At 70.9% G+C, this 57,671-nt stretch carries 46 protein-coding genes (1 of these 46 running past the window's edge); 28 read left to right on the forward strand and 18 right to left on the reverse strand.

Features of this window, described 5'->3' with window-relative positions; all coding sequences use genetic code 11:
- Positions 1–27: 27 nt before the first annotated feature.
- From ACIPJY_RS00005 to ACIPJY_RS00015, 3 genes are read left to right on the forward strand one after another with little or no spacing between them, the layout of a single operon-like run.
- A complete protein-coding gene (locus ACIPJY_RS00005; protein WP_400468115.1) occupies positions 28–1,158 on the forward strand; it encodes an ROK family protein in 1,131 nt (376 codons plus the stop codon).
- Positions 1,159–1,211: 53 nt separating this feature from the next.
- The gene (locus ACIPJY_RS00010) at positions 1,212–3,230 is read left to right on the forward strand and encodes a beta-galactosidase (protein ID WP_400460845.1); all 2,019 of its coding nucleotides are present in this window, start codon (positions 1,212–1,214) and stop codon (positions 3,228–3,230) included.
- Positions 3,227–5,398 (forward strand): alpha-galactosidase, encoded by a 2,172-nt coding sequence (locus ACIPJY_RS00015; RefSeq protein WP_400460844.1) that lies wholly within the window; start codon positions 3,227–3,229, stop codon positions 5,396–5,398. Before ACIPJY_RS00010 ends, ACIPJY_RS00015 begins: the two co-directional genes overlap by 4 nt.
- Before the next feature lie 198 nt (positions 5,399–5,596).
- Here ACIPJY_RS00015 and ACIPJY_RS00020 read toward each other — a convergent pair whose 3' ends face one another.
- Positions 5,597–8,164, reverse strand: a complete 2,568-nt coding sequence (locus ACIPJY_RS00020; protein ID WP_400460842.1) for a glycosyl hydrolase 2 galactose-binding domain-containing protein — start codon at positions 8,162–8,164, stop codon at positions 5,597–5,599.
- Between the two features lie 117 nt (positions 8,165–8,281).
- Here ACIPJY_RS00020 and ACIPJY_RS00025 point away from each other — a divergent pair, with 117 nt between their 5' ends.
- The 6 genes from ACIPJY_RS00025 to ACIPJY_RS00050 are packed head-to-tail and all read left to right on the forward strand — an operon-like array spanning position 8,282 to position 15,877.
- Positions 8,282–9,967: an ABC transporter substrate-binding protein gene (locus tag ACIPJY_RS00025; RefSeq protein WP_400460840.1), complete on the forward strand. Its 1,686-nt coding sequence runs from the start codon at positions 8,282–8,284 to the stop codon at positions 9,965–9,967.
- Positions 9,968–10,001: 34 nt separating this feature from the next.
- Positions 10,002–10,991, forward strand: a complete 990-nt coding sequence (locus ACIPJY_RS00030) for an ABC transporter permease (protein WP_400460838.1) — start codon at positions 10,002–10,004, stop codon at positions 10,989–10,991.
- 14 nt (positions 10,992–11,005) lie between these two features.
- Positions 11,006–11,998 (forward strand): ABC transporter permease, encoded by a 993-nt coding sequence (locus ACIPJY_RS00035; RefSeq protein ID WP_400460836.1) that lies wholly within the window; start codon positions 11,006–11,008, stop codon positions 11,996–11,998.
- Entirely contained in the window at positions 11,995–12,873 is an 879-nt protein-coding gene (locus tag ACIPJY_RS00040) for an ABC transporter ATP-binding protein (protein WP_132049444.1), read from the forward strand. The genes ACIPJY_RS00035 and ACIPJY_RS00040 overlap by 4 nt, the downstream gene beginning before the upstream one ends.
- On the forward strand, positions 12,870–13,763 hold the full coding sequence (locus ACIPJY_RS00045; RefSeq protein WP_400460834.1) for an ABC transporter ATP-binding protein: 894 nt from the start codon (positions 12,870–12,872) through the stop codon (positions 13,761–13,763). The genes ACIPJY_RS00040 and ACIPJY_RS00045 overlap by 4 nt, the downstream gene beginning before the upstream one ends.
- Complete coding sequence (locus ACIPJY_RS00050; protein ID WP_400460832.1) at positions 13,724–15,877, forward strand: glycoside hydrolase family 36 protein; 2,154 nt, start codon at positions 13,724–13,726, stop codon at positions 15,875–15,877. Before ACIPJY_RS00045 ends, ACIPJY_RS00050 begins: the two co-directional genes overlap by 40 nt.
- Positions 15,878–15,980: 103 nt before the next feature.
- Here the strand turns inward: ACIPJY_RS00050 and ACIPJY_RS00055 are convergent, their stop codons facing one another.
- On the reverse strand, positions 15,981–17,627 hold the full coding sequence (locus ACIPJY_RS00055; protein WP_400460830.1) for a DHA2 family efflux MFS transporter permease subunit: 1,647 nt from the start codon (positions 17,625–17,627) through the stop codon (positions 15,981–15,983).
- Positions 17,628–17,711: 84 nt separating this feature from the next.
- The gene (locus tag ACIPJY_RS00060; RefSeq protein WP_400460828.1) at positions 17,712–20,132 is read right to left on the reverse strand and encodes an ABC transporter; all 2,421 of its coding nucleotides are present in this window, start codon (positions 20,130–20,132) and stop codon (positions 17,712–17,714) included.
- 120 nt (positions 20,133–20,252) lie between these two features.
- Between ACIPJY_RS00060 and ACIPJY_RS00065 the strand changes: the two genes are divergently transcribed.
- The gene (locus ACIPJY_RS00065) at positions 20,253–20,573 is read left to right on the forward strand and encodes a hypothetical protein (RefSeq protein WP_400460826.1); all 321 of its coding nucleotides are present in this window, start codon (positions 20,253–20,255) and stop codon (positions 20,571–20,573) included.
- Positions 20,570–21,883 (forward strand): hypothetical protein, encoded by a 1,314-nt coding sequence (locus tag ACIPJY_RS00070; protein WP_400460824.1) that lies wholly within the window; start codon positions 20,570–20,572, stop codon positions 21,881–21,883. Before ACIPJY_RS00065 ends, ACIPJY_RS00070 begins: the two co-directional genes overlap by 4 nt.
- 101 nt (positions 21,884–21,984) lie before the next feature.
- On the opposite strand, the gene ACIPJY_RS00075 is transcribed toward ACIPJY_RS00070, so the two are convergent.
- Both ACIPJY_RS00075 and ACIPJY_RS00080 read right to left on the reverse strand, forming a co-directional pair.
- Positions 21,985–22,944, reverse strand: coding sequence for a zinc-binding dehydrogenase (locus tag ACIPJY_RS00075; protein WP_400460823.1), 960 nt, complete (start codon positions 22,942–22,944; stop codon positions 21,985–21,987).
- Positions 22,945–23,067: 123 nt separating this feature from the next.
- Positions 23,068–23,736: a LuxR C-terminal-related transcriptional regulator gene (locus tag ACIPJY_RS00080; protein ID WP_400460821.1), complete on the reverse strand. Its 669-nt coding sequence runs from the start codon at positions 23,734–23,736 to the stop codon at positions 23,068–23,070.
- 169 nt (positions 23,737–23,905) lie between these two features.
- On the opposite strand from ACIPJY_RS00080, the gene ACIPJY_RS00085 reads away from it, so the two are divergent.
- Together ACIPJY_RS00085 and ACIPJY_RS00090 are read left to right on the forward strand one after the other, a co-directional pair.
- Entirely contained in the window at positions 23,906–24,310 is a 405-nt protein-coding gene (locus tag ACIPJY_RS00085; protein WP_400460819.1) for a hypothetical protein, read from the forward strand.
- On the forward strand, positions 24,307–24,738 hold the full coding sequence (locus ACIPJY_RS00090; RefSeq protein WP_400460817.1) for a hypothetical protein: 432 nt from the start codon (positions 24,307–24,309) through the stop codon (positions 24,736–24,738). Before ACIPJY_RS00085 ends, ACIPJY_RS00090 begins: the two co-directional genes overlap by 4 nt.
- 39 nt (positions 24,739–24,777) lie before the next feature.
- Here the strand turns inward: ACIPJY_RS00090 and ACIPJY_RS00095 are convergent, their stop codons facing one another.
- The gene (locus tag ACIPJY_RS00095; RefSeq protein ID WP_400460815.1) at positions 24,778–25,545 is read right to left on the reverse strand and encodes an SDR family NAD(P)-dependent oxidoreductase; all 768 of its coding nucleotides are present in this window, start codon (positions 25,543–25,545) and stop codon (positions 24,778–24,780) included.
- A gap of 114 nt (positions 25,546–25,659) precedes the next feature.
- Here ACIPJY_RS00095 and ACIPJY_RS00100 point away from each other — a divergent pair, with 114 nt between their 5' ends.
- Positions 25,660–26,604, forward strand: a complete 945-nt coding sequence (locus tag ACIPJY_RS00100; protein ID WP_400460813.1) for an AraC family transcriptional regulator N-terminal domain-containing protein — start codon at positions 25,660–25,662, stop codon at positions 26,602–26,604.
- A 128-nt stretch (positions 26,605–26,732) separates the two neighbouring features.
- Here ACIPJY_RS00100 and ACIPJY_RS00105 read toward each other — a convergent pair whose 3' ends face one another.
- On the reverse strand, positions 26,733–28,787 hold the full coding sequence (locus ACIPJY_RS00105; RefSeq protein ID WP_400460811.1) for a UvrD-helicase domain-containing protein: 2,055 nt from the start codon (positions 28,785–28,787) through the stop codon (positions 26,733–26,735).
- Positions 28,788–28,955: 168 nt separating this feature from the next.
- Positions 28,956–29,441 carry an excalibur calcium-binding domain-containing protein gene (locus tag ACIPJY_RS00110; RefSeq protein WP_400460809.1) on the reverse strand — a complete coding sequence of 162 codons (486 nt, stop codon included), beginning with the start codon at positions 29,439–29,441 and terminating at the stop codon, positions 28,956–28,958.
- Positions 29,442–29,853: 412 nt separating this feature from the next.
- Here ACIPJY_RS00110 and ACIPJY_RS00115 point away from each other — a divergent pair, with 412 nt between their 5' ends.
- The 3 genes from ACIPJY_RS00115 (at position 29,854) to ACIPJY_RS00125 (ending at position 32,956) form a co-directional block, all read left to right on the forward strand.
- Positions 29,854–30,174: a nucleotide pyrophosphohydrolase gene (locus tag ACIPJY_RS00115; protein ID WP_400460807.1), complete on the forward strand. Its 321-nt coding sequence runs from the start codon at positions 29,854–29,856 to the stop codon at positions 30,172–30,174.
- Entirely contained in the window at positions 30,161–31,873 is a 1,713-nt protein-coding gene (locus ACIPJY_RS00120) for a DNA/RNA helicase domain-containing protein (protein WP_400460805.1), read from the forward strand. Before ACIPJY_RS00115 ends, ACIPJY_RS00120 begins: the two co-directional genes overlap by 14 nt.
- Before the next feature lie 267 nt (positions 31,874–32,140).
- The gene (locus tag ACIPJY_RS00125) at positions 32,141–32,956 is read left to right on the forward strand and encodes a hypothetical protein (RefSeq protein ID WP_400468116.1); all 816 of its coding nucleotides are present in this window, start codon (positions 32,141–32,143) and stop codon (positions 32,954–32,956) included.
- Here the strand turns inward: ACIPJY_RS00125 and ACIPJY_RS00130 are convergent.
- From ACIPJY_RS00130 to ACIPJY_RS00155, 6 genes are all read right to left on the reverse strand, one after another.
- Entirely contained in the window at positions 32,941–33,345 is a 405-nt protein-coding gene (locus tag ACIPJY_RS00130) for a (deoxy)nucleoside triphosphate pyrophosphohydrolase (RefSeq protein WP_400460801.1), read from the reverse strand. The genes ACIPJY_RS00125 and ACIPJY_RS00130 overlap by 16 nt on opposite strands.
- A gap of 9 nt (positions 33,346–33,354) precedes the next feature.
- Positions 33,355–33,792: a very short patch repair endonuclease gene (locus ACIPJY_RS00135; RefSeq protein ID WP_400460799.1), complete on the reverse strand. Its 438-nt coding sequence runs from the start codon at positions 33,790–33,792 to the stop codon at positions 33,355–33,357.
- A gap of 62 nt (positions 33,793–33,854) precedes the next feature.
- The gene (locus ACIPJY_RS00140) at positions 33,855–34,880 is read right to left on the reverse strand and encodes a MupG family TIM beta-alpha barrel fold protein (protein ID WP_400460797.1); all 1,026 of its coding nucleotides are present in this window, start codon (positions 34,878–34,880) and stop codon (positions 33,855–33,857) included.
- The gene (locus ACIPJY_RS00145) at positions 34,877–36,397 is read right to left on the reverse strand and encodes a PTS transporter subunit EIIC (protein ID WP_400460795.1); all 1,521 of its coding nucleotides are present in this window, start codon (positions 36,395–36,397) and stop codon (positions 34,877–34,879) included. The genes ACIPJY_RS00140 and ACIPJY_RS00145 overlap by 4 nt, the downstream gene beginning before the upstream one ends.
- A gap of 31 nt (positions 36,398–36,428) precedes the next feature.
- Positions 36,429–37,331: an N-acetylmuramic acid 6-phosphate etherase gene (gene murQ, locus ACIPJY_RS00150; protein WP_400460794.1), complete on the reverse strand. Its 903-nt coding sequence runs from the start codon at positions 37,329–37,331 to the stop codon at positions 36,429–36,431.
- Positions 37,332–37,344: 13 nt separating this feature from the next.
- A complete protein-coding gene (locus ACIPJY_RS00155) occupies positions 37,345–38,235 on the reverse strand; it encodes a MurR/RpiR family transcriptional regulator (protein WP_400460793.1) in 891 nt (296 codons plus the stop codon).
- A gap of 290 nt (positions 38,236–38,525) precedes the next feature.
- On the opposite strand from ACIPJY_RS00155, the gene ACIPJY_RS00160 reads away from it, so the two are divergent.
- The 8 genes from ACIPJY_RS00160 to ACIPJY_RS00195 all read left to right on the forward strand — a co-directional run bounded on the left by ACIPJY_RS00160 (position 38,526) and on the right by ACIPJY_RS00195 (position 48,450).
- Entirely contained in the window at positions 38,526–38,756 is a 231-nt protein-coding gene (locus ACIPJY_RS00160) for a DUF1653 domain-containing protein (protein ID WP_400460791.1), read from the forward strand.
- An 11-nt stretch (positions 38,757–38,767) separates the two neighbouring features.
- On the forward strand, positions 38,768–39,274 hold the full coding sequence (locus ACIPJY_RS00165) for a GNAT family N-acetyltransferase (RefSeq protein ID WP_400460789.1): 507 nt from the start codon (positions 38,768–38,770) through the stop codon (positions 39,272–39,274).
- A 277-nt stretch (positions 39,275–39,551) separates the two neighbouring features.
- On the forward strand, positions 39,552–40,622 hold the full coding sequence (locus tag ACIPJY_RS00170) for a hypothetical protein (protein ID WP_400460788.1): 1,071 nt from the start codon (positions 39,552–39,554) through the stop codon (positions 40,620–40,622).
- 40 nt (positions 40,623–40,662) lie between these two features.
- A complete protein-coding gene (locus ACIPJY_RS00175; protein ID WP_400460786.1) occupies positions 40,663–44,118 on the forward strand; it encodes a TM0106 family RecB-like putative nuclease in 3,456 nt (1,151 codons plus the stop codon).
- Positions 44,119–44,262: 144 nt separating this feature from the next.
- Positions 44,263–45,612, forward strand: coding sequence for an ABC transporter substrate-binding protein (locus tag ACIPJY_RS00180; RefSeq protein ID WP_400460784.1), 1,350 nt, complete (start codon positions 44,263–44,265; stop codon positions 45,610–45,612).
- Positions 45,609–46,568, forward strand: a complete 960-nt coding sequence (locus tag ACIPJY_RS00185; protein ID WP_400460782.1) for a carbohydrate ABC transporter permease — start codon at positions 45,609–45,611, stop codon at positions 46,566–46,568. The genes ACIPJY_RS00180 and ACIPJY_RS00185 overlap by 4 nt, the downstream gene beginning before the upstream one ends.
- Entirely contained in the window at positions 46,568–47,419 is an 852-nt protein-coding gene (locus tag ACIPJY_RS00190) for a carbohydrate ABC transporter permease (protein ID WP_400460781.1), read from the forward strand. Before ACIPJY_RS00185 ends, ACIPJY_RS00190 begins: the two co-directional genes overlap by 1 nt.
- A 29-nt stretch (positions 47,420–47,448) precedes the next feature.
- A complete protein-coding gene (locus tag ACIPJY_RS00195) occupies positions 47,449–48,450 on the forward strand; it encodes a phosphotransferase family protein (protein ID WP_400460779.1) in 1,002 nt (333 codons plus the stop codon).
- 187 nt (positions 48,451–48,637) lie between these two features.
- Here ACIPJY_RS00195 and ACIPJY_RS00200 read toward each other — a convergent pair whose 3' ends face one another.
- The gene (locus ACIPJY_RS00200) at positions 48,638–49,297 is read right to left on the reverse strand and encodes a GPP34 family phosphoprotein (RefSeq protein WP_400460778.1); all 660 of its coding nucleotides are present in this window, start codon (positions 49,295–49,297) and stop codon (positions 48,638–48,640) included.
- 85 nt (positions 49,298–49,382) lie between these two features.
- Positions 49,383–50,114 (reverse strand): HNH endonuclease family protein, encoded by a 732-nt coding sequence (locus ACIPJY_RS00205; RefSeq protein ID WP_400460776.1) that lies wholly within the window; start codon positions 50,112–50,114, stop codon positions 49,383–49,385.
- An 81-nt stretch (positions 50,115–50,195) separates the two neighbouring features.
- Between ACIPJY_RS00205 and ACIPJY_RS00210 the strand changes: the two genes are divergently transcribed.
- The gene (locus tag ACIPJY_RS00210) at positions 50,196–50,975 is read left to right on the forward strand and encodes an aldo/keto reductase (protein ID WP_400460774.1); all 780 of its coding nucleotides are present in this window, start codon (positions 50,196–50,198) and stop codon (positions 50,973–50,975) included.
- A 34-nt stretch (positions 50,976–51,009) separates the two neighbouring features.
- Positions 51,010–51,558 (forward strand): cysteine hydrolase family protein, encoded by a 549-nt coding sequence (locus tag ACIPJY_RS00215; RefSeq protein ID WP_400460772.1) that lies wholly within the window; start codon positions 51,010–51,012, stop codon positions 51,556–51,558.
- On the opposite strand, the gene ACIPJY_RS00220 is transcribed toward ACIPJY_RS00215, so the two are convergent.
- Positions 51,551–54,889 carry an SNF2-related protein gene (locus ACIPJY_RS00220; RefSeq protein ID WP_400460770.1) on the reverse strand — a complete coding sequence of 1,113 codons (3,339 nt, stop codon included), beginning with the start codon at positions 54,887–54,889 and terminating at the stop codon, positions 51,551–51,553. The genes ACIPJY_RS00215 and ACIPJY_RS00220 overlap by 8 nt on opposite strands.
- A gap of 112 nt (positions 54,890–55,001) precedes the next feature.
- Between ACIPJY_RS00220 and ACIPJY_RS00225 the strand changes: the two genes are divergently transcribed.
- Entirely contained in the window at positions 55,002–55,445 is a 444-nt protein-coding gene (locus tag ACIPJY_RS00225; protein ID WP_400460768.1) for a BLUF domain-containing protein, read from the forward strand.
- A gap of 852 nt (positions 55,446–56,297) precedes the next feature.
- On the opposite strand, the gene ACIPJY_RS00230 is transcribed toward ACIPJY_RS00225, so the two are convergent.
- Positions 56,298–57,671 carry the 3' portion of an amino acid permease gene (locus ACIPJY_RS00230; protein WP_400460766.1) on the reverse strand. The gene runs 72 nt beyond the window's last position, so 1,374 of the gene's 1,446 nt are visible here — the last part of the coding sequence; its start codon lies off the right edge, out of view; its stop codon occupies positions 56,298–56,300.

The following is a 57,671-nucleotide window of genomic DNA, read 5'->3' on the forward strand; positions in this document are numbered from 1 at the left end:
CTAGGATCAGCCGACGACGGAGGAACGATGACCCACACCTGGCCACCGCTGCCGGAAGGTTCTCGCCTGGCGCTGCGCGAGATCCTCATCCACGGGATGCTCTCCCGTGCCGAGATCGCGCGTTCGCTCGGCCTGTCGCGGGCGAGCCTGACGCGGGCCATGCGGGTGCTCGTCGGGCACGGGATGGTCACGGAGATGGGCACCGACGTCCGTGGGGCCACCGGCCGGCCGTCCGAGCTCCTGCAGGCCAGCTCGGGGGCGTGGGAGTTCCTCGGCATCAAGCTGACGAAGGACCGGCTCTACGCTGCCGTGACGGACCTCGGCGGCCGCGTGCTCGCCCTGCACGAGGAGGGGATGCCGTCGACCGTGGCAGAGGGCGTCGCGGACCAGATCGCCGCCGTGCACGAGCGGCTCCGTGCGGTGCACCCGGCGGTGTGCGCGGTCGGGGTGTCGCTGCCCGGTGACGTCCTGTCCCACGGCGGAGAGGCCGTCGTGTCGTCGTCCCCGTTCCTCGGGTGGACCGACGTGCCGTTCGCCCGGATGCTCACCGAGCGCACGGGTCTGGCGGCGTTCACGGCGAACGACGTGCACGCCCTCACGGCGAAGGAGCACTGGTTCGGTGCCGGGGCCGGTCGTCGGTCGATGGTCCTCGTCACGGTGGGCGAGGGTGTCGGCCTCGGGCTGATCGCGAACGGCGAGGTGTCGACGGGGGAGCACGGCCGCCTCGGACGGATCGGGCACGTCCCGGTGCTCGGCGGTGGCCCGGACTGCGGTGTCGGGCACGCCGGCTGCGTCTCGAGCTACCTGCCGAGTCCGGTGATCGTGCGGAACTCCGGGCACGCGGGAGCGACCTACGACGAGGTCGTCGAGCTGGCACGCACCGGCGACACCGCGGCGCTCCGGGCCTTCGAGGACGCCGGGCGCGCGCTCGGGGTCGTGCTCTCCACCGTCGTGCTCGTCGCGGACCCGGCGGCGATCGTCCTGACGGGCGACGGTCTGCCGGTGTACGACATCGCCCGGTCGAGCGTGGACGAGGCGCTCCGCGGTGCGCTCGCCCCCTACACGGACCCGGTCACGATCGAGGTGCAGCCGTTCGAGTTCTCCGAGTGGGCACGAGCCGGCGCGGTGCTCGCGATCCGCCAGCTGCTGGGCGTGTAGGTACTTAGTTTCACCCGTTGACAAACCTCCGGCGAGACGGGAGGCTGGTGCGCGTGAACGCAGCACCGACCGTCCCGTGGCCCACCGACGGCCTGTCGTTCGGCGGCGACTACAGCCCCGAGCAGTGGCCGCGCGAGGTCTGGGACGAGGACGTCCGACTGATGCGCGAGGCCGGGGTGAACCTGGTCACCGTCGGGGTGTTCTCCTGGGGGCTGCTCGAGCGGTCGCCGGGGGAGTACACGTGGCAGTGGCTCGACGACGTCCTCGACCTGCTGCACGCCAACGGCATCGCGGTCGACCTCGCCACGCCGACCGCGGCCCCGCCGAGCTGGCTCCTCGCCGCGCACCCGGAGGTCCTGCCGGTCGACCGGGACGGCACACGCCAGCACCCGGGCGGTCGCCTGGGCTGGTGCCCGGACTCGCCGGTGTTCCGCGAGCACGCACGACGCATCGTCAGCGCGGTCGCCGAGCGGTACGGCCGGCACCCCGCCGTCCGGCTCTGGCACGTCAGCAACGAGCTCGGCGGCGGGAACGCCCGATGTGCGTGCGACGCATCGGTCGCGGCGTTCCGGGTCTGGCTCCGGCAGCGGTACGGCACGATCGACGCGGTCAACGCCGCGTGGGGAACGGCCTTCTGGGGGCACACCTTCACCGACTTCGACGAGGTCTCCCTGCCGCGGGGGCCGCGCAACGGCGCTCCGAACCCGGGGCTCTTCCTCGACGCCGAACGGTTCTCGTCGGACTCCCTGCTGGCGCACTACGCGCTCGAGAAAGCCGCGATCGAGGAGCACTCCGACGTCCCCGTGACGACGAACTTCATGGTCGGGGCCGCCTCGCAGGTCGTCGACTACGCCGACTGGGCGAAGCACGTGGCGATCCCCGCGAACGACCACTACACGATCGTCGACGACCCCCGGCGCGAACAGGACCTCGCCGCGGCTGCGGACCGGATGCGCGGGATCACGGCCGGGCGCCGACCGTGGCTGCTCATGGAGCACTCGACCGGCGGCCCGAGCTGGCAGGAACGGAACCGCGCGAAGGAACCGGGGGAGATCCTCCGCAACTCCCTCGCACACGTCGCCCGTGGCTCGGACGGCGCGCTGTTCTTCCAGTGGCGCGCGTCGACGGCCGGTGCCGAGCAGTTCCACTCCGCGATGCTGCCGCAGGCCGGCACCCGCACCCGGGTCTGGCGCGAGGTCACCGCGCTCGGCCGCGCGATGCAGGCACTCGCCCCGGTGCAGGGCAGCACGGTCGAGCCCGCCCGGGTGGCGATCGTCGTCGACGAGCCCTCCGGCTGGGCGATGCAGACGGGCCTCAAGCCGCACCGAGCCCTGCGGTACGCCCGGGAGCTCCGCGCCTGGCACCGCGCGTTCTTCGACCGCCAGGTCCTCACCGACGTCGTGCCGCTGGACGCGGACCTCGACGGCTACGACGTGGTGGTGCTCCCGACGCTGCTCATCGTCGACGACGCGTCGGCCGCCCGGCTCGCCGCCGTGGTGGACCGCGGCGCCACCCTGGTGGTCACGTACCTGTCGGGCGTCGCCGACGAACACGCCCGCATCCGCACCGGCGGGTACCCGGGCGCGTTCCGCGACGTCCTCGGCGCGTGGTCCGAGGAGTTCACCCCGCTGCAGCGCGGGGAGCGCTGGGCGCTCGACGACGGCGAAGCCGTCACCGACTGGGCGGAAGCGGTCGTCGTCGAGGACGCCGAGGTCGTCCTGGCGTACCGCGACGGTCCGCTCGCCGGCCGGCCGGCGGTGACGCGCCGCGCCGTCGGCGGCGGCGCCTGGTACGTCGCAGCGAGCCTCGCGGACGGCAGCATCCAGCGGCTCGTGGACCGGGTCGTCGAGGAGCGGGCGATCCCGCGGACCGTCACCGGGCCTCCTGGCCTGGAGGCCGTGCGTCGCGTCGGGCGCGACGGTTCCGCGTTCCTGTTCCTCGTCAACCACCGCGCGGACCCCGTCACGGTGGTCGCGTCCGGCACGGACCTGCTCGACGGCTCCGGCCACGGGCCGGAGACCGTCGTACCCGGCGGGCGCGTCCGCGTGCTCCGTCAGGAGACGGCCTCGTGAGCATCGTCGAACGTGACGCGACCGCGCCCGACGCGGTGCCGGCGGTCCAGGAGCGTCGTGTCCACGTGCTGGGCGCGGCGGGGGTGTCGATGGTCCTCGTGACCGCTGTCGACGGCCTCCCAGAGGTGCTGCACTGGGGCCGCGACGTCGGGCCCGTGGACGTCGCGGACACCGACGAGCTCCTGCTCGCGCTCGGGCGGCCGATCTCGCCGAGTGCGTTCGACGCCCCGTGGCCGCTGACCGTGCTGCCGACCGAGCGGGACGGCTGGGAGGGCCGTCCCGCGATCGCCGGACACGTGGAGGGGCTGCCGCTCGTGCCGCGGTGGCGCGACGCCGCGGTGACGTCGTCGGCGACCGAGGCCGTGGTCACCGCGGACTCCGAGGAGCTCGCGCTCCGGAGCGTCTTCGCCCTCGACGGCGCCGGCGTGCTGCGGGTGCGCCACACCGTCACGAACCGCGGTGTCCGGCCCGTGCACCTGCAGGCGCTCGAAGCCGTGCTGCCCGTCGGGGAGCGGGTGGCGGAGGTGTTCGACCTGGCGGGACGCTGGACCCGGGAGCGCACGCCGCAGCGCCGTGCACTGACGCAGGGGAGCCACGCGCGGGAGAGCCGGCGCGGTCGGACCGGGCACGACGCCCCCACCCTGCTCGTGCTCGGGACGCCCGGGTTCGACGACGCGTCGGGTGAGGTCTGGGCGGTGCACCTGGCCTGGAGCGCGGACTCCGTGCACCGGCACGACGTGCTCGCCGAGGCCCGGCCGGTCCTGGGCGCCGGGGAACTGCTGCGCGCCGGCGAGGTCGTCCTGGGTGCCGGCGACGACTTCACCACGCCCGACGCCGTGTTCGTGTGGAGCGACGAGGGGCTCGACGGCATGTCCGCGCGCCTGCACGACTCGATCCGCGCCCGACCCGGCCATCCCGGACGCCCCCGGCCCGTGGTGCTCAACACGTGGGAGGCGGTGTACTACCGGCAGGAGCTGGAGCCCCTCGTCGCGCTCGCCGAGACGGCCGCGGACATCGGCGTCGAACGGTTCGTGCTCGACGACGGCTGGTTCCTCGGCCGGCGGTCGGACAGCACGTCGCTCGGGGACTGGCGCGTCGACCCCTCGGTGTGGCCGGACGGGCTGCGTCCCCTGGTCGACCGGGTTCGCGAGCTCGGCATGGAGTTCGGGCTGTGGTTCGAACCGGAGATGGTGAGCCCGGTCTCCGAACTCGCCGTCGCGCACCCGGAGTGGCTGCTGCAGCGCCCCGACGACGACGTCCGCACGTGGCGGAACCAGTACGTGCTCGACATGGCGAACCCGCTGGCGCGGGCGTTCGTGCTGGAGAGCACGTCCGCCGTGATCGGTGAGCACCACGTCGACTTCGTGAAGTGGGACATGAACCGTGACGTCGTGCACGCGGTGCACGCCGGTCGTGCCGGTGTCGACGCGCACACGCGCGGGGTGTACGCGCTGATGGACAGCCTCCGCGCGCGGCACCCGTGGCTGGAGATCGAGGCGTGTGCGAGCGGGGGCGGCCGGGTCGACCTCGGGGTCCTGGCGCGCACCGACCGGGTGTGGCCGTCGGACACGAACGACGCGATGGAACGCCTGGCGATCCAGCGGTGGACCGAGGCGCTGCTGCCGCTCGAGCTCATCGGTGCGCACGTCGGACCCGAGGTCTCGCACACCACCGGGCGGCACCTCGACCTGGACTTCCGGATGGCGGTCTCGCTGTTCGGCTCCGCCGGGCTCGAGACCGACGTCACCCGGCTGTCCGCGGCGGAGCTCGACCGGCTGCGGGCCTGGACGACGCTGTACAAGCGCACGCGCGGGCTGCTGCACACCGGGCGGCTGCGGCACCTCGACCTCGGGGACCCCGGCCTCGCGACGACGTCCGTGGTGTCGGTCGACCGGGGGAGCGCGCTCGTACGGGTCGCCCGCACCGTGACCGGGCCGCAGTCCCTCGCGGTGCCGCTCCGGGTGCGCGGGCTCGACCGGACGCGTCGCTACCGGATGGCCCCGGCCGAGGGGATCGGCGTGCCGCACGGGCTCGACATGGTGCCGCCGCCGTGGCTCGGGCGCGGGTACCTGGAGCTCTCCGGCGCGGTGTTCGAGGACGTCGGGGCGCGGCTGCCGATGCTCGCGCCGGGGACCGCGATCGTGCTCGAGTTCAGCGCGCTCGACTGACCTCGGGTCGGGCGGGCGCGCCGGGCGAGCGGGGCGGGCCGGGCGACCGGGCGGCCGCGGGTGCTGCGCGCCCCGACGACAACTGCGCACGCGCCCGCATGCGCAGTTGTCGTCAGGGCGTGCACTCGCTGCCGAAGCGGCCGAGCACCGCACGCCCGAGCGCCGAGCGGCCGGCGCCCGAGCGCCCGGGCGCCCGGCTCAGGGGAGCAGGGAGCCGGCGTGGCGGAGCACCTCGCGGGTGGTCAGCGCCGCGGTGTCGATCCCGGGAGCGCCCGACACCGTGAACGTCACGGACTCGCCCGGCAGCAGCGACACCAGGCCGTCGTCCACCCGGGCCGCCGCGTCCACCCGGTCCGGGAAGAGCGCGACGTCCCGCGCGTAGGCCGTTGCCGTCACCGTGACCTCGGCCCCGTCCGCCGTCGGGGACACCGCCGTGGTGAACGGCGACGACGGCAGCGCCTGGTCGACGACCTCGGCGAAGTCGAACACCGTGCGGCCGAGCGGCCCGGTGACGACGAGCACCTCGGACGCCGGGCCCCCGGGGACCGCGAGCGACGAGGGCAGCGACACCCGCGCGGCATCGGCGACGTCGACGGACACCGGGAAGGACGCGGCCGCGAGCTCCGTGCCGTCGAAGCGGACCCGGGCGACCCGGACCTCGCCGGACACCGCGGCGCCCGACCCGTTCACCACGACCACGTCCAGCGACCCGGCAGCGGCGCCGGCAGCACCCGCGGCAGCGGCGGCACCGGCGGCGCCCGGCTGCACCGTCACGAGCACCGGCCGGTAGGCCTGACGCACCGCGTACCAGACGGGCTTCCGGATGCCGGCGTGGTCGACGAGCGCCCAGGACACCACGGGCCAGTCGTCGTTGAGCTGCCACACGATCATCCCGGTGTTGTCGGGCGTGCGGGAGCGGAACCACTCCATGCCGAACCGGATCGCGTGCGCCTGGTTGAGCTGCGCGGCGTAGTGCCAGTCCTCGATCGAGGTGGGTTCCGGCAGGTGCCCGCGCATGCCGTCCGCGAGCTTCCGGTTGCCCTGGTCGGCCTTCTGGTGCACGAGCATCTCGTGCCCGTCCGGGTCGAGCGGATCGTCGTGCACGACCGCGATCAGGGTCGACCACGCCGGCGGCCCCTGGAACCCGAACTCCGCCACGAACCGCGGCTCCCAGTCGGCGTAGTGCCGGTAGTCGAGCCGGTTCCAGACGTCCCAGATGTGCACGGTTCCGTTGCGGTCGTCGTTCGGCGTGAGGTACTCGTCGAACGAGAACGGGCTGCCCGGCGTGTACGGCCGGGTCGGGTCGAGCTCCGCGACGACGGCGGGCAGGAGCGAGCGGTAGTACCCGTTGCCCCAGGTCCGCCCCACGAGCGCGCGCCGCCAGCCCCACTCCGCGTACGCAACGAGGTTCTCGTTGTTGCCGTTCCAGACCACGAGCGACGGGTGCGGGCTGAGCCGGGTGACGGCCTCGCGGACCTCGGGCTCGACCTCGTCCGCGAGCCAGGGCTCCTCGGCGTAGGCGGCGCAGGCGAACAGGAAGTCCTGCCAGACGAGCACCCCGAGCTCGTCGCAGCGGTCGTAGAACGCCCGGGACTCGTAGATCCCGCCGCCCCAGACCCGCAACAGGTTCATCTCCGCCGCGATCGCGTCCTCGATCCGGTCGTGGTAGCGCTCGGGCGTCATCTCGGTGAGGAACGCGTGGTCCGGGATCCAGTTCGCCCCGCGGACGAGCACCGGCCTGCCGTTCACCCGGAGCAGGAACGGCGCACCGCCCTCGTCGGCGGCGGTGTCGAGCGTCACGGTGCGGAACCCGACGCGGCCGGTCCAGACGTCGTAGCCGACCTCGACGGTGACGTCGTACAGCGGCTGCTCGCCCTCGCCGCGCGGCCACCAGACCGCCACGTCCGGCACCTCGAGACGGATCGTCGCGGACCCGCCCGCCACGCCGCGCACGCCGGTGACCCGGACGGGAGGCTCGGTGTCGGGACCGGGGGACGCTGCGGACGCACGGTGCGGGGCCAGGGTGACCCGAGCCTCCAGGCCGGGTGCGACCGGTGCGTCGGCGGACGGGACCGGGTCGGCGCCGATGGCCTGACGGAACACGCCGGCTCCGCCGGCGGACTCGACGTCCACGTGCGCGGTCAGGACGCCGGTGGTGCCGTCGACGTCGACGAGCGGGCGGACGGCCGCGATCCGGGCGCCGCTCCACGACTCGATGCCGATCGAGCGCCAGATGCCGCTCGTGGCGACGTCGACGCCCCAGTCCCAGCCGAAGTTCGACGCGTTCTTGCGGAGCGCGTTGTACGGGTGGTGGTTGACGTGCGGGAGCTCGCCGCCGTGCAGCTCGGACAGGCGTGCGGCCGCGGGCACGGGCGCGTCGAACGTGATCACGAGCTCGTTCGTCCCGGCGCGGAGCAGGTGCCCGACCGGGAAGCGGTACGAGCGGTGCTGGTTCGCGGTCGTGGCGACGACGATGCCGTTCAGCTCGATCGTGGCGAGGGTGTCCAGGCCGTCGGCGACCAGGTCGTGCCGCTCGGCGTCGAGTGCCGCCCAGTCGAAGGTGCGCCGGTACCGCCAGACGGTGTCGCCGATCCACTGCGTCGCGGCCTCGTTGTCGCCGTCGAACGGGTCCGGGATCAGCCCGGCGCGCAGCAGGTCCGTGTGGGCGCAGCCGGGGACCGCCGCCGCGATCGGCCCGGTCGGTGCCTCGGTCGGGCCGTGCACCGCCTCGAGGGTCCACGTGCCGTCCAGTGTCGTCCGCTCCATCGCGTCTCCAGTGCTCGTCGGGCCGCGTCGTCGCCGCCTCTTGACCGACTTAGTTTATGCGTGTAACAATCACGCTCACAACGTGGACCTGCGATGACGCAGACCGAGAGGACAACGATGTTCAAGACAACCCGTTCGCGGCTCGCCATCGGTGCGGCCGTGCTCCTCGCCGGGAGCCTCGCGCTCACCGGCTGCAGCTCCAGCGGCAGCGCCAGCACCAGCGACGACGCCGCCTCGACCCTGATCGCGTACACCGGGCAGTCCGGCGACTACCAGATCAACTTCAACCCGTGGTCGCCGTCGAACATCGGTGGCGTCGGCACGATCTACGAGTCGCTGTTCTTCATCACGAACGTGAACAACAACGACCCGAAGCCGCTCCTCGGCAAGTCCTACGAGTGGAACGGCGACGGCACGCAGCTGACCATCACGCTCCGCGACGGTGCGACCTGGAGCGACGGGGAGCCGTTCACGTCGAAGGACGTCGTCTTCACGCTCGACATGCTGAAGAAGCAGAAGGCGCTGAACTCGATCGGCTACGACGGCACCGCGAAGGCCGACGGCGACGAGAAGGTCGTGGTCTCGTTCGACAAGCCGTCCTTCGTGCTCGGCCCGAACCTGCTCGGCAAGACCTGGATCGTCCCGGAGCACCTCTGGAAGGACATCGACCCGACGACCGACGTCGTGCGGAAGCCCGTCGGGACCGGCCCGTACACGCTCGGCACCTTCAAGGCGCAGGCGTTCACGCTCGAGGCCAACAAGAAGTACTGGGGCGGTGCGCCGGCCGTGAAGACGGTCCGGTACCTCTCGCTCTCCGGCAACACCGCCGGCGCCGACGCACTCGCGCAGGGGTCGATCGACTGGCAGACCGGTCCGGTGCCGAACATGGACGACATCGCCGGCAAGTACCCGGGCTACGACGGCATCACCATCCCGCAGAACCAGATGGCGCTGCTGACCTGCTCGTCCACCGCGCTCGGCTGCACCGGCCCGCAGACCGACCCGGCCGTGCGGCACGCGATCGCCGACGCGATCAACCGCAAGCAGCTCAACTCGCTGGCGTTCGAGAACACCGCGAGCGAGATCTCGCCGACGTTCGCCCTCACCGGCACGCAGAAGGACACCATCTCGAAGGACGTCGACCCGGCCGTGATGCCGTCGTCCGCCGACACCGCCGCGGCGGACGCTGCGCTGCAGGGCGCCGGCTACGCCAAGGGCTCCGACGGCATCTACGCCAAGGACGGCAAGAAGCTGTCCCTGACGGTCGAGGTCGTCACCGGCTGGACCGACTACATCACCGCGATCGACACGATGACCCAGCAGCTCAAGGCCGCGGGCATCGAGCTCAAGGCGCAGCAGTCGTCGTGGAACGAGTGGACCGACAAGAAGACGAAGGGCGACTTCGAGCTCGCGATCGACTCGCTCGGCCAGGGCCCGGCGTCGAACCCGTACTACCTCTACAACAACTACTACTCGACGGCGAACACCGCGAAGGTCGGCGAAGCCGCCCCGATGAACATCGCCCGCTACAGCAACCCGGACGTCGACGCGGCGCTCGCGAAGCTCGCGACGATCAACCCGACCGACACCGCGGCGACGCAGCCGGAGTTCGACACGATCCAGCAGCACATCGTCGAGGACATGCCCTACATCCCGGTGATGACCGGCGGCACGACGAGTGAGTTCCACTCGGCGAAGTTCACCGGCTGGCCCACCGAGAAAGACCTCTTCGCCTTCCCGGCCGTCTGGGCGAGCCCGGACAACGCCGAGATCTTCAAGGCGCTGAAGCCGGCGAAGGGCTGATCACGATGGGATCGCGACCGAGGAGCACTCGACGATGACCTACTTCCTGCGCAAGATCGGCTTCTACGTCGTCGCACTCTGGGCGGCACTGACGCTGAACTTCATCATCCCCAGGCTCCTGCCCGGGAACCCGGTGGACATCCTGCTCGCCAAGCTCCAGCAGCGCGGCGGCCAGGTGACCCCGGCGACCCGGCAGGCGTACGAGCTGCTCCTCGGTGGCGATTCCTCGGAACCGCTCATCGTCCAGTACGGCCGCTACCTCGCCAACGTGTTCCGCGGCGACCTCGGCGTGTCCGTCAGCTACTTCCCGGCCCCCGTCACCGAGGTCATCGCGAGCTCGCTGCCGTGGACCATCGCCCTCGTCGGGATCGCCACCATCCTGGCCGCGATCATCGGCGTCGGCCTCGGTGCCTTCGTCGGGTGGCGCCCCGGCACCTGGCTCGACTCGTTCGTGCCCGCCACCACCCTGCTCGCCGCGGTGCCGTACTTCTGGCTCGCGCTGATCCTGGTGTACTTCTTCGCCACCGGACTCCACCTGTTCCCGGCGCAGGGCGGCTACGACGTCGTGCTGAACCCCGGGTTCAACGGGGACTTCATCGCCTCGGCCATCAAGTACGGCGTGCTGCCGGCGGTGACGATCGTGCTCGCGTCCCTCGGCGGCTGGCTGCTCGGGATGCGCAACATGATGGTGTCGACGCTGTCCGAGGACTACATCACCACCGCGCAGGCGAAGGGCCTGTCCGACGGCAAGATCCTGCGGAACTACGCCGCACGGAACGCCGTGCTGCCCTCCGTCGCCGGCTTCGCGATCTCCCTCGGGTTCATCGTGTCCGGCTCCGTCGTCACCGAGCAGGTGTTCTCCTACCCGGGCATCGGGTCGAAGCTCCTCTCCGCGGTGACGAACAACGACTACGCGCTCATGCAGGGCATCTTCCTGTTCATCACCCTGGCGGTCCTCGGCGCGAACCTCGTCGTCGACCTGCTCTACGGGATCATCGACCCCCGCACGCGGGCACGGGCCTAGGGAGCGCGCAGACCATGACCAACATCCAGCAGGAGACCGAACCCACCATCGGCGCACTCGCGGAGGAGGCCGACAGCACCACGTCGATCGCCACCCGCAGAGCGGCGAAGGGCGGCCTCCGTCGCTTCCTCCCGACCCTCACCCCGTGGCTGGTCACCGGCATCGTGCTGGTCCTCGGCGTCACGCTGTTCGGGGTCATCGGGCCGCTGCTCGTCGGCGACCCGACCACCATCCGCGACTCCGGCCTGCAGGGACCGAGTGCGGCGAACCTGCTCGGCACCACGCAGACCGGGCAGGACGTCCTGGCGCAGCTGGCCTACGCGACCAGGGGGAGCCTGCAGATCGGGCTCATCGTCGGGCTCCTCGCCACCGTGCTCTCCGCGTTCTTCGGGATCCTCGGCGCCTACCTCGGCGGGTTCATGGACGAGGCGTTCTCGCTCTTCTCGAACGTGTTCCTCGTGATCCCCGGCCTGCCGCTCGTCATCGTCATCTCCGGCCTGGTGCCGCGCGAGGCCCGCGGGCTCTGGACGATCGCCGTGGTCCTCGCGATCACGTCGTGGGCCGGCTCCGCCCGGGTGCTCCGTGCGCAGACGATGTCGATCCGGAACCGGGACTACGTCTCGGCCGCCCGGGTCGCCGGCGAGAAGCCCTGGCGGGTGATCGCGGTCGAGATCCTGCCGAACCTGCTCCCGGTGCTGGCATCGCAGTTCGTGTTCGCGGTGATCGCGGCGATCCTCGGGGAGGCCGGGCTGTCCTTCCTCGGGCTCGGGGCGTCGAACTCGTCGACCCTCGGCACGATGCTCTTCTACGCCCAGAACGGCTTCGCGCTGGCGAACGGCGCCTGGTGGTGGTTCGTGCCGCCCGGACTCCTCATCGCGCTGCTCGGCATGGGCCTGTCGCTGGTGAACTTCTCCATCGACGAGGTCATCAACCCCCGGCTCGCCAACGTCCGAGCGCAGCGCCGGCGCGAACGCGCCCTGCGTCGCCTGAAGGGAACGCAACGATGAACGCCGTCCTGACGATCGAGCACCTCGACGTCGTCTACGAGACCGAACACCCCGTGCACGCCGTCAAGGACGTGTCCCTGACGCTCGCACCCGGGGAGATCCTCGGGCTCGCGGGGGAGTCCGGCTGTGGGAAGACCACGCTGGCGTACGCGATCACCCGGCTGCACCGGCCGCCGGCGAAGGTCACGTCGGGGAGCATCACGTTCCACGACCGCGACGGCACCGACATCGACCTGCTCGGGCTGGAGCACGAGCAGCTCCGGGCGGTGCGCTGGTCGAAGCTGTCGATGGTGTTCCAGGGGGCGATGAACGCGCTCAACCCGGTGACGACCATCCGCGCGCAGCTCGACGACGCACTCGTCGAGCACCGGAAGGGGCTGTCCCGCAAGGAGCGGCGCGCGATCGCCGAGGACGCCCTGAGCCGCGTCGGCGTCGACCCGTCCCGCATCACGGCGTACCCGCACGAGCTCTCCGGCGGCATGCGGCAGCGGGTGATGATCGCGATGGCGATGCTGCTCGAGCCGCAGATCATGATCATGGACGAGCCCACCACCGCGCTCGACGTCGTCGTGCAGCGGGAGATCCTGCGCGAGATCGTCCGGCTCCGCGACGAGCTCGGCTTCGCGGTGGTCTTCATCACGCACGACCTGCCGCTGCTGCTGGAGATCAGCGACCGGATCGCGGTGATGCTCCGCGGCGAGGTCGTCGAGTGTGAACCGGCAGCGGTGATCCAGCACGACGCCAAGCACCCCTACACCCGGCGACTGCTGCAGTCGTTCCCGAGCCTGTCCGGCGCACGCGGCTCGTTCATCCGCTCGGGTGTCGAGGACGCCGCGCTCGAGGACGCCGTCACCGCCCAGGAGGAACTCGCATGACCAGCGTGACCGTCAGCCACCTCGGCAAGGACTTCCACACCCGCAAGGGCCTGAAGCGGACCACCCTGCACGCCGTCGACGACGTGTCGTTCGAGCTGCTGCCCGGACGCACCGTCGCCCTGGTCGGGGAGTCCGGGTCGGGCAAGTCCACGATCGCCCGGATGCTCGCCAAGCTCGAGACCGTCACGCACGGGTCGATCGACGTCCGGCTCGAGGACGGCACCCCGGTGCTCGGCAGCATGTACCGCCGGCACGTGCAGATGGTGTTCCAGGACCCGTTCGCCTCGCTCAACCCGTTCCACTCGATCGAGCACCACATCGCCCGGCCGCTGCAGCTGCACAACCGGGCCCGTGGGTCAGAGGAGACGGCGGCGAAGGTGCGGGAACTGCTCGGCCGGGTGAACCTCGACGAGGACTTCGCGTCCCGGCGTCCGCACGAGCTCTCCGGCGGACAGCGGCAGCGCGTCGCGATCGCCCGGGCGCTGGCACCCGGCGCGCAGGTGCTCATCGCGGACGAACCCGTGTCGATGCTCGACGTGTCGATCCGGCTCAGCGTCCTGAACCTGCTCGGGCGACTGCAGCGCGAGGACCACCTCGCCGTGCTCTACATCACGCACGACCTGGCGACCGCGCGGCACTTCTCCGACGAGATCCTGGTGCTCTACCGCGGCCGTGTCGTCGAGCGCGGCCCCTCCGACGCCGTCATCCTCGACCCGCACCACGACTACACGCGGCTGCTCGCCGAGGCGGCGCCCGACCCGGAGCGCGGGGAGCGCCGGGTCACCGCGGGGCCCGCGCTCGACCGCTCAACGATCGACAACACCACGTGCTACGACCACACCGTCGGTGCGTGGGTGTCGAGCACGCCGGCGCCGGTCGGAGCCCGGTGAGCGCGGACACGGGCACGAGCGTCGACTGGGTCACGTCCGGGTTCTCGGCGCGCTTCCGGGTCGCCCCGGACCAGCCGGTCGCGCTGGTGTCGTTCGTGCCGGCCGGAGCGGCGCTCGCCGACGGGCCCGACGACCCGCAGCCGCTCGTCGAGCTCACCACGATCGGGCACGGCCGGTTCCCGGGCGGCTTCCGGCACGTCGACTCGACGATCGGGGCGCGGCTCCGACCGGTGCCGGACGGGGTGACGCACCACCAGGCGGGGAACGGGGACGGGGGCCGTGCCGGCGTCGAGCTCCGGATCCGCCAGGCGGACCCGGCCACCGGCCTCCAGGTCGAGTCCGTGTTCCGGGCACGGGACGGCGTCGCGGCGTTCCGCACGTGGACCGAGGTGTCGACGACCGAGACCCCGGCCGGTGAGCACGTGCTGGACTTCGTGTCCTCGTTCGCGACGGGGGCGTTCCTGACGGACTCCGGCGCGACCGTGGACGACCTGACGCTGACGCACGCCGACAACGACTGGGCGGCGGAGAACCGGTGGCGGACCGACCCGCTGCGGGACATCGGGCTCGCCCGCATCGACCGCGAGGCGCAGCACCACCCGCCCCGCAGCCGCGCCGTGGTGCAGAACCGCGGCTCGTGGTCGACCGGGGAGGCGCTGCCGATCGGGGTGCTGCGGGCGGAGTCGTACTCGCTCGTGTGGCAGATCGAGCACAACGGGCCGTGGTCGTACGAGCTCGGCGAGACCCGGCGGCACGCGTACGTCGTGCTGAGCGGGCCGACCGACCAAGAGCACCAGTGGACGGCGGTCGTCGCCCCCGGACGGCCGTTCACGAGCGTGCCGGTGTCCGTCGGGATCGCGACGTCGCTGGACGGGGCGTTCGCGGTGCTGACCGCGCAGCGGCGGGCGATCCGGCACGTGCGCCCGGCGGACCTCGCGCTGCCGCTGGTCTTCAACGACTACATGAACACGCTCATGGGCGACCCCACGACGGCCAAGCTGCTGCCGCTCGTCGACGCCGCCGCCGAGGCCGGAGCGGACCTGTTCTGCATCGACGCCGGCTGGTACGCCGAGGGGCACTGGTGGGACACCGTAGGCGAGTGGCTGCCGGCGGCATCGCGGTTCCCGGGTGGGCTCGGCGAGGTCGTCGACCACATCCGGTCGCACGGGATGCAGGCCGGGCTCTGGCTCGAGCCCGAGGTCGTCGGCATCAACTCGCCGCTGGCGTCCACGCTGCCGGTCGATGCCTTCGTGCACCACCACGGCGTTCGGGTCGCGGAGCACGGGCGGCACCTGCTCGACCTGCGCTCGCCGGCCGCGCGGGCACACCTCGACGAGGTCGTCGACCGGCTCGTCGGGCAGCTCGGCGTGACGTTCTTCAAGATGGACTACAACACCATGACGGGTCCCTTCCCGGGGATGCTCGAACACCAGCGGGCGCTCCTCGACTGGCTCGACGACGTGCAGGCCCGGTACCCGGAGCTGCTCATCGAGAACTGCGCCTCGGGCGCGATGCGTGCCGACGGGGCGATGCTCTCGCGGCTGCACATGCAGTCCACCTCGGACCAGCAGGACCCGGTGCTGTACGCCTCGATCGCGGCGGCTGCACCCGCGGCGATGCTCCCCGAGCAGGCCGGGAACTGGGCGTACCCGTCGGCGTCGATGTCCGACGAGCTGTTCGTCCTGTCGCTGGTGAACGGGGCGCTCGGCCGGATGTACCTGTCCGGCCACCTCAACGAGATGTCCGGTGCGCAGCGCGCACTCGTGGGCTCGGCGATCGCGGCCCACCGCGAGGTCCTGTCGGTCGTCGAGGACGCGGTGCCGGTGTGGCCGCTCGGGCTGCCGGCGTGGGAGGACACGTGGATCGCGCTCGGCCTCCGCGCCGTGTCCGGCGACCTGTACCTGTCGGTGTGGTCGCTCCCCGGGGCCGGAGGCTCCGTCTCGCTGCCGCTCCCGGAGTTCGGCGGACGGGCCGTCACCGTCGAGCCGCTGTTCCCGATCGACGTGGCGCCCTGGGTACCTTCCTGGGATCAGGAGGAAGGCACCCTCCACCTCACCAGCGGGGACACCGCGCCGACGGCGCGCGTGTTCCGGATCAGACCGGGAGCCGACTGAGCGGACGGGCGCCGATGGCAGCGGCGTGCGTCGAGGGCGGACGGGAGGCACGGTGCGGGCAGGCACCGAGCCTCCCGTCCGGTGTGTGGTCGCGTCGTGACCGTCAGTCGCCGCTCGTGGTGGCCGGTGCGCGCTCGTCGTCGGCGCGCTCCGCGCGCGGGGCGCGCAGGCGCAGGGTGGCCGCGAGCCCGATGACCAGGAACCCGGCGGCGGACCAGGCCGCCGCGCGGGTGCCGTCGGAGAAGGCCTCGGCGGCGGCGGTCGCGGTCTGGCCGGTGAGGGCGGCGATCGCCCCGCCCGAGGACTGCACGACCGAGTCCGCGATGCTCGTCGCCGCGGAGACCGAGCTGCCGGCGTCCTCCAGGCGGTGCTCGAGGATGCTGCCCGTCGAGGTGAAGAGCACCGTGCCGAGGACCGCGATGCCGAGCGCAGAACCGATCTGCCGTGCGGTGCTCTGCGCGCCGGAGGCCTCACCGCTCCGCTCGATCGGGACGTCCTGCAGCACCACGCCCGTGAGCTGCGCCGTGGCGAGTCCGACGCCGAAGCCGTAGACGAACAGGCACGGGACGATCGCCCACCACGGGGTCGTCGCCGAGACCACGACGCCGATCGCGGCGACGCCGACGATCTCTGCACCGATGCCCATCCGCACGATCGGCAGCGCTCCGATCCGCTGCCCGACGGTCGCGGCGAACCCGCTCGCGACGAACGACCCGATCGCCAGGGCGAGCAGCACGAAGCCGGTCTGCAGTGCGGAGTAGCCCAGGACGTTCTGCAGCCAGAGCGGCAGCGAGAGGATGATGCCGAACTCGCCGAGCGAGACGATGAGCGCGGCGATCGAGCCGTTCCGGAACGAGCCGATGCGGAACAGGTCGAGTGCGATGAGCGCCGAGCCTCCGGTCCGCTGTCGGCGGAGGGACCACCGCACGAAGCCGAACCCGGCGAGCACGGCCACGAGGAACGCGACCGGGATCGGGCTGATCCCCGAGGACCACGACCAGTCGCCGATCGTCAGCGGCGTCGACGACGGGGTCCACCAGCCGTAGGTACGGCCCTCGATGAGGCCGAACACCAGCGCGGCACTCGCCACCACCGACAGCACGGCACCGACGACGTCGATCCGGCCGGCGTGCGCGGTGTCGCGGGACTCGCGGACGGCGAGCCCGAGGCCGATCACGATGAGCACCACGATCGGCACGTTGATGCCGAACGCCCAGCGCCAGGAGAAGTCGGTCGTCAGCCAGCCGCCGAGGAGCGGCCCGACCGCCACCATGCCGCCGATCGTGGAGCCCCAGACGGCGAACGCGATCCCGCGCTCGCGCCCGGTGAACGTGGCGTTGAGGATCGAGAGGGTCGTCGGCAGGACCATCGCGCCGCCGATGCCCTGCGCCACCCGGGAGGCCACGAGCAGGTCGCCCGTGGGGGAGAGCGCCGCCAGCACCGAGGCCAGGGCGAACACGATCACACCCGTCGTCAGGAGACGTCGTCGTCCGTAGCGGTCCGCGAGGGCGCCGAACACCAGGAGCAGTGCCGCGAACACCAGGGTGTAGCTCTCCTGGACCCACTGCACCAGGGTCGAGCCGATGTCGAGGTCGGCGACGATGCTCGGGATCGCGACGTTCACGATCGTCGAGTCGACGATGATGAGCGCCACGGCGAGGCTGATGACCACGAGGCCGAGCCAGCGGCGGGGATCGGCGGCGGGCGTGCGGGGTGTGGTCGTGCTCGGTGTGGCGGCGGGTGTGCTCACGATCGTGACTCCAAGGTCTTCAGCATGCTGACGACATGACGCTACACCCGCGCCCCATGAGCGTCGCCGGGTGACCGGGGGACGTCAGATGCCGAGCTCGGCGCGGAGGTAGGGCGCGGTCCGGCTCGTGCGTGACGCGGCGACCTCGGCCGGGGTGCCTGCTGCGACGACCTGGCCGCCCTCGTCGCCGCCCGACGGGCCCATGTCGATGACGTGGTCCGCTGCGGCGACGACGGCCATGGCGTGTTCGACCACGACGACCGTGTTGCCGGCGTCCACCAGGCGGGACAGCTGCGACGTCAGGAGTTCGACGTCGGCGGGGTGCAGCCCGGTGGTCGGTTCGTCGAGCAGGTACAGGGTGTGGCCGGACCGCGCCCGCTGGAGTTCGGTCGCGAGCTTGATGCGCTGCGCCTCGCCACCCGAGAGCTCCGGCGCGGGCTGCCCGAGGCGCAGGTACCCGAGGCCCACCTGGCGCAGGGTCTCCAGCGCGCGGGACGCCGCCGGCAGCTCCGCGAGGAACGGCGCGGCGTCCTCGACGGTCATCCCGAGGACGTCCGCGATCGTCGCGTCGTGCCACCGGACCTCGAGCGTCTCGGCCGTGTAGCGCGACCCGTGGCACTCCGGGCACGGCGCCCAGCTCCCCGGCAGGAACAGCAGTTCGACGGACACCGAGCCCTCGCCCTGGCAGACCTCGCACCGGCCGCCGACGACGTTGAACGAGAACCGGCCGGCGGTCCACCCGCGGGCCTTCGCGTCGTCGGTGGCGGCGAACGCGGCACGCACCGCGTCGAACAGCCCGGTGTACGTGGCGAGGTTCGACCGGGGTGTCCGGCCGATCGCCTTCTGGTCGACCTCGACGACCCGGTCGATGCCCGGGTGCGTCAGGGCGAGAGACGGCAGGACACCGCCGACGAGCGACGACTTGCCGGACCCGGACACCCCGGTGATCGCGGTGAGGACGCCGAGGGGCAGGTCGACGTCGAGCCCGCGGAGGTTGTGCCGCGTGACGTCCCGGAGCTCGAGCGTGCCCGTCGGCGTCCGCGGGGTGCGCTCGACGTCGGGCTGCCGGGGCTGCAGGTACCGGCGGGTGACCGACGCCTCGACCTCGGCGAGCCCGGCCACGGGCCCGCTGTACAGCACGGTCCCGCCCGACGCCCCCGCACCGGGACCGACGTCGACGATCCAGTCGGCCTGCCGCACGATGCTCATGTCGTGCTCCACGACGAACACGCTGTTGCCGCCGGCGCGGAGCCCGTCGAGGACCTCGACGAGGGGCTCGACGTCCGCCGGGTGCAGGCCGGCGCTCGGCTCGTCGAGGACGTACACGACGCCGAACAGCCCCGAGCGCAGCTGTGTGGCGATGCGGAGCCGCTGCATCTCGCCGGGGGAGAGCGTCGGGGTCGCCCGGTCCAGGCTGAGGTACCCGAGCCCGAGCCCGGTGAGCACCTCCACCCGGGTCAGCAGGTCCCGGGAGATCGCCACCGCCACCTCGGTGTGCTCGCCCGACGATGCGCGGGACGTCGCCGGTCCGGCGTCCGTGATCGCCGCGACGGGCCGCAGCACCTCGGCGACCGCGGTGAGGGGGAGCGCGTTCAGCTCCGCGATCGTCTTCCCGCTGAACGTCACGGCGAGCGCCGCCCGCGTCAGCCCGGTCCCGCCGCAGAGCGCGCACGGCCCGGACTCGACGAACTGCAGCACCTTCGTGCGCTGCGTCTCGCTCTGCGAGTCGGCCAGGGTGTGCAGCACGAACTGCCGCGCGCTCCAGAAGCGCCCCTTGTACGGCTTTGCGACCCGGTCCCGCTTCGGGTGCACCTGGACGACCGGCTGCTCCTCGGTGAACAGCAGCCAGTCCCGGTCCTGCCGGGGGAGCTCGCGCCACGGCCGGTCGATGTCGTACCCGAGGACCGCCGTGACGTCGCGGAGGTTCTTGCCCTGCCACGCACCCGGCCACGCCGTGATCGCGCCGTCGCGGATGCTCAGCGACGGATCGTGCACGGCCGAGGCCTCGGTGACCTCGTGTGCCGTGCCCAGGCCGTGGCACCGGGGGCACGCGCCGGCGACGGTGTTCGGGGAGAACGAGTCCGACTCGAGCCGCTCGGCTCCCGCCGGGTACGTGCCGGCGCGGGAGTACAGCATCCGGGTCGAGTTCGACAGGGTCGTCAGGGTCCCCACCGTCGACCGGGAGCTCGGGGCGCCGCGGCGCTGCTGCAGTGCCACGGCCGGCGGCAGCCCCGTGATGGACTCCACGTGCGGCGTCGACCCCTGCGCGATGAGCCGGCGCGCGTACGGGGCGACGGACTCCAGGAACCGGCGCTGCGCCTCGGCGAAGATCGTCCCGAAGGCCAGGGACGACTTCCCCGAGCCGGAGATCCCGGTGAAGGCGACGATCTGGTCGCGGGGCACGTCCACGTCGACGTCGCGGAGGTTGTTCTCGCGGGCACCGCGGACGCGGATCATGCCGTCGGCAGCGGTGGACGGGGTGGGCCGGGGGTGTGGAGCGGGCATTCGTACGACTGTAGACGCGCGTCGCTGGCCGCGTCGGTTCGGCTGTGCTCTGCATGACGATGCCGATCCGGGTGTTGGAGTTCCGATCCGAGGAGGCACCCGGGGAAGTACGGTGGTCGGGTGACTGCGTTGGGCCTCGTCGCCACCCTCTTCGCCATGGGCGTGGTCTTCGGCGGACTGGGAGCGCTCGGGTACACCGGACGGTGGCGGTCGTGGCTCGGTCGCGTGCACGAGAACGTCGTCTTCGGGTGGTTCTGGTCGGGGCTGGCGCTGCTGTCGATGGGCCTCGGGGTGTCCTTCGTCGGGACGCCGGCCTTCGGGGTGTCCTTCGTGTTCGCGTTCACGGCCGCGGTCACCGGTGCGCTCGGGGTCTGGAGCGTCGTGATCGGCGTCCCACGCTGGCTGCAGCCGCGGTGGTACCGAGTGGCGCGCGAGCGATGACCGACCCGCCCGACATCGCTCCTGTCACCCTGCCGTTGCCGCCGGACTGGCTCCGGATCGACTCATCTGCGAACGTCGTCGTCATGGCAGCTCCGGAGCGTGCGGACGAGCGGTTCCGATCGACCATCGTCCTGACGACCAGGCCAGCGAACGGCCCGCTCCACGTCGTGGCGGCGCGGGCGGCCACGTCGGTCCTCGCCTCGCAGCCAGGCGCACAGGTGTTCGGCGTCGAACCGGACGACCTCGCCGAGGTCCTCGGTGTGCCGTCTCGCACGATCGAGTGGGGGTACAAGGCCGACCGCACCACCGTGCTGGTCCGCCAGTGGATCGCGGTGATCGGTCTCCACGAGGTGCACGTCACCGGCAGTTCCGCCGTCGAGGTGTTCGAGGACTTCGTCCCGCTCTTCCGGAGCGTCCTTGCCGCGGCGTCCATCACCGCCGACGAGGCCGCTCCCTCGGCCGGCGGCCGCGCCCGTGGGCGTGCCGCGGATGACGAGGCGACGGCCCTCCCGCGGATCGACGTCGGCGCGTCGGAGCGGACCGACAAGACGCTCGAGGCGCTCGACGGAGTCGCGCTCGCGCAGCCACGACCAGTCGGCCGTTGGCTGCTGAGCGACGACGCCCTCCAGCACCTGTGGTCGATCCGTGCGCGGGGGATGGTCTCGCGCGCTCGACGTCGCTCGCCAGCCGGGCTCGAACTCGACGGAGCGGGGCTGACCGGCACGTTCGGCGCACTGGCCGACGACGGCCAGCGGATCGCCGGGCTCCTGGAACGACCCGACCACCGCTACGGCGCCTCGGCACGACACGGCGGCCGCTCTGCCGACTGGAGCATGTGGCTGAACGGTGCGTCTGCGCTCGTCCGCGCGAAGGGCAACGTCGCGGACCTGATCGACGACCGGATCAGGGCTGACGAGGTCGCCCAGTACGACCTCGTCCCAGCCGGACGGGCCGTCGGTCACCTGCTCGCGTGGGCACGGGTGTCTCCCGCGTGGGCGATCGCCAGCGACGAGGAGATCGTGCTCCCCGCCGAGACCGTCGACGCTCGGATCGACCGACCGGGGACACCGACCGAGCCGTCACCGATCGCCGGTTTCGTCGCAGAGCGCCTCTGGTCGGAGCCCGTGTGGGGCCGGCTCCGGGTGTGGGGAGACCGGACGCCGTTCGGCCTCGACGTCGTGTCGGCGGGCGGCGCAGGATGGTTCCGGCGCGACGGCCTGGAGGACGGGCGGGTCCGCTTGGAGCCGATTCCGTCGGGCACCGTGTTGCGTTCCGTCCTCGCCGTCTTCGCGGACCCGTCGGCCGCCTGAGCGAGCGGATCGCGCGTCGACGGGGCGAGGCCCCGTGCCCCTGTGGGACGGGAGGCTCGGTGTCAGCTGGCACCGCGCCTCCCGTCCGATCCTGGGTTTCGTCAGTCCTGGTACTGGGCGATGAGGCGGCCGACCACGCCGCCCTTGCGGAGGCGCTCCAGCGCCTCCGGGATCTCCGCCGGGGTGATCAGGTTGAGCGGCGGGTTGAGGTCGCCGGAACGCATCAGCGCGTAGAGCTCCTCGAGGTCCTGCTTGGTGCCGGACTTCGAGCCGCGGATCGTCAGCTGCTTGATGATGATCGGGTAGGTGTTGATCGTGGACTCGAGGCGGCCCATGCCGACCTGCACGAGGGTGCCGAACTCGCCGAGGGTCTCGATCGCGGCCGAGGTCGTCGTGCCGAAGCCGGCGTAGTCGACGATGAGGTCGAGGTCCTTGTCGGCGAAGTCGGTGATCGACTCGGCGACTCCGGCGAGGCCGATCTCGTCGGCGAGCTCGCGGGCCTTCGGGTTGACCTCGGCGCCGTAGACCTCTGCGCCCTTGAGGACGGCGACGCGGGCGCCGATGTACCCCAGGCCGCCGAGGCCGATGACGCCGACCTTCATGCCAGCCTTCGCGCCACCGACGGCGATCATCGCGTGGTAGCTCGTCAGGCCGGCGTCGGTCGCCATGGCGCCGAGCTCGAAGGAGACCTCGTCGGGGAGGCGGACCAGGTTCTCGTCGGTCGCGAGGACCTGCGGGCCGAAGCCGCCGTCCCACTGGCCGTAGCCGATCGCGTCGCCGTCGGCGAAGGTGGGGGAGAGGCCGACGCGGTCGCCGACGTTCCAGTGGTCCTGCATGCCGGGGCCGACCTGCGTGATGATGCCGGCGTTCTCGTGGCCGAGGGTCATCGGGATGCGGGGGAACAGCGGCATCCAGCCCGGGTCGTCGAGCGCGCTGACGTCGGAGTGGCAGACGCCCGCGGCCTTCACCGTGACGACGACCTGGCCGGGGCCCGCTGTGGGCTCGGGGACCTCGTCGAGGGTGAGGGGCTGGTCGGTGCCGTTGAAGCGCCAAGACTGCATGAGGGGTGACTCCTTGCTTCGTCGTTGAAGGGCTCGGGTCCTGGTGTGGGCTCGGGTCCGGCGGTGGGTGGGCCGCCGTGGGTCAAAACTACACCTGTTGTTTAGGAGCCCGTCCGGTGCCGCTCAGTCGTCGTCGAGCAACCCGGCACGCAGTCCCAGGATCGCGAGTGCCACGCGGTTCGTGACCCCGAGTCGGGTGAAGACCGTCGCCAGGTGAGCCTTGACGGTGGTCGGAGCGCAGTGCAGCTCGGCAGCGATCTGGCTGTTCGTCATGCCTCGGGTGACGGCGCGGACCACGTCGCGTTCGCGCGCGCTCAGGAGCTCCGCGGCACGTCGAGCCTCGATGCGTCCCGGATTCCGCCGAGTTCGTACCCAGTGGTCCAGGAGCAGACGGGACTGCCGACGCGAGAGCGCGGGGTGCCCATCGGCGAGCGAGCGGACGGCGTGGACGAGCTCGTCCGGGTCCGCCGACTTGACGTGGTTGCCGGATGCGCCCGCCTCGAGCGTTGCGAGGAGCAGGTCATCGTCCTCCTCGAGCGTCAGTGTCAGGACGGCGATCCCGGCCCGAGCCAACCGCTCGATCTCGGCCATCGACGCCCTGGTCCGGTCCGCGACGGACACGACTGCGACCTGCCGGCGTGTCGGAGCGGCGGGCTGGGTGACGGAGCCGATCCCGGCGGTGCTGGTGACGACCTCGATGCCGGCGGCACTCTCGAAGACACCCCGCAAGCCAGCCGCGGCAAGCGGGTCCGGCTCGTGCACCAGTACTCGTATCAACCCCTCGCCTTTCATCGTTCGATCCATCCGGCATGTCAACGGTAGTACTTCAGGCCGGTTCTACGTTGGTTTCGTGGCCGAACGGATGGTCCACGTGGAGCCGATGGCCGATGTGGTCCCGGCCGGGGTGCTGCGAACCTCGGTACTCGAGAGCGCGCCGTTGCGCTCAGGACGAGGGGGCACCATGCCGAACGAGCACCACGAGTACGAGAACCTGAGCAGGATCGACTACCCGAAGGTCGAGGAGGACTCCGAGGTCCCGAAGCTCTCCCGCGAAGCCGTTCGGGTGGAAGCCCGAGCCGGGCTCGAAGCGATCCGGGACTTCATCACGCGTGACGAGTTCATCCGCGTGCTCGGCGACCTGTACGACCAGGCGCCGGAACACCGTGATGAGTTCGTCCGGACCGTCCTGCTGGACCCGGAAGCCCTGCGCGATCGAGGGATCACGGTGCCCGACGGCATCAAGGTGCAGCGCTCGCAGTTCGGTGACCACCGGCCCACGATCTTCTGCGTGACGAAGGTGATGAGCGACGGCGTCCGGAAGGTCACGTACACGTTCGACAACGAGTCGATCCCGACGCCAGCATGACCGACACGGCCCTCGATGTCCTGTTGGAGGACACGTTCTGTGCGGCGACGATGGCGGAGCTCGCTGCGGCGGGACCGACTCGACGGTCGATCGCGCTCGTCGACCAACGACTGCGCTTCCCACACCGAGGCCGCCTTCGACTGCGTCACGGCGCACTGGAGCTCGGTGACTGGAGGCAGTTCGCTCCCGCCGACATCACCTCGGCCCGCCGCGGCTACGTCTCGTCCTACGGGCGGTTCGCCGCCGGAGGGGTGCGCGGGAGCTTCCCGTCACTCGCAGCGGTCCGCGACGCGGGGGCACCGGTGGTCCTCGACCTGCGGACCGGCGAGGTGATCGTCTTGCTCGTCGGGTTCCGGCCCGTATCCGGGCTCAATCACAACCGGGCGGCGTTGACCGCACTCCGACGCTTCATCGCGTCCTCCCACTAGCCGATCCGATCGAGAGAAACCGTCGTCGTCCGGTGCCGCTCAGCGCATCCGCGTCGATGCGATCCCGCCGTCGACGTCGATCGTGCCGCCGTTCACGAATGCGGCCTCGTCCGACACGACCCACCGCACGGCACGAGCGATGTCCACGGGCTGCACCGGACGGCCCGCCGGGGTGCCTTGCGTCATCGCTGCCAGGGCGTCGGCCGAGTCCGCGTTGCCCGGCGTCGCGGTCGCACCCGGGGCCACGGTCACGACGCGGATCCCGCGCTGCCCGTACTCCGCGGCCCAGGCTCGGGTCAGCTGCTCGACCGCGGCCTTCGTTGCCGGGTACAGCGCCATGAACGGCACGCCGACCCGGGCCATCCACGAGCCGATGTTCACGACGTTCCCGCCGCCGCGGGACATCATCGACGGCGCGAGTGCCGCGACGAGTACGTGTGGGGCTCGGATGTTCGTCGCGAGAAGTGCGTCGACCGTGTCGTCGGACAGCGACTCCGTGGGGCCGCCCGGATACACGCCGGCGTTGTTCACGAGGACGTCGACGTGCCCGCCCAGCTGCTCGATGGCGGCGGCAGCGAGTGCCCGGACCTCGTCGGGGCTGCCTGACAGGTCGGCGACGAGCGGCACGGCACGGCCTCCCTGACGCTGGATGTCGGCCGCGACGGCACGGGTGCGTGCTCCGTCACGCCCGGCGACGCCGACAGTCATGCCGGCTGCGGCGAGTTCGCGGGCGATGGCCTCGCCGATGCCGCTCGAGGCTCCGGTCACGAGGGCGGTTCGTGTGGTTTTGTTCGGTGTTGTCGTCATGATCCGATGCTCGGTCTCCCCGGGCAGTCCCTGGTTGCCTGCCTCCACGAAGACCTTGCCGGATCCCGCAGCACGGGCCCGTCGCCGTCAGTCACCCTGGGTAGGTTTGCCGACGTGGACGACCTGACTGCCCTGCACCTCGACCGCGCCGTGTCGATCGCGTCCACGCACGCCGCCGTCCTCGGGACAGACCACCACGACGCTGCCGCGCGAGCGGGGTCCGCGCACCGTGCCGACGCGCTCGGCCTCACCGTCTCCCGCGTGTTCGAGCCGACCGGTCTGTTCGACCGCCGCTACGTACCGTCGTTGTCCGTCGTCCTCCGCGGTCGCAAGCGCTCGATCGTCGGGGACGACGACCAGGTCTGGGGCCGCGGGCGGTTCATCATCACCCCTGTCGACCTGCCCGTCGTGGCTGGCGTCGTCGACACCGCCGGCGGTGACGGGTTCGTCTCCGCCGTCTGGCGCCTCGACCCGACCGTCGTCGCCGAGGTCGTGTCGTCGATGTCCGCGCCGTCCGCGTCGCATCGCGGCGAGGTGCCCAGACTCGGAACCTGGACCGCGCCGCTCGCCGACGCGTTCGCGCGACTGCTCGCCCTGCTCGACGCACCCGAGGACGTCCCGGTGCTCTTCCCGCTCGTCTCGAGGGAGATCGTCCTGCGCCTGCTGCAGACCGAGCAGGCGCCACGCATCACCGCGGCACTCGACGGTTCCGGCACCTCGGTCGTCGCCGCCGCGACCGCGCTGCTCACCGGACGCATGGCCGAGCCGTGGTCGATGGGCCGCCTCGCCCGCGAGCTCCGGGTCAGCGAGTCCACCCTGTTCGCACGCTTCAAGGAAGCGACCGGCATGACTCCCGCGCAGTACCTCAAGCGGACCCGGCTCGGCGAAGCACGTCGGCGGATGATCGTCCACGGCGACACCGCCGCCCGCGCTGCTACGGCCGTCGGCTTCCGCAGCGCGTCCCACTTCTCGAGGGACTACCGGGAGGCGTACGGGCGTCCGCCGGCGGCGGACGCGGTCGCGGCGCGGGCGCAGCTCGCGTTGGCGACGGCGGTGTAGCGGGAGAGGGCGACTGCTTACTCCGTCGTTGCTGGCCCCGGGTCTGGGGAACCGATGTCGCGACGTCGATCACCCGGCATGGACGCCCGGGATCGCGAGCGCCACACGCTCCGTGGAGTACGGCCTGGTCAGGCGCGGCCGAGCGAACCGACCCAGAGGCCGTCACGAGCCCGGGTCATCCCGACGTACAGCTCGCGGCGGTCGAGTTCACGGCGCTCGCGGGCAGCGACGGACTCGGTGTCGGGAGCGTCGAGGAGCAGCTTCGCCGGTACGTGTGGGAGCAGGACCTGCTTGAACTCGAGGCCCTTCGCACGCTTGATGGTGCCGACGCGGACCCGGTCGGAGCTCTTGCCCGCGTAGTTCTCCAGCGACACCGACGCCACGCCCGCCGCGTCGAGGGCCGCCATGACCTTGTCAGCTTGCGGGTTCGTCGCGGTCAGGATGCCGATGTCGCCGCGGCCGGTTCCCACCAGACGCAGGACCTCCTCCACGCGGGCGAGCAGCGCGACATCGTGCTCGGCGCGGTCCGCGAAGCGGTGGACCCTCGGCTTCGGGCCGGAGCGGGTGACGTCGGACACGGTGTCACCGGCACCGTCGACGCCCTCGATGTCGACGAACTGGTCGTCGGCCACCATCTGCTTGGCGAAGTCGAGGATCTCCGCCGTGTTCCGGTGGTTCACGTCGAGGACGACGCCGCGCCCGGCCAGGCTGATACCGACCTCGCCGAGGGTGTACCCACCCGGGTAGATCGTCTGCTGGCCGTCGCCGATCAGCGTGAGCCCGTCCGGCCGGTCGCCGACGAGGGCGTGCAGCAGCGAGACCATCGCGCACGACAGGTCCTGCGCCTCGTCCACGATGACGGCGTCGTAGCGGTCTAGCGGCTGGTCGCGGAGGGCATCGCGGGCGAGCAGGACCACGTCCTCGAAGTCGCAGACGCGTCGCTCGCGCAGATTCGCCGAGTACGTCTCGTACAGGTCCCACACCGCCTGCCGGACCTCCACCGGCAGCGCGTGCTTCCGCCCCACGCGTGCCAGATCGGCGTACTCGTCGAAGTGCGTCAGGCCGCGTCCCTTGATGACGTGCCCGATCTCCTCCTCCCAGTACCGGCGCGTGAAGCGCGGAGCGCGCAGTGGACTGGAGGCTCCGATCACGTTCCATGCGTCGGCGAACGCGCGCTGGGCCTCCAGTCCGTCGATGCGGAACGCGACCCCGCGCTCCTTCAGGAGCTGGCTGGCGAAGGCGTGGACGTTGACGAAGTCGACGCGGTCGACCATGTCCGGGGCGAGGCGCTCCAGGAGCGACCGCAGGACCGCCGAGAGGGTGCGGATGTAGGTGGTGAAGAGGACGCGACCGCCGGTCGCGCGTGCCAGGTAGGCAGCGCGGTGGAGGCCGACGACGGTCTTGCCGGTGCCTGCCGCACCACGGATGCGGGCGGGGCCGTTGAAGTTGCGGCGGACGAGTTTGGCCTGGGTGGGGTCCAGGAAGGCCATCCATTCCTCGATGGGGGCGTCGAGGACGCCGTCGAGGAGGCGGTCGTGAAGGTCTTCGGAGTCGATGAGCGGCGCGGGGTCGCGGGGCAGGACCGTGGCTGGGATGAGGATCTGGGCCGGGACGGCGTGGTCCTCGCCGATCACCGGGAAGTGGGCGAGGACAGCAGTGAGGAGCTGGTCGACACGCGTCGCGCTCAGTCGCCGACCACGCTTCGTGATGTGCGCGATGAGGTCGTGGACGCCGACGACGTCGACCGAGGCGACTTCGGCGTGCACACGCTTCTGGCCTGCGAGGGCGACCACCGCGTGGACCTCGCCCGGTGGGAGGCCGATCTCCGCGAGCGCGGACTCGGTGCTGTACGCGAGGTCGGCGAGGCGTGCGACGTCGTCGGTCACGTCCTCTTGGCCGCGGGTGATGCGGCCGGCGTGCACCGCGACGTCGCGCCAGGCCTTGGTGTCGACGATGAAGACGCCGGCGCTGCCGACGACGACCATGTCGACCTGGGCTGTCTTGCTGCCGGGCCAGCGTCGGTCAGCGAGCAGGTGGTAGCCGATGCCGGCCAGGGGAGCGAGGACCTTCGCCGTCTCACTCTCGGTGCGGTGGGCGATCTCGAAGCGACCGGCGCGGGCTTCGGCTTCGTCCGCTTGGCGTCGGAGTTCGTGGGCGCGGCCTCGTTGGCGGCGAGCTTCCACTTGCGCTGAGTCGCCGGCGATCGTCATCGTGTGCTGTCTCCTCGGCCGGGCGCCTCCCTCGGGCGTGCGGTCGTGAGCCATTCTCGTGGGCCGTGGAGATGGTCGGGAGCACCAGTTGTGGGGGGGGGGGACTCGGGCAACAGGAGAGATTGCCGCTCGGTCGCGGGTTCAGTCCTCGCAGCCGGTGCCGTCTCCATCGCGATCGAGCTTGCGAGAATATCCTGGGTCGCCGACTCGGACGGGAGCGGCTCCAGCCGCGCGGGCGGCGTCGCAGTTCGCGAAGTAGACCGAGGCGGTGGCGGGAGCCGGCTGCGCTGCTGCGGCCGCCTGCTCGGCCGCAGCAGCGGCAGCCGCCTTGGCGTCAGCGGCTGCTTGTGCCGCCGCTGCATCCGCAGCTGCCTTCGCGTCAGCCGCCGCTTGCGCTGCGGCTGCTTCATCTGCCGCCTTCTGCGCTTCGACTTCGGCGGCTGCCTTCGCAGCCGCGGAGGCCGAAGCGGATGCCCGCGCCGCAGACGCTTCCGGGCTCGAAGCAACGAGGGCGGCGGGCTTGTCCGCCCCCACGCCGGCGGAACTGCAAGCACCGAGGGTGAGCAGGAGCGCAGCGGCGCACGTCGCGACGAGGACAGGACGGAAGCGGCTCAGCGACCGATGCATACGAAGAACTCCAAACCTGAGGAAACATCCATCATCTCGATGTTGGTGGACGTTGACCAGGCCCCATGGTGGGGGTTGCGCGTGTGCGCGGCGGATTGTGATTCGACCTCCGAGATCACGGATGACACGTGGCCGAGAACGGGTGGTGCGGTGCGCTTGCGGCGGGCCATGCGCGCCCGGCCCGAGCACGAAGCTGCATGCGCCGGCGCGATCGTGACTGGACGCGTGCCTGTCGTCGACGATCGGGTGGGTGCGATGGGTGTCCAGCGGCGCCGCGTCGCTGGTGGAACTGCCGGGCACTCCTCCGCGCCGGCGTTCCAGCGTTCGACGGTGCGGCCGTGCGCCTCGACACCGGCGGACTCGATCTGACCGCTGACATGGGTGACCTCATCGCGGCTGCTACCGTGCCGTCATGGCAGATGAGGGGCTCCGCGACGAACTCCGGGAGTTCGTCGCGGAACGCGAGTGGGCTCAGTTCCACTCTCCCGAGAACCTGGCGAAGAGCATCTCGATCGAGTCGGCCGAGCTCCTGGAGTGCTTCCAGTGGTCTGCGCAGGCGGATGTGGATCGAGTGAAATCAGAACTCGCCGACGTGTTGACGTACTGTCATCTGCTCGCGGACCGTCTCGGCCTCGACGCTTCCACGATCGTGCGCGAGAAGCTCGCCGTGACTCGCGAGAAGTACCCGATCGACCGCGCGCGTGGACGAAGCGTGAAGTATGACCAGCTTTGAGATCGCAAAGTGGCCGTTCAACGAAAAGCACCTGCGGTTGTGGCGTGAAGCAGATCCGCGGCTGCTGAACTGGCCGGTCGTGTACATCCTGGACGACGGCGAGCGGGTCTATGTCGGCGAGACGCTCAACACGGCATCTCGGATGCGGCAGCATCTCGACTCCGATGTGCGGGGAACGTTGAAGGCCGTTCGTCTGGTACTCGACGGCACGTTCAACAAGTCTGTCTGTCTCGACCTCGAATCGCAGCTCATCGGGCTGTTCGCCGGCGACGACAAGTACACCGTGCTCAACAGCAACAAGGGGGTCGTGAACGCCGACTACTTCGACCGAGAGCGATATCGCGGGACGTTCGAGCAGGTGTTCGAGGCGCTACGGGAACAGGACCTCTTCACGCGGAGCATCTCCGAGATCGAGAACAGCGAGCTCTACAAGCTCTCTCCGTTCAAGGCGCTCAACCATGACCAGGCCGTCGTCATGGAAGACATCCTCGAGGGGCTGTTCAGCGACCTCACGTCGAGTGCCGGAAGCACGATCGTGGTGCAGGGAGACCCCGGCACCGGGAAGACGATCGTCGCTGTCTACCTCCTCAAGCTCCTCCGGGACATCGCGAACGGAATCGGCGTCGACGAGATCGATGGGGACTCGATGTTCTCGGACTACTTCACGGAGGAGAATCGCGGGCGGTTGGCAGGTGCGCGTGTCGGCCTCGTCGTGCCGCAACAGGCACTCCGTGCATCTCTGAAGCGCGTGTTCCGGAAGACGCCAGGTCTCGACGCTTCGATGGTCCTCACGCCATTCGAGGTCGGGAAGAGCACTGAGAAGTGGGACTTGCTGGTCGTCGACGAATCGCACCGGCTGAACCACCGAGCGAACCAGGCATCCGGTCCGCAGAACAAGAGCTTCGGGGACATCAACGAGGCACTCTTCGGCGCTGACGGCGATGGGTACACGCAGGTCGATTGGATCCGGGAGCAGAGCACCCACCAGGTGTTCCTGCTCGACTCGGAGCAGAGCGTGCGACCCGCGGATCTGCCCCCGCGGCTCCAGGCCGAGCTCGTTCGGGCTGCTCGGGCTCGCGACCGCTACTACCGCCTCTTCACGCAGATGCGAGTCCAGGGTGGAGCAGACTACGTGTCCTACGTCCGAGCGATCATGCGCGGTGAATCGCCCCGCCCACGAACGTTCGGCGACTACGAGTTCCGGATGTTCGAAGACCTCGGCGACATGCATGACGCGATCCGCGCCAAGGACGGCGAGGTGGGTCTCTCGCGGCTCGTTGCCGGGTACGCGTGGGAGTGGAAGAGCAAGCGTGACCCGGGCGCGATCGACATCGAGGTCGACGGTCGGCAGCTCAGGTGGAACCAGACCCAGACCGACTGGATCACCTCCTCCGGGGCGGTCGAGCAGGTCGGGTCCATCCACACCGTCCAGGGCTACGACCTCAACTTCGTGGGAGTGGTCATCGGACGAGACCTGCGATTCGACGTCCCCACGCAGCGGATCGTGTTCGACAGGTCGAACTACTTCGACAAGAAGGGCATGGAGAACAACCCGCGGCTCGGAATCACGTACTCGGACGAGGACCTGCGCAGGCTCGTCGCGAACGTCTACTCCGTCTTGTTGACCCGCGGGGTTCGAGGGACGTTCGTCTACGTCGTGGACTCGGAGCTACGCCGGCACCTTCGTCAGTTCTTCTGACGATCGCGGGGACAGAACTGCCTGGAGACGCGCACACGGTGGTCCGACCCTCCAACTGGGGCCACGTGGCCTGCGCTCCCTCGCGAAGCACGTCGTTAGCCTCTCGACCGTTAGGAAAACGGGCGAGGGGGAGAAATGCGGACGTTCTGGGTCAACCAAGGGCAGACCTTCGAGGAGGAGCGGCGAGCGCGTGTGCTCTGGGCACCGAAACTGTCGCGCCCACGTGAGGGTCAGGACGTCGGCACTCCGCGTGGACATTGGGATCGCATGCTCGAAGCGTCGGCCGGAGATCTCGTCTTTCACTATTCGCGTGGCGCGGTTCGCGCGTGGAGCAACGTGCTCGCTCCTGCCTTCGACGGGCCGCCGCCGTTCGAGGACCCGACCACTCGATGGTCAGTCGACGGCAGGGTGATCCGCGTCGAGATGCAAGAGCTCGACAGCCCGATCGACCTGGACGACATCCCGCTCGAGCTCCGGACCGAGCGTGACGTCACGGGATGGCCGTTCTCGCGGAGCGGTGCCGTCAAGCAGGTGTACCTCACCGAAGTCGATGGTTCACTCGCCGACTGGCTGTTGAGCGAAGTCGGCCTGCGTGTCGATGTTGCACAGCTCTCCGCATGGCCGGACCAGGTGGGCGATGTACAGATCGAGTACCGCGGCGACCGTCGGGTCGTCGTCAACGCTCGCGGCGAGCAGAGTCTCTTGCGTAAGCACCTCTTCGGTGATGACCTGCTCGCGACATGCGCCCTGTGCGGCCGTGATCTCCCCGTCGCGATGCTCGTCACCGCGCACATCAAGAGGCGAGCTGACACGTCGCGTGCTGAACGAGGCCGTACGGACACGGTCATGCCGGCGTGTCTGATCGGATGTGACTCGCTCTTCGAGCTCGGCTACGTGACCGTTGCGCGTGGAGGGACTGTCGAACGCGGCCCCCGCCGGACCCCGATGACCGACGACCTCGCCCGCGCCCTCGACGCATTGATCGGGCGTACCTGCAGCGTCTGGAGCGAGGCCACGGAGCAGCACTTCGCGCACCACCGTCGGTTCCAGAAGGCGAGAGCGCGCAGCTACGGCTTGAGTTGACCATCCGCGAGGACCCGGACGGCCGGAAGATCGGGTAGCGCCCAGTCGAGCCGAGAGAGCTCTGTCGGAGCAATCCAGCGCAGCTCGTCGTGGTCGGTGCTCTCGAGGGGCCATGCGTCGTCGGATCGAGCGCGATAGCAGGCGAGGTCTATGAGGACGTCGCCGACACGAGTGGTCTCCCGAATGACCAGCTGCCCGAGGCGAACCTCCAGGTGGAGTTCTTCGCTGATCTCGCGCACGAGTGCATCTCTCGGATCCTCGTTCGGTTCGACTTTCCCACCCGGGAACTCCCAGAGGCCGGCGGACGGTCTCCCGGGGGCTCGTCGGCAGGCGAGGACCTGACCGTCCCCCCTGGTGATCACCGCCGCGACGACCTCGATGACCTGCATGCGTCAGTTCTACCGTGTTGCGCCTCTGGCTATGGCGTCCCAGCGATCCAGAGCCTGCTCGACGAGGTCCGCGGCGTCGTTCGTCTCCTCGTGCTCCCACACCCGGACGACCCGCCACCCCTCTGAGACCAGGATCGCTTCGTTGGAAGCGTCACGCTGTCGGTTCGCCGACAGCTTGGAGCGCCAAAGGGCAGCGTTGGCCTTCGGGAGGTGCGCATGCTCCTCACACCAGTGCCAGAAGCACCCATCGACGAACACCGCGATCCGAGCCCGAGGGAAGACGATGTCGGGTCGAGCGCGCGAGTTCTCACTCACCCGGCGATCCACGAAGAACCGCCGGCCGCGAGCATGGAGCTCCCGACGGAGGGCGAGTTCTGGCGCGGTGTCCCGCCGACCGAACCGAGCCATGTGTCGACGTCGTGCGTCATCCGCCTCCCAGACCTGCATCCGACGACGCTAGAGGCCTGCGCGCCTCCGAATCCGCCCGGCGGAGGGGCAGTGAGTCGAGGTCAACGCAACGAGATCGTGGAGGAGTGATCCCTGGTCGGACTCGCGCCCGCAGCAAGCGCCCCGAGCACGGCCACGCGGTCGTCAGCCGGCAACTCCCGCAACACGATCGCCACCTCCCCGCAGTATCTCCCCGCCGACGCCAACTGCACCGTGACCGCCCCCGCGGGCCTCGGCTGCCCACCCACCTCGGGCAGCGGCAACCCCGCGAACCGCTCCCGCGAGTGCTCCAACCGGATCATGGCCTCGGCGGCGTCGGGTCGGTCGCGCTCGGGAACAGCAAGCGCCGCGATGACCGACGGGTGCACACCCGGAGCGGCGACTCCGTCGAGCACGACCACGTCATCGCGGACGAACGACCCCAGCCGCGACCAAGAGTGCTCCGTCAGTGCGGGGTCCCCGACGTACACGTCGTCCACACCCGCGTCGACGAGCTCGACCGCCTGGAGCAGTGGCGGCGCGACACGATGCGCCTCGACAGTGGGCAGCCCCTCGCCGAGCGGCCCGCGGCGGACGGCATCACCAGCGATGAACGCCCCGACCCGCCACCCGAACTGCCGAGCGACGGACACGGACGACGAGACGGACGCCAACGCCAGCCCGGTCCACTCCCGCGGGTAGAAGTTGTGGATGAGCTCGACGTCGAGATCCGCGAACGGCGAGAGGTCGGCTGCGCGAAGGGTGCTGGCGTTGAGCGCGATCGGCAGGATCGCAGCGATCTGGCGGATCGAAGCCACCGAGAACCCGAAGTCGATCCGCACGCGAGACACACCGATCGACCGCAGGAACTCCCACGGCGAATCACCGAGCAGTCGAGCGGTGTTTGGGGAGACGTCCGTCACGACCGAGAGTCCCGACGCCGCAGCGGCCGACACGATCGACGTCGCGGTGTCGCGAGCACCTGCGGGGGAGTCCTCCGGGATGTGCAGCGACGTGAACGCGAGGGTCGCACCAGCGGACGCCGCTGCAGCGAAGGTCGCCGGCGCAAGGGTGGGATGTGCCAGGTAGGCACTCGCTCCCAATCTCACGGGCGCGGAGCCGTCGAGGCGGACACCGGCGACACCGGCACGTCGAGCGGCGCATCGGGAGCGACCGGGTCACCGGCGTCACCCGCGGCCGACTGCGCCTCCAGGTCAGCACGCACGGAGTCCGAGACCCCGAAGAACAACGTCGCCACGAACCCCACGACGTACGCGGTCACGAGCCCCGCCCCGTACCCGAGGAGCGCCCACCCGTACCCGCTCGACCCGTTGAGCAGCGGGATGAGCGACAGGTCCGAGGCGCCGATCGCGATCGCCCCGACGGAGTGCCCGAGCTGGTCGAACAGCCCGACGACCCCGCCACCGAACGCCCCACCGATGCACGCGGTGATGAACGGCCGCCCGAGGGGGAGTGTCACACCGTAGATGAGCGGCTCGCCGACCCCGAGGAGCCCGGCGGGCAGCGCACCGCGGATCGTGCGGGACAGTGCAGCGTTCGAGCGGAAGCGGATCCAGAGCGCGATCGCAGCACCGATCTGCCCGGCCCCGCCCATCGCGAGCACGGGGAGCAGCACGGTCCACCCGGTCTGGTCGATCAGCGTGGTGTGGATCGGCGTGAGCGCCTGGTGCATGCCGGTCATGACGAGCGGCAGGAAGAGCCCGCCCAGGACGAACCCGGCGAACGCCCCGCCGTTCGCGAGGAGCCAGGTTGCGGCGGTGCCGATCGCGACGGAGACGACACCGGCGACGGACATCAGGATGCCCAGGGTGATCGACCCGGCGACCAGGACGGTCACGGTCGGCACGACGATGAGCGCGATGACGTCCGGCGTGACCCGGCGCATGAACCGCTCGACGTAGGCGGCGAGGATGCCGCCGGCCATCGCGCCGAGCACCCCGCCCTGCCCGGGCGCGAGCGTCTCGCCGAACACGGTGACGTTCGCGACGCCGGCGGCGACGATGATGCCGCCGACGGCGCCGCCGAGGATCGGCGTGCCGCCGAACTCCTTCGCGGCGTTCATCCCGACGAAGACGGCGAGCAGGGACAGGAACCCGCTGGAGAGCACCCCGAGGAACGGCGTCACACCGGGCAGCCACCCGAGGTTCGTCAGGATGCCGTTGATCCCGGCGATGAGCCCGCACGCGATGAGCGCGGGGATGAGTGGGATGAAGATCGCGGAGATCTTCCGGATGGCGCGCATGGTCCGGCCGTCCGACCGGGATCGCGCGGCCGCCTTGATGGCCGCGCCACGAGCGGCGAGCTCCTCCGGCGAGGCACCCGAACCGCCTGAACCGCCCGAAGCGCCAGGCTCCGACGACCGGAGCGTGTCCAGCGAGGACGCCACCCGGTCGACGAGCCCTGGCCCGAGCACGATCTGCAGGTTCGACCCGGCGGCGATCGCGGCCATCACCCCGTCCGTCGCCTTGAGTCCGTCGAGATCGACGGGTGACGTCGAAGCCACCTCGACCCGGAGTCGGGTCATGCAGTTCTCGACGTCCGAGATGTTCGAGGACCCTCCGACGGCGTCGAGGATCTGCTGTGCGAGTTGCTGTGCATCGGCCATTGCTGTGCTCCTCAGGGGGAATCGGGTCGGGTCAGGAGAGGACCGCGCGGAGTGAACCGTCGGCAGCCGCGAGACGAGCGCGTGCCGACTGAGCGGACAGCCCGGTGAGCACCACGGCGATCGCGGTCTTCACCTCGCCGTCCGCGTCGGCGAGCGCGGCGGCGACCACGTCCGACGACGCCCCGGTCACGTCCTGCACGAGCGAGAACGACCGCGCCGCGAGCTTCTCGTTCGTCGCCCGGACGTCGACCATCCGGTTGCCGAACGTCTTGTGCCGCCGGACCATCGCGAGCGTGGTCAGCATGTTGAGCACGAGCTTCTGCGCGGTGCCGGCCTTGAGCCGGGTCGATCCGGCGATGAACTCCGGCCCGACGACGACGTCGATGGCGATGTCGGCGACCCGACCCGCTGCGGAACCCGCGTTGCACGCGACGGAGACCGACGTGGCGGACCGGCGCCGGGCCTCCAGGACGGCTGCGATGACGTAGGGCGTCCTGCCGGACGCGCTGATCCCGACGACCACGTCGCGGCTGTTCAGGCCGATCGCGTCGAGGTCGCGGACGGCGGCCGCTTCGTCGTCCTCCGCGCCTTCGACGGCGGTGGTGAGCGCGACGGCGCCGCCGGCGATCAGGCCGACCACCTGGCCGGGGTCGGTCCCGAAGGTGGGTGGGCACTCGCTGGCGTCGAGGACGCCGAGCCGGCCCGGCGTTCCCGCGCCGACGTAGACGAGTCTGCCGCCCTCCTGGAACGCTGCGGCGATGCGGTCGGCGGCCTGGGCGACGGCCGGGAGGCACGGCCCCAGTGCGGCGGGCACGCTGCGGTCCGCAGCGTTCATGCGTTCCGCCGCTTCCAGCGTCGTGATCAGGTCGATGTCGTCGAGGGAGGGATCGGTCGCCTCGGTCGTGAGGCTCTTGAGTTCGTCGCGGAGGTCCATGGTGGTGCTCGATTCAGGAACGGTGGTGTGTGCGGACGGCGGCGCGGCTGCGTGCCAGGAGCGGGCGGGAGCGGTCGTCGGTGCGCTGGGCGACGACGATGAACAGGGCGTCGACGATGGCGAGCTGGCTCATCCGGCTGCCCATCGCGGCGGGGCGCAGGTCGCTCTCGGCGCCGGCGACCCCGAGCAGGACGTGGTCAGCGTGGCGGGTGAGCGGGGCGTTCGCGTGGCCGGTGATCGCGACGACGGTGGCCTCGTGCATCTTGGCCTCGGTGGCGACCTCGAGGACCTCGGTGGTGGTGCCCGAGTGGCTCGTGATCACCAGGACGTCGTCCGGGCCGAGGACGCTCGCGAGCGTCAGGGCGTTGTGCGGGTCCTCGGTGATCGAGCTCGCGATGCCGATGCGCTCGAGCTTGAGGTGCAGGTCGCGGGCGACGATGCCGCTCGCGCCGACGCCGTACAGCACGACCCGTCGTGCCCCTCTGACCGCGTTCGCTGCCTCGCCGAGCGCTGCCGGGTCGAGGGCGGCGCGGGTGTCGGTCATCACCGCGCGGACGTCCTCGGTGACCTTCGCGATCACCGTAGCGACATCGTCGTCGACCCCGACGCCGGCGTGGATCTCGGCGTGCTGGTGGATGCCGCGCTCGACGGCTCGGGTCATGCTGCGCTGGAGTTCGGCGTAGCTGGCGAAGCCGAGGTGCCGGGCGAAGCGGGACACGGTGGCGGCGCTGACGTTGGCGCGCTCGGCGAGGTCGGCGGCGCTGCCGTTGGCCGTGTCCTTCGGGTCCTGGAGCACGGCGTCGGCGATCGCCCGCATGCTGGTCGGCATCGTGGCGCTCTGCGTCCGCACGAGGGCGAAGGCGTCGGCGCGGTCGGTGCGCGGGGGAGTCGTCGGCGCTGGCATGCGTTCAATGAAAGTGCATTGCATGCTTGCGCGCTAGGCGTGAAAGTAAATTCCGTGTTTCGTGGTGCCGCGTGCACTCCTCTGGGTGGTCCCGCGTGGTGCGGGGTGGATGCGCACAACGGAAACCGCCCCGCACCATGTGCTTGCGTGGTGCGAAGCGGTTTCGGTTGTGCGGCGGCTGCTGCGGCGGCGGCTGCGGCGGCCACCGGCGGGGAGGACTGGTGCACAACGCTCCGAATCGAGGCGTGGCTCCGGGCTGAAGACCACCCGGAGGCTCGTAGCATCTGATCGTGAGCAGCGACGTGACGCCCGGACGGTACCGGCACTTCAAGGGCGGCGAGTATGAAGTGCTGCTCCTGGCACGTGACACCGAGACCGAGGAGCCAGTGGTCGTCTACCAGGCGCTGTACGGCGAACGCGGCCACTGGGTCCGTTCGCTCGCCGACTTCACTGCGCACGTCGTCCGGGACGGCTACGACGGACCGCGGTTCGTGCCGGCGGCGCCACCAGCGCGCGGGTGATGGTCGGGAACATGGCGCACGAGGTCCGTGATCTGGCGCAGGACGACGTCGACGCCCTGCAGGAGCTGCTCGAGTCGTTCCCCGCGTACGCCGAGCGGATCACCGGCTACCCGCCCGGCCCGTCCGACGCGCTCTCCGCCGTGATCTCGGTGCCGCCCGGGTTCGACCCCGCGGGCAAACGGAGCATCGGCCTCTTGGAGGACGGGCAGCTGGTCGCCTTCGCCGACGTGCTGCTCGGCTACCCGGACCCAGCCACCGCGTACATCGGGTTGCTGATCGTGCACGGCTCCCGTCGGGGGGACGGCCTCGGCCGGCGACTGCACGATGCCGTCATCGACCGGGTGCGACAGGAGACCGGCGCGTCCCGGACGCGGCTCGGTATCGTCGACAGCAACGCCGACGTGGCCGAGCCGTTCTGGACTGCCCTCGGCTACGAGCGCACGGGGGAGATCAAGCCGTACCGCTACGACAAGCTCCGGAGTACCGTCAGCATGTGGGCGCGATCGACGGAGCGCTGAGCGCAGCCCGCGAAGCCGCACGCGCGCGGGTCTTCAGCGCGCCGATCGGCCGCGGGCAGCGTCGATCGTAGCGATGATCGTCGGGGCGCCCCAGACCAGGAAACGCGGCGGTCGAGCTCCGGATCGCACGACGACCTCGATCTGCCGAGACGGTCCCCGGGAAGCGTCCGCACCTGAATGATCCCGTGTGGGATCCCGAAGTCGACCCGGACGAGATTGAACCGGTGCGGGTTGACCACCGGGCGCGTGTGTCAGCGGTCTCCGGGAGGCTTTGTCCGTGACAGAGACTTCCTCCACGCTGTGGCAGATCGTGTTCTTGACGTTCTACAACACCGGCGCGATCTGCGTCGCTGTCTGGTTCCTGTACTTGTACGTGGTGATTCTGAGTCAGGGGAGCCGAAATGCGGTCCTGAAATTGAGCCGGCTCGAGCAGCGCTGCGCCGGCGCGATGCTTCGCGAGCCTCCCTCGCACCGAGCGTGGCAACGGTTCCGGTCAAAGCACCTTTCGACTGCCCAAGGGGTACGGCGCGCTCAACGGCTGCTCTTCCGGCCAGCGTCATGGCTCGGCCTCGTCATCCTCGTCGACCTCCTCGGTATCGCAGGGTTGCTCGCGGTTACATCGATGACGAGTGATGTTCCTCGTTCGTGGGATGAGGCGGCCTTTGCGTTGGCGTTCTTCTCGGCCGTTCCGTGGCTGACGGCGATGTTGCTCGAGCGCGTGTTTTGGCACCGGCGCGCCAGGAGCGAGTGGGAGGTCGTCCTGCTCGGAGAAGCGCTGGCGGCCGAGGCAGCGAACGAACTCGACCAGGACTACGTCGGTCGGCAGACCGCTCGTGTCCTGGGCGCGCTCGGAAGGCGCCTTCCGCGTGGAAGCGCACGACAGGGGCACACCGCGGAAGGGCGCGTGTGGCTTCTCAAGACTCAACCATCAGTTCACATGAGGGCGGAGCTCGTGACCACTGATGTCACCGAGAAGCGCGAATGGTCAGGCTGGGTCGCGTCGTGGCTTGACGTGGTCAGCGAGTCGTTCGAACCTCGTCCAGAACCTGCCTGGTCACGCGCGCCTCTCGGTCCCACGCTCCCTTCCAAGGACCCTGACGTGATCGGTCTCGGTGCGCTCATCGCGATCTGCTGTGGCTTCGGACTGGTTGGCGTCGTGTTCGCGGCGTTCTCCAGCGGCTTCGACTCATCGGCGGTGTGGGACGCTTGGGATTCGACAGCGGGCCGTCTGACCACTTTCGTCGGCCTCGTCGGAGCGGTGTTGGGCATTGTCGGCTTCCGACGTGGACGGACTGCCGTCGGCGCGCGACTGGGCAGCAGCGCTCGCCGGGTCGGAGCTCACCCATGAGTCAACGGTGGTGTCGGCCCCCGCCCCTAGGGTGAAGCACGTGCAGATCACCGAGCAGGGGCGGCCGCTCCTCAGCCCCAGCGACCTCACCACGTGGGCGTCCTGCGAGTGGGCGTTCCTGCGCCGCCTCGACGCCAAGCTCGGCCGCGGGGAGCCGCTGCCCGACGAGCACGACGACATGCTCGACCGCACCGCGAGACTCGGGGACCAGCACGAGCTCGACTACCTCGAGATCCTCAAGGCAACCCACGACGTCGTGGAGTTCGACCGCCCGGCACCCCCGCAGTACCCGGAAGCAGCAGCCGCAGCACTGGACGCCATGCGGAACGGCGCCGACGTCCTCTACCAACCGACGTTCTTCGAACCGCCGACCCCGGCCACGGCGGGCTTCATCGGCTTCGCGGACTTCATCATCCGCAACGCCGCGGGGGAGTACGAGGTCTACGACACCAAGCTCGCCCGGCACGCCAAGATCAGCGCGCTCCTGCAGCTCGCCGCCTACGCCGAGCGGATGCAGGCGCACGGCATCCCGACGGGCCAGCAGGTCCACCTGGTCCTCGGCGACCGCACGACGACCACGCACGACCTCGCCGACATCGCGCCGGTGTACCGCACGCAGCGCGCCGAGCTGGTGCGGGTGATCGACGAACGCCTGGACTCGAACGACGCGATGCAGTGGGGCGATCCCCGGTACAGCAGCTGCGGCCGGTGCAGCGCCTGCCAGCAGCAGGTGGAGCAGCACCGCGACCTGGTCCTCGTCGCCGGGATGCGCCTCGACCAGCGCACGAAGCTGATCCGGCAGGGGGTCCTGACGATCGACGACCTGGCGGTCCGCACCGCCCCCGTGCCCACCATGGCGAAGTCGACGCTGGATCGACTCGTCCGTCAGGCCAGCCTCCAGATCGACTCGGAGCACGCGCGCGACCGCAAGCCGCGCTTTGAGGTGCTGGACCCGACGGCCCTCGACGCGATCCCCGTGCCGGACGCAGGCGACGTCTTCTTCGACTTCGAGGGCGACCCGCTCCACACCGAGGACGGCGTGCACTGGGGCCTCGACTACCTCTTCGGCCTGGTCGACGACCGGGCCGACTTTACGGCGTTCTGGGCACACACGATCCGCGACGAACGCCAGGCGCTCGTGGACTTCCTCGCCTTCGTGGACGAGCGGCGTGCGCGGTACCCGGCCATGCACATCTACCACTACGCGGCCTACGAGCGGACGCACCTGCTCTCGCTCGCTGCCCGCCACGGCGTCGGCGAAGAGGCGGTCGACGACCTGCTCCGCCAAGGGGTCCTGGTCGACCTGTACCCGATCGTCCGCAAGGCCCTGGTCGTCGGCAGCCACAGCTACTCGATCAAGAAGCTCGAGCCCCTCTACATGGGCGAGGACCTCCGCCTGAGCGACGTCACGAACGCCGCGGACAGCATCACCGCCTACGTCGACGCGATCGAGGAACTCCGGAACGGCGACCCCGCGACCGGGCAGCGCATGCTCGACCAAGTTGCGGACTACAACGCCTACGACTGCCGCTCGACCCTGCGTCTGCGGGACTGGCTGCTGTCGCTGCGGCCACCGTCGACGGACGCGCCGGCCGAGCTCGACCTGCCGCCGATCCCCGTCGAGCGCGAGCCGAACCCGGTGTCCGTCGCGCTCGCGGAGCACCTGGACGGCGTGGTCGCGCTCGACCGCACCCCGGACCAGACGGCGCTGGCGCTCGCCGCAGCGGCGATCGACTACCACCGGCGCGAGGCCAAGACCTTCTGGCAAGACCACTTCGACCGCCTCCGCAACCCCCTCGACGAGTGGGCGGACACCCGCGACGTGCTGGTCGTGGAGCGGGCGTCGGTGGAGCGGGACTGGGACACGCTGCCGCGTGCCCGTTCGCAGTCCCGGGAACTCCGGTTGTCGGGGACGCTCGCGCCCGGCAGTCGGCTCCGGCCTGGAGGCTCGCCTCACCTGGTCTACGACACCCCGCCCCCGCCATCGGTCGGGTCTCCGGGCCCCGGGTCGAAGGGCGCGACGGATCGCGCCCAGATCATCGACGTGCTGGACCATGGGGAGTCGACGGAGGTCCTGCTCCTCGAACGGCTGCCCGTCGGTGGGGAGCCCCACCACGAGTTCCCGGTCGCGCTCGCGCCGTCGTCCCCACCGCGGGCGAAGCCACAGCCCGAGGCGATCGCCGAGTGGGGTGCGTCCGTGCTGGACGCGCTGGCGGAGATGCTGCCCGACCCGGCGCTCGACCTGCTCCGCCGGGTGCCACCGCGGGGTGCGCTCGCTCCGGTCGCCGGGGACGACACCGTCTCCGCCGTGGTCACGACGTTGCTCGGGCTCGACCGGTCGTACCTGGCGATCCAGGGTCCTCCCGGCACGGGCAAGACCTACGTCGGCTCGAACGTCGTCGCGCGGCTCGTCCGCGAGTACGGCTGGCGGGTCGGTGTCGTCGGGCAGTCGCACGCCACCAGCGAGAACTTCCTCGACGCGGTGATCGCGGCCGGGGTGCCGGCGGACCGGGTCGTGAAGCAGCCGAAGTCGGGCGCCGATGCCGAGGACGTCGAGGCAGCGGCGTGGACCCCCGTGAAGAACGGTGCGGCGATCGCGGCGTTCCTCGCCTCGTGCGAGCAGAGCGGCACCGGGGGAGTCGTCGGCGGCACGGCGTGGACGTTTGCGAACGCGTCCACGATCGAGCGGCGTTCCCTCGACCTGCTGGTCGTGGACGAGGCCGGGCAGTTCTCGCTCGCACCGACGATCGCCTCGTCGATCGCGGCCTCGCGGCTCCTGCTCCTCGGGGACCCGCAGCAGCTGCCCCAGGTGTCGCAGGGCTCCCACCCGGAGCCCGTGGACGAGTCCGCGCTCGGGTGGCTCGCGGACGGCGAGCACGTGCTGCCGCCGGAGTTCGGGTACTTCCTCGCGCGGACCCGGCGGATGGAGCCCGCGCTGACGGCGTCCGTCTCCGGGCTGTCCTACAACGGGCAGTTGACGTCGATGGCGTCGGGGCGGCACCTCGAGGGCGTCGAGGCCGGCGTGCACCCGGTGCCCGTCGTGCACGCGGGCAACACGACCTCCTCGCTCGAGGAAGGCCTGCGTGTCGTGGCGCTCGCGCAGGACGTCGTCGGGCGGACCTGGACGGACGGCGACACCGTGCGCCGACTCACCGACGAGGACGTCATCGTCGTCGCGCCGTACAACGCGCAGGGTGCGGTGATCCGGCAGGAACTCGACCGCGCCGGGCTGACCGGGACGCAGGTCGGGACGGTGGACCTGTTCCAGGGCCGAGAGGCCGTCGTGTCGATCGTCTCGCTCGCAGCGTCCTCGGCGGCGGACATCCCGCGCGGACTCGACTTCCTGCTGATGCCGAACCGCCTGAACGTCGCACTCTCGCGGGCGAAGTGGGCGGCGTACCTCGTGTACTCGCCCGCGCTCACCACGGCGCTGCCGCCCTCGATCCCGGGCCTGTCCCTGCTCTCCCGCTTCATCGAGCTCGTCGAGCCCCGCTGACACGCACGCAACGTCTGTGGCCCGAACGCGGGATGGCCCGGCACGAAGCACGGAAGGACGCCACCGGGGTACGTGATCCCGTGGGGGATGTCGGATGCCGCGTCTACTGTCCGACCGAGCGTCCATCCGCTCTCGAGGAGCCCCTTGTCACCATCGCAGCTGACCCGCCGTTCGCTCCTCGCCGGTGCGCTCGGCCTCGTCGCGGCCTCCGGTCTGAGCGGATGCGTCGCGAACAACGGGCCGCGGCCGAGCGGCGCTGCCGCCGGGTCGAAGGCCGACATCGGCGAGGTCGAGGGGACGATCCGCTTCGCCTTCTGGGGCGGCAGCGACGGGGAGAACGCCGGGTTCGCCCGCGCGAAGCAGGTCTTCGAGCAGCGGCACCCGAAGGCCACCGTCGAGCTGCAGACCTTGCCGTACGACGGGTTCTTCTCCGGCATCGACCGTGGCATCCTGTCGCGAACCGCTCCCGACGTCTTCCGCGTCGACTACACGAGCATCGGGAAGTACACCTCCCACGGTGTGCTGCTCGACCTGACGCCGTACCTGAGCGCTGCGGAGTCCAGCGCGTTCCTGCCCGCCCTGTACGACGCCGTCCGGTTCGAGGGACGGACCTACGGCGTGCCGCACCAGACCGACACCACGGCGATCGCGTTCAGCCGCTCGGCCCTCGACGAGGCGGGCATCGGTGCCGTGCCGGACCGGCTCGACGACGCGTGGACGTGGGAGGAGTTCGCCGCGGTGAGCACGAAGCTCCGGAAGAGCCTGCCGGAGGACAAGTACCCGTTCGCGTACGACTGGACGGCAGCCGGTGCCTATCGTTGGGCGAGCTTCCTGTACCAAGCGGGCGGATCGCTCCTGACGCACTCGCTCGAGCACTCGGCGGTCGACGGTGACCCGGGCCGCAAGGCGATGGCGTTCACGCAGCGGTTCTTCGACGAGCGCTGGGTCCCGGCGAACAACACCATCAAGACGACGGTCTACTCGGACAACTTCTTCCTGAACCAGACGGTCGCGATGACGTTCGTCGGCGACTTCCTGGTGCCCGAGCTCGCCGACGGGAAGAACGGCTACCAGGGCGGCGAGTGGGCGACGACCTACATGCCGCGGGACCGTGCGGCAGCATCGGACCTGGGCGGGAACGCAGTGGTCGCCACCCGCGACACCGCGAACCCCGACCTCGCGGCCGCGTTCCTGAAGTTCCTGGTCGAGGAGGACCAGATGCGCGACTTCTGCCAGCGGGCGAACGAGCTGCCGACGCTGCAGAGCCTGGCGGACACGCCGCTCGACTACGCGGTGCGACCCGACGTGATGGACGTCTTCACGCAGCAGGCGACCACGATCACCGAGACCGCGGTCCGGGAGACGGTGGTGCCTGGCTTCGCGTCGGTGAACACGGCGCTGCAGGACCAGCTCGAGCTGGCGTTCCACGGCCGGAGCACCGAGGCTGCTGTCGCGGCGATCGATGCTGCCGTCGACCAGGCGGTGTCCGCGTGACGGGCGCGACCGAGCGCATCGGGGGCGCCACGGCGGGTGGAGCCGTTCGGCGCGGACCGCGGCGGACCGCCGGGCCGTTCCGGGCCTCCAGCGGGGCCGCGGCGACCGCCTTCCTGGTGCCGAACGTCGTCTTGATCGTCGTGTTCACGCTGCTGCCGCTCGTCTACGCGCTGGTGATCAGCTTCCAGGACCTGGACTCGCTGGGCGGGACCAGTTGGGCCGGCCTCGGGAACTACACGAAGCTGCTGACGGATCCGGTTTTCTGGCAGTCCGCGGCGAACACAGGCGTGTTCACGCTGTTCACCGTGCCGGTCGGGATGGCCATCGGGCTCGGTGTCGCGGTGCTGCTGAACGGTGTGCTGCCCGGTCGAGCACTGTTCCGGACGATCATCTTCCTGCCGCTCGTGGTGTCGGGAGTGGCGACCGGCGTCCTCGGTGCGTGGATGTTCGACCAGAACAACGGGTTCATCGACAAGTTCCTGCACACGCTCGGGCTGCCGCAGGTGCAGTGGCAGTCGAGCGGCGGTTGGGCGATGACCGCGGTGATCCTGATGACGCTGTGGCAGCGCATCGGGTTCGACATGCTCATCTACCTCGCCGGGCTGCAGGGTGTCGACCCCGCGGTGCAAGAGGCGGCGACCACCGACGGCGCGACCGGGTGGCAGCGCTTCCGGCTCATCACGTTCCCGCTGCTCGGTCCCTCGACGTTCTTCCTGCTCGTGATGAACCTCATCTACTCGTTCCAGGTGTTCGACACGGTCTGGGCGATGACGCGCGGCGGGCCCGGCTACGGCACGACGACGATCGTGTCGTACGCCTACCGGGTGGCCTTCGACGAGCACGGGCCGCAGCTGCTCGGGTACGGTGCCGCCGTCGGCATCGTGATCTACCTCGTGACACTGCTCATCACGGGGATCCAGTGGCGGTTCAACGCCGGACGGGACCAGGCCGACTGATGACCGCACCCACCTGGAACACGCGGAGACGTCACGGCCGGACGCTCTGGCTGCGGCTCACCGTCGTGGTCGTCGTCACCATCGTGATGGCCTTCCCGCTGTACTGGATGCTGCTGACCGCGTTCTCGACCCGCGCAGACCTGTACGCGCCCGGGCTCCAGTGGTGGCCGGCACACTTCACGTTCCAGAACTTCGTCCGTCCGTTCCAGGAGTTCCCGGTCTGGCGGTGGTTCGCGAACTCGCTGGTCGTCTCGGTCGTCGTCACGGTCATCACGGTGGTCTGCAACCTGCTCGCCGGGTACGCGTTCGCGAAGCTGCGGTTCCGGGGCCGGAACGCGCTGTTCCTGGTGCTGCTGTCGACGCTGATGATCCCGCCGCAGGCGATCATCGTGCCGCAGTTCTTCATCTCGATCGGCCTGCACCTGTACGGCGGTCTGTGGGCGGTGATCCTGCCCGAGGCGGCGGCGATCTTCGGGGTGTTCCTGGCACGGCAGTTCTTCCTGGCCGTGCCCGACGAACTCATCGAGGCGGCGCAGCTCGACGGCGCCGGGCGGTTCCGCGCGTTCGTCTCGGTCGTGCTGCCGCTCTGCCGTCCGCTGCTGGCCGTTCTGGTGCTGCTGACGTTCATGGGGGAGTGGAACGCGTTCGGCTGGCCGCTCGTCGCGCTGTCCGGGAACCATGACCTGTTCACGGTGCCCATCGGCATCGTGGGGACGCTGCAGGGGCAGTACACGTCCGACTACGGTGCGATCATGGCGGTCAACCTGCTCATGATCCTGCCGATCGTCGCGCTGTTCCTGTGCTTCCAACGCTACTTCGTCGAGGGGCTGTCACGGAGCGGCCTGCGGTGACGGCTCGGCGAGCCGGGGGACGTCCGTCCATGGCCGACGCTCGACGATGGGTCGCCGCGGATTTCGGCGTCAGTGCGGTCCACATCGAGGAGGTGACCGGTGGCACCGACACGTCCGCTGCGGTGTGGCGGCTCGTCGACGGGGACGGCACCGCGTGGGCGGCGAAGTGGACCACCAGGTCGACCGGGACGGGGACCCGACTGGTCGCTTCGATGGCGGCCGCCGGACTCGAGAGCACCCCTGCGGCGCGGCCGACCGACGATGGTCGGCGTCGGAGCCGACGCGGTGGCGGCAAGCTCGCGGTGACACGGTGGTCGGACGGCGTGGACGCCGCGACCGTCGGGCTCGACCTTCCGGGCTGGCGCGAGTACGGCGCGCTCCTCGCGGGTGTGCACGCACACGAGTTCCCGGCTCCGGCTCGGAAGCAGGGGGCGCGGCGGGGGATCCGGCGGCGTCGTCGTCGGTACCGCGCGGAGATCGCAGCACTCGACGTCGCCGTGGCGAGCGGGGCCGGGGGACCGCTCGATCTGTGGCGCGATGCCCGGCCGCGTGTCGAGCTGCTGCTGCGCGGAACGATGCTGGTCCCCGGGGCGTCGGCCGACCCGGTGCCCTGTCACGGCGATGCGCACCTCGGCAACGTCCTGGTCGACGGCGATGGCGCGCTCCGCCTGGTCGACTGGGACGAAGCGGTCGTGGGTCCGCGCGAGCTCGACCTGCACCTGGTCGAGTTCCCCGTGCTCTTCACCCCGACGACGGCCGAGCAGCTCGCCGCGTTCCGTTCGGGCTACGGGCCGGTCGTCGTCGACGAACACCGGATGGTCCGGTTCGCGTGCATCCGCGCGCTCGAGGACCTCACGTCGACGATGACCGCGGCATGCGGTGGCGACGACGCGGAGCGAGCGGAAGCACTGCGGGTCTTCACCGGGATCCTCACGCCGACGGGCTCGGCGTCACTGGTGGAGGGCCGCCTCGTGGCAGCACTCGGCGAGACCGGCACTCGGCGAGACCGACCCCTGACGACACCGACCTGAGCCGGGCGCGGCCCCGAGGAGCGGGGGGCTGGTCGTCCGGCGCGGTCCCGGTCCACCCAACGGGGCGGGGGAACCGTTTCGATCGTCCGCGATGACGGATCCGGTTCCCAGAAGCCGGGTTCCGTGAACCGGATCCGTCAAACCGGGAGAACGAATCCGGTACCCGGGGGCGACCAGAGCGCTCGCGTCAGCTCGTCGCGGCCGTCGTGGCGGTGGTGGCGGCGACGATGGCCATCACCGCGGCGATCTGGATCTCCTCGAGGACGGCCTTGACCGCCGGGGACGCCCAGTTGCCGGAGGTGATCTCCCGCACGAGCGCCTTGTCGACCTTGCCGAACTGCTTGCGGAGGGTGTTGGTCGCGTCGAGCAGCGCGATCACCGCGGCGGTGAACGGCGTCGGCGCGGAACGCTGCGCCAGGACGTCGGCGACCGAGGACCGGAGCAGCGCCTCGGGGCCGCCGTCGCGCTCGGGGTACGCGGTCGAGGGGAAGATGCCGAGCGTCTTCCGTTGCTCCGTGGTCAGCAGTCCGCCGGCGACCAGCGACCCGAACACGTCGTCGCGGAGCTGGCGTTTGCCGAGCCGCGAGACCCACCACTTCGCCTTGCGGGGTGCTCCGGTGGCGGCGATCGTGCCGAGGACGCCGTCGAGGACCGCGTCGCCGGTCGTCGATCCGTCGACGACACGGACCTCCTTGCCCTCGAGCGAGACGGCGCCGCGCAGGGCGAGGTCCGCCAGGACCGCGCCGGCGAAACCCGGGTCGAACGTCTGCGTGTCCGTTGCCCGGCGCCCGTCGGCGTCGGTCAGGAGCAGGGCGAAGGCCTGCGGGACGGTGAGGTGCTCAGCCATGTCCGCATCGTTCCACGCGGGGCGGAGGTGGGTCGAGCCTCCAGGCCGATGCCCAGCCGACCCGCTGATCCCGTGCGCTCCGGGATCAGCAGCGTTCGAGCACCCGCGTGATGGCGTCGCGCTCTGCGGGCGCCACCCAGAGCCGGTACTTCGTCTTCACCGCGACCTGGTGCTCGACGTAGGTGCAGCGGAACGCGGTGTCGGCGGGGAGCCAGGTCGCGGCGTCGCCGGAGCGCTTCTGCGCGTTCGAGTGCTGGTCCACGGCGAAGAGGTTCTCCGGGTCGTTCGCCAGGGCCTCGCGCTCGTCCTGGCCGAGCTGCTGCGCGCCGGTCGTCCAGGCGTTCTCGAGCGCGACGACGTGGTCGATCTGCACCAGGGTGGACGTCGTGTCGCCGCGGACGAAGTCGATCGCCTGACCGGTGTACGGCGACACGAGTTCGCCCGAGACGACCCGGCACGGGCCGCTCCGCACGACGTCGGTGAGGTCCCGCGCCAGCACGTCGTTCCGGGTGTCACAGCCGTTCCGGTCGACGTCGAGCCACGCGGTGCCGAAGTCCGCAGTGCGGTCGTAGCCCGTCGCGGGCGCCTTCCCCTTGACGGGGAGCGCGGCGAGCAGCGCTCGAGCGTGCGCGGCGGCTGCGGTCGCAGCCGGACTGGAGGCCCGGGTCGGCTCCGGCGCGGCGGCCTCCGTCGTGCTCGTGGTGCTCGGATCGCTCGGCGTGCTCGTGCCGTGCAGGGCGTACCCGGCGATGGCGATCGCGACGACGATCAGGGTGGAGGACAGGGTGATGCGGGTGCGGCGTCGGCGGGACGTCATGCGGGATGGTGCTCCTGGTGCTCGGTGGTTCACCTGCGATCCTGGCGGACCCCTCCGACATCGCCGCGTAGACACGAGTGCATGACCGACTACGCAGAACCGTCCGTGCCGGTGACCGGCGGAGCGATGCCGCTCCTCGGGTTCGGCACCTGGCAGATCGCCGACGCCGACGCTCCCGCCGCCGTGGGCGCCGCACTCGAGGCGGGCTACCGCCACATCGACACCGCAACGGGGTACTCCAACCAGCGCGGTGTGGGGAAGGCGATCGCCGCCTCCGGGCTCGCCCGCGACGACGTCTTCGTCACGACGAAGCTCCCGCCGGACAACGCCGACCGCGTCCGGCAGACGATCGAGGAGAGCCTCGAGCAGCTCGGGCTCGACCACCTCGACCTGTGGCTCGTGCACTGGCCGCCGAACGGCGAGGCCCGGCCGGACGTCTGGCAGCAGCTCGTGCAGGCGCAGCAGGACGGCCTGACCAGGGCCATCGGCGTGAGCAACTACTCGCTCGCCCAGATCGACGAGCTCATCGAGGCGACCGGGGTCACCCCGGCGGTGAACCAGGTGAAGTGGAGCCCGGTCGAGTACGACGCGGCGTTCGCCGACGGGCTCCGGGAGCGCGGCGTCGTGCTCGAGGGGTACAGCCCGTTCAAGGCGAGCAACCTCGACGACCCGACGCTCGTGTCCATCGCCGAGGCGCACGACGTCGACGCCGCCCAGGTCATCGTCGCCTGGCACGTGGCGCACGGCTTCGTGGTGATCCCGAAGTCCTCGAACCCGGAGCGGATCCGGTCGAACGCCGCCGGCGCGACCGTGACCCTGTCCGAGGACGAGGTCACCCGGATCGACGCACTCGGCCACTGAGGACGACACTGCTCCGGGCGGTACTGTTCGTGGGGTGAGCACTGCACTCCTCGTCCTGGACTACCAGAACAGCATCGTCGACCGGCTCGGGACCGAGGAGGGCTTGGCGGCGGCGACCGCTGCCGTCTCGGCCGCTCGAGAGCGGGGCATCCCGGTCGTGTTCGTCCGCGTGGCGTTCCGGCCGGGTGCCCCCGAAGCGGCAGCCACGAACAAGATGTTCGGCGGGATGCGGGAGCGGATCGCTTCCCAGACGCCGGAGTCGACGCAGATCCACTCCGCGTTCGGGGTCGGCGACGACGACATCGTCGTGACGAAGCTCCGGGTCAGCGCGTTCGCCGGGTCGGACCTCGAGGTGCTGCTGCGCGGGCTGGAGGTCCGGGACCTCGTGCTCGCCGGCATCGCCACGAGCGGGGTCGTGCTCTCGACCCTGCGGCAGGCGGCCGACCTGGACTTCGGGCTGACGGTGCTGGCGGATGCCTGCTCGGACGGCGACCCCGAGGTGCACCGGGTGCTGCTCGAGAAGGTGTTCCCGCGCCAGGCGGAGGTCACCACGACCGCGGAGTGGACCGCGTCCATCAGCTGAGCAGGGAGCGGATGTCCTCGGCGGAGAGGTCGTCGGCGAAGAGCGCGTCGTCGTCGATCATCGCCCGGAAGAGCTGCGCCTTGCGTGCAGCGAGCGCGAGCACCTTCTCCTCGATGGTGTCCTCGGCGATGAGCCGGTTCACGTTCACCGACCGGGTCTGCCCGATGCGGTGCGTCCGGTCGACCGCCTGGGACTCGGCTGCCGGGTTCCACCACGGGTCGAGCACGAAGACGGTGTCCGCCTCGGTCAGGGTGAGCCCGAACCCGCCTGCCTTGAGCGAGATGAGGAACGCAGGCGTCGAGCCGCTCCGGAAGCGCTCGATGACCTTCGTCCGCCCTCGCGTCGAGCCGTCGAGGTAGTCGTACCCGATCCCGCGCGCGTCGAGGGCCGCGGCCACCATCTTCAGGAACGACGTGAACTGGCTGAACACCAGCGCGCGGCGCCCCTCTGCCGCGAGCTGTTCGAGCTCGTCGAGCAGCAGCTCCAGCTTGGCCGACGGGATCTCCGACGCACCGGTCTCGGGGTCCGCGACGAGGGCGGGCGAGAGCGCGAGCATCCGCAGCAGGGTCAGTGACCGGAACACGATCATCCGGTTGCGGTCGAGGTCGTCGATGAGGTCGAGCACCTTGAGGCGCTCCCGGTTCAGCGTGCGCTCGTAGACCTCGCGGTGGGCGGGGTCGAGTGTCACCCGGACGACCTGCTCCTGCTTCGGTGGCAGGTCCGCGGCGACGCTCTCCTTCGTCCGCCGGAGCATCAGCGGCCGGATCCGCCGTCGGAGTCTGGCGGTGAGTTCACGGCGGGCGTCCCCGCGGAGGTCGGGCGACGCGAGCGGCTTCACGTAGTCGTCGCCGAAGCGCGTCCACGAGGACAGCAGCCCGGGAGCGACGATCGAGAACAGTGCCCACAGGTCGGTCAGCCCGTTCTCGAGCGGCGTGCCGGTGATCGCGATCTTCACGGGGGCGCGGAGTTCCGCGGCCACCCGGTGCGTCTGCGACTGCGGGTTCTTCACGAACTGCGCCTCGTCGAGGAGCACCGCGGACCACGACAGGTCGGTGTAGGCCCGTTCGTCGAGCCGGAGCAGCGCGTACGAGGTCACGACGACGTCCGCCGCCGCGGCCTGGCGGGCGACGAGCGCCGGGTCCTTCAACGAGGTCGTCGTCACGGTGGCGACCCGGAGCGACGGCACGAAGCGGGCGGCCTCGAGTGCCCAGTTCCCGACGACCGAGGTCGGCGCGACGACCAGGAACGGCGCAGCATCCGGTGCGGCCCGACGCTGCGCGGCGATCATCGTGAGTGCCTGCAGGGTCTTGCCGAGGCCCATGTCGTCGGCGAGCACCCCGCCCACGCCGTGCTCGACGAGGAAGGACAGCCACGCGTACCCGGACAGCTGGTACGGCCGCAGGTCCGCGTGCACGGTCTCGGGCACCTGGACGTCGGTGGGCGGTGCGGCGTCGAGGAGCCGGGCGGCCATCGCCCGCCAGCGCTCGTCGTGGTCGGTCTCGTCGGCGAGCTGGTCGAACTCGGACCACAGCCCGGCCTGCAGCGGTGTGACCGTCATCGGCTGCGACGGCTCCCACTCGTTCTGCTCGCGGGCTTCCTCGATGAGCTCCTTGAGGCGGTCGAACGCCGGGTCTCCGAGCGACAGGTAGGAGTTGTCGACGAGCTTCAACCGGCGCTGTCGGCTCGCGAGCGCGGTGAGCAGCGGCGTGAACGGGATCTCCTTGCCGTTCACGCTGACGATGATCCCGAGGTCGAACCAGTCGTGCTTGTCCGACGGCATCGTCGTCACGCGGATGTGCGGCCGGCCGCTCAGCCGCTCGTAGTCGAGCCGCTCGCCCTGCACGACGACCCGGACGCCGTGCTCCACCAGCGCCGGCAGCAGCTCGTTCGCCAGGACCGCGACGTCGGCGCCGTCGACGGTGCCGTCGACGAACCAGTCCAGTCCACCGCCGGGACCGCCGGGAGGCTCGGCTCGGCTCGCGTCGTCGGCCGACGGCCCCGACGTGGTCGCGTCGTCCGCCGCGCGCACGCCCGTCAGGTCGGGCAGCGGCCCGTGCACGCCCACCGGGTCCTTCCGCCCGTCGACGTGCCAGCGCCACTGCAGGTGTGCGACGTCGTCGGTGCGCGGTGCCCGGGCCGGTTCGAACGTCACGGTGAGCACGAGTTCGGGCGGCGTCCGTTCCGGCAGCTCGATCGAGCCGTCGGAGCTCACGAGCCCGAGCGCTCCGCGGAGCCGCGGCGACCAGTCGGCCAGGAACTCGTCGACCTCGGTGCTCGGGACCTGGATGCGGGTGCCCTCGACGAGCATGCGGCGCTGGTCGTCCGGGACCGGCTCGGGCGTCGGTGCGAGCTCGACCCGGAACTCGGGGGACTCCCGCGGGACGTAGAGGCCGTGGTCGCCGATGAGCCGAGCGGCGCCGTCCACCACGGGTCGGCCGTCGAGCACGGCGCTCGTGCCGATCACGAGCCCGGTGTCGGACCGAGCGACGTCGAGCAGCACCCGGGCTTCGTCGCCGAGCACGACGCCGCCCTCGCGCTTCCCGGTGACGAACGCGATCACGAGCGCCGGAGCCTGGCGCAGCAGCGGCCAGAGCAGCGGGCTCTGGAAGTCGTCGAGGTGGATCCAGTCGCTCTCACCGGGCAGCCCGGCGAGCGCACCCGCACGGTGCAGCGCGGCGAACTGCAGGAACCAGGCGTGCTGCTCGGCGCCGAGGCCGAGTCGGTTCATCGAGTAGGGGAGCGTGCCCCACGTCAGCTGCCCGCGCACCCAGTTGCCGGCGCCGCTGCGGGTCACGGGGCGGACGCCGAGCCGCACGGACCGTGACGCCGTCGGCAGCGCGCGCCCGGCGGCCCGCGCTCGCGCGGCCATCCGGGCCGGGACCGCGTCGCGGAGCTCGAACTGCAGACCGAGGGGAGTACTGCTCGCGGAGGCGACCGGTGGCGGGGTGTCACCGGCGAGGCGGGCGACCTCGTGCCTCCAGTCCGGGGCCGGCGGAGCCGGTTGCTCGGAACGCGGGCCGGCCTGTGTGGCGAGGGCACGTGCGTTGATGGTGAGGAGCGCTGCGGCGACGTGCTTGCACTCGCCGCCGATGGGGCAGGAGCAGCGCGACCGGACCGGCCGGACGAACTCGCCGCGGGCGACGGTGGTGTCGACGGAGACCACGTAGGGGTCGTCCTCGGAGCCGGCGACGCTGGCGGTGATGGTGCCGTCGTCGTGGAAGGTGGCTTCTTCGACCAGGCCGCGGCGGACGATGTCCCGCGCGCGGCCGAAGGTCTGCGGCCCGACGAAACGGATGACGTCGACGGCGTCGATCATCGGGGCGGCTGGCACACGCCCATCGTGCCAGCACCCACCGACCTCGGCGGACATGGCCTCGGCGGACCCGGCCCACCCGGACAGGGGCTGTCGGCGGCGGGCGCGAGCCGTCAGGCTCGTCATCACCATGCTGCAGTCACTGGTCTACATGAGTTCGGCCACCGAGCCGTTCGACGACGATGCCCTCGAGCGCCTGCTCGACCACGCCCGGGCCCGGAACACCGAGGACGGCCTGACCGGGATGCTCGTGCACCGCTCCGGGCGGTTCATGCAGCTGCTCGAGGGACCGTACGACCGGGTGATGGCGACGTACGCGCGGATCCTCGAGGACGACAGGCACGGGGACGTCGCCCTGCTGGTCGAGGAGTCGCTGCACACGCGACGCTTCCCGGACTGGACGATGGCGTACGACCGGTCGGACGACACCGACGTGCCCGAGGGGTTCAGCACGTTCCTCGGCGCGGGTGACCGGAGTGCGGACCACAGCCGGTCCCGGGAGCTGCTGCGCTGGTTCCGGAACCACCCGCTGGCCGATCCGACCGCTGCCGGCGGGAAGCACCGGCGGGTCTAGCGCGCCGTGGGCAGCGCAGAGAACGACGAGGTTCGGGGTGCCCTCGACAGGTTCGGGTCTCCGTCTGGGCACCCCGAGCGCGCACTGTCCAGACGGGCGGATGGAACCGCTTCCGGCTGAGCCAGCCACTCGAACGGGGAGAGTGTCCGGAGCAGGGTCACAACGGAGCGCACCCGGGGGACTGTACCCCGCACGCTTCACGTGTTGCCAGGTTCCGCTGGGCGGGGTGCCGACGCACACCCTGGTCGCCGGCACCCCTGGTGGCGGACCTGACCCGAACAGAGCCGCCGACGTCCACTCTGCCTGGTCGACAGGTGTCGTGCTCACCGGCGGTTCCGGGGACCTGGCGTCCACCGACCAGGGGCGGCGAGTGTCGAGCCGGAGAGCGCCATCCTCGACGCTCGGATCGGAATGCCATACCGCGCCGCCTGCACTGGAGCCGTGACTCCCGAGACCACCGGGAAGTCCGGGTCGGGACGGACGTCCTCTGTGACGTCACCCTGACCGACCGGTTCGTCGTCGAGTCCCCGGGGCACTTCCTCACCGGCGAGCACACGTCCTTCGAGAGTGCGGTCTCCCAGGTGAGCGCGTGGGTGCGGTGGCGTTCGGCTCAGCCCGCCTGGCCCGTGTGGTGCGGTCCGGTGCGCTGCGACTCGTGGCGAGGGCTACCGGTGCGAGGCGAATCGATCTAGTCTCACTTCCAGCCCGGTTTGAGCGAGCTCCTGGGTGAGGGTCCGGAACCAGCGGATCCGAGGCGGTGCCGGCATCTGATCAGGGGTCGGCACCGCCCGCCCGCTCGGTCTCGTTGCGCACGAGCGGTACCGGCTGCGGATCCGCTCTGCTGATCCTGCACTACTCGCGGCCGCGGGCAGGGCCGGAGGGGTCGGGGCCGGCGGGTCCGGCGAGTTCGCTGTGCTTCCGCGAGTACCCGAAGTACACGCCGAGCCCGATCGCGAACCACACCGCGAACCGCACCCACGTCTCCCACTGCAGGAACGTGACGAGCCACAGCGACGCGATCACACCGATGATCGGGATGACCGGCATGAAGGGCAGCTTGAACTGCCGCGGCAGGTCCGGCTGCGTGTAGCGGAGCACGATCACCGCGGTGCAGACGACGACGAACGCCAGCAGGATGCCGATGTTCGTCAGCTCCGCGACGACGCCGATCGGCAGCACGCCCGCCAGCACCGCCGACGCGATGCCCAGGATCCACGTCACACGGGTCGGCACGTGCCGTTTCGGGTCCGTCTTCGCGAACCACTTCGGCATCAGGCCGTCGCGGCTCATCGAGAACCACACGCGCGAGGCGCCGAGCATGAACGTCACGAGCACCGTCACGATGCCGACGATCGCCCCGATCGCGATGATGTTCGCGACCCCGCCGAGCCCGACGGACGCGAACGCCGACGAGAACCCGGAGGCCGGGTCGATGTCCGTGTACTTCTGCATGCCCGTCAGCACGATCGTCGCCAGGACGTAGAGCACCATCGAGATCGCCAGGGACAGCAGGATCGCCTTCGGCATGTGCTTCCGGGCGTCGACGGACTCCTCGGCGGCCGTGGACATCGCGTCGTAGCCGAACACCGCGAAGAACACTGTCGCCGCACCGGTCATCACACCGCCGAAGCCGAACGGGAAGTACGGGTCGTAGTTGGCGCTGTTGATGTGGAACACGCCGAGCACCACGATGAGCACCACGAGGGTGACCTTGATGCCGACGGCGACGAACTCGAACCGGGCGGCGCTCCGGATGCCCCGCGTCAGCACGAACGCGGTCAGCAGACAGAGGATGATCGCGAAGACGTCGAGCACGTGGCCGTCGCCGGTGCCGGGCGCGCCGAGCATCCAGGCGGGCAGGTCGATGCCGAATTGGCCGACCAGGAACCCCACGTAGCCGGAGATGCCGATCGCGACCACCGCCACGATCGCGGTGTACTCGAGCAGCAGGTCCCAGCCGATGAACCACCCGACGATCTCCCCGAGGACCGCGTACCCGTACGTGTACGCACTGCCGGCCTTCGGGATGAGGCCGGCGAACTCGGCGTACGACAGGGCTGCGGCGGCGCTGGCGACCCCGGCGACGAGGAACGAGATCAGGACGGCGGGGCCGGCGACGCCGTGGGCGACCGTGCCGGCGAGGGTGAAGATGCCCGCGCCGATGATCCCGCCGATGCCGATCGCGGTGAGCTGCCAGAGGCCGAGGTGGCGTTTCAGGCCGCCCTC

Origin of the sequence: Curtobacterium sp. NPDC090223 (assembly GCF_044746585.1) — a bacterium.
Taxonomy (GTDB): Bacteria; Actinomycetota; Actinomycetes; order Actinomycetales; family Microbacteriaceae; genus Curtobacterium.

What these genes read in the sequence shown, in the direction of transcription:
- ACIPJY_RS00040 (WP_132049444.1), top strand. Translation starts at nt 11,995, where the DNA reads ATGAACGCCGTCCTGACGATCGAGCACCTCGACGTCGTCTACGAGACC.
- ACIPJY_RS00020 (WP_400460842.1), bottom strand. Translation starts at nt 8,164, where the DNA reads ATGGAGCGGACGACACTGGACGGCACGTGGACCCTCGAGGCGGTGCAC.
- ACIPJY_RS00045 (WP_400460834.1), top strand. Translation starts at nt 12,870, where the DNA reads ATGACCAGCGTGACCGTCAGCCACCTCGGCAAGGACTTCCACACCCGC.
- ACIPJY_RS00080 (WP_400460821.1), bottom strand. Translation starts at nt 23,736, where the DNA reads ATGAAAGGCGAGGGGTTGATACGAGTACTGGTGCACGAGCCGGACCCG.
- ACIPJY_RS00110 (WP_400460809.1), bottom strand. Translation starts at nt 29,441, where the DNA reads ATGCATCGGTCGCTGAGCCGCTTCCGTCCTGTCCTCGTCGCGACGTGC.
- ACIPJY_RS00200 (WP_400460778.1), bottom strand. Translation starts at nt 49,297, where the DNA reads ATGGCTGAGCACCTCACCGTCCCGCAGGCCTTCGCCCTGCTCCTGACC.
- ACIPJY_RS00090 (WP_400460817.1), top strand. Translation starts at nt 24,307, where the DNA reads ATGACCGACACGGCCCTCGATGTCCTGTTGGAGGACACGTTCTGTGCG.
- ACIPJY_RS00155 (WP_400460793.1), bottom strand. Translation starts at nt 38,235, where the DNA reads ATGCCAGCGCCGACGACTCCCCCGCGCACCGACCGCGCCGACGCCTTC.
- ACIPJY_RS00145 (WP_400460795.1), bottom strand. Translation starts at nt 36,397, where the DNA reads ATGGCCGATGCACAGCAACTCGCACAGCAGATCCTCGACGCCGTCGGA.
- ACIPJY_RS00195 (WP_400460779.1), top strand. Translation starts at nt 47,449, where the DNA reads ATGGCCGACGCTCGACGATGGGTCGCCGCGGATTTCGGCGTCAGTGCG.
- ACIPJY_RS00125 (WP_400468116.1), top strand. Translation starts at nt 32,141, where the DNA reads ATGCTCGAAGCGTCGGCCGGAGATCTCGTCTTTCACTATTCGCGTGGC.
- ACIPJY_RS00085 (WP_400460819.1), top strand. Translation starts at nt 23,906, where the DNA reads ATGCCGAACGAGCACCACGAGTACGAGAACCTGAGCAGGATCGACTAC.
- ACIPJY_RS00190 (WP_400460781.1), top strand. Translation starts at nt 46,568, where the DNA reads ATGACCGCACCCACCTGGAACACGCGGAGACGTCACGGCCGGACGCTC.
- ACIPJY_RS00005 (WP_400468115.1), top strand. Translation starts at nt 28, where the DNA reads ATGACCCACACCTGGCCACCGCTGCCGGAAGGTTCTCGCCTGGCGCTG.
- ACIPJY_RS00035 (WP_400460836.1), top strand. Translation starts at nt 11,006, where the DNA reads ATGACCAACATCCAGCAGGAGACCGAACCCACCATCGGCGCACTCGCG.
- ACIPJY_RS00205 (WP_400460776.1), bottom strand. Translation starts at nt 50,114, where the DNA reads ATGACGTCCCGCCGACGCCGCACCCGCATCACCCTGTCCTCCACCCTG.
- ACIPJY_RS00070 (WP_400460824.1), top strand. Translation starts at nt 20,570, where the DNA reads ATGACCGACCCGCCCGACATCGCTCCTGTCACCCTGCCGTTGCCGCCG.
- ACIPJY_RS00165 (WP_400460789.1), top strand. Translation starts at nt 38,768, where the DNA reads ATGGCGCACGAGGTCCGTGATCTGGCGCAGGACGACGTCGACGCCCTG.
- ACIPJY_RS00060 (WP_400460828.1), bottom strand. Translation starts at nt 20,132, where the DNA reads ATGCCCGCTCCACACCCCCGGCCCACCCCGTCCACCGCTGCCGACGGC.
- ACIPJY_RS00120 (WP_400460805.1), top strand. Translation starts at nt 30,161, where the DNA reads ATGACCAGCTTTGAGATCGCAAAGTGGCCGTTCAACGAAAAGCACCTG.
- ACIPJY_RS00025 (WP_400460840.1), top strand. Translation starts at nt 8,282, where the DNA reads ATGTTCAAGACAACCCGTTCGCGGCTCGCCATCGGTGCGGCCGTGCTC.
- murQ (WP_400460794.1), bottom strand. Translation starts at nt 37,331, where the DNA reads ATGGACCTCCGCGACGAACTCAAGAGCCTCACGACCGAGGCGACCGAT.
- ACIPJY_RS00030 (WP_400460838.1), top strand. Translation starts at nt 10,002, where the DNA reads ATGACCTACTTCCTGCGCAAGATCGGCTTCTACGTCGTCGCACTCTGG.
- ACIPJY_RS00210 (WP_400460774.1), top strand. Translation starts at nt 50,196, where the DNA reads ATGACCGACTACGCAGAACCGTCCGTGCCGGTGACCGGCGGAGCGATG.
- ACIPJY_RS00115 (WP_400460807.1), top strand. Translation starts at nt 29,854, where the DNA reads ATGGCAGATGAGGGGCTCCGCGACGAACTCCGGGAGTTCGTCGCGGAA.
- ACIPJY_RS00075 (WP_400460823.1), bottom strand. Translation starts at nt 22,944, where the DNA reads ATGCAGTCTTGGCGCTTCAACGGCACCGACCAGCCCCTCACCCTCGAC.
- ACIPJY_RS00135 (WP_400460799.1), bottom strand. Translation starts at nt 33,792, where the DNA reads ATGCAGGTCTGGGAGGCGGATGACGCACGACGTCGACACATGGCTCGG.
- ACIPJY_RS00095 (WP_400460815.1), bottom strand. Translation starts at nt 25,545, where the DNA reads ATGACGACAACACCGAACAAAACCACACGAACCGCCCTCGTGACCGGA.
- ACIPJY_RS00130 (WP_400460801.1), bottom strand. Translation starts at nt 33,345, where the DNA reads ATGCAGGTCATCGAGGTCGTCGCGGCGGTGATCACCAGGGGGGACGGT.
- ACIPJY_RS00225 (WP_400460768.1), top strand. Translation starts at nt 55,002, where the DNA reads ATGCTGCAGTCACTGGTCTACATGAGTTCGGCCACCGAGCCGTTCGAC.